The 41,130-nt window shown below is 37.4% G+C and carries 31 protein-coding genes; 30 read left to right on the top strand and 1 reads right to left on the bottom strand.

Features of this window, described 5'->3' with window-relative positions; translation table 11 throughout:
- The first annotated feature begins 49 nt into the window (after positions 1-49).
- From RTK36_RS09645 to RTK36_RS09585, 13 genes are all read left to right on the top strand, one after another.
- Positions 50-919: a VirB6/TrbL-like conjugal transfer protein, CD1112 family gene (locus RTK36_RS09645; protein ID WP_312046579.1), complete on the top strand. Its 870-nt coding sequence runs from the start codon at positions 50-52 to the stop codon at positions 917-919.
- A gap of 22 nt (positions 920-941) precedes the next feature.
- Complete coding sequence (locus RTK36_RS09640) at positions 942-1,253, top strand: hypothetical protein (RefSeq protein WP_312046577.1); 312 nt, start codon at positions 942-944, stop codon at positions 1,251-1,253.
- Positions 1,253-2,053 carry a DUF3849 domain-containing protein gene (locus RTK36_RS09635; protein WP_312046575.1) on the top strand — a complete coding sequence of 267 codons (801 nt, stop codon included), beginning with the start codon at positions 1,253-1,255 and terminating at the stop codon, positions 2,051-2,053. Before RTK36_RS09640 ends, RTK36_RS09635 begins: the two co-directional genes overlap by 1 nt.
- Positions 2,053-2,451: a PrgI family protein gene (locus RTK36_RS09630; RefSeq protein WP_312046573.1), complete on the top strand. Its 399-nt coding sequence runs from the start codon at positions 2,053-2,055 to the stop codon at positions 2,449-2,451. Before RTK36_RS09635 ends, RTK36_RS09630 begins: the two co-directional genes overlap by 1 nt.
- Positions 2,405-4,783 carry a VirB4-like conjugal transfer ATPase, CD1110 family gene (locus RTK36_RS09625; protein ID WP_331655006.1) on the top strand — a complete coding sequence of 793 codons (2,379 nt, stop codon included), beginning with the start codon at positions 2,405-2,407 and terminating at the stop codon, positions 4,781-4,783. The genes RTK36_RS09630 and RTK36_RS09625 overlap by 47 nt, the downstream gene beginning before the upstream one ends.
- A gap of 1 nt (position 4,784) precedes the next feature.
- The gene (locus RTK36_RS09620) at positions 4,785-6,497 is read left to right on the top strand and encodes a C40 family peptidase (protein WP_312046570.1); all 1,713 of its coding nucleotides are present in this window, start codon (positions 4,785-4,787) and stop codon (positions 6,495-6,497) included.
- 215 nt (positions 6,498-6,712) lie between these two features.
- Positions 6,713-7,579 carry a hypothetical protein gene (locus RTK36_RS09615; RefSeq protein ID WP_312046567.1) on the top strand — a complete coding sequence of 289 codons (867 nt, stop codon included), beginning with the start codon at positions 6,713-6,715 and terminating at the stop codon, positions 7,577-7,579.
- A 140-nt stretch (positions 7,580-7,719) separates the two neighbouring features.
- On the top strand, positions 7,720-7,977 hold the full coding sequence (locus RTK36_RS09610; protein WP_312046565.1) for a DUF4315 family protein: 258 nt from the start codon (positions 7,720-7,722) through the stop codon (positions 7,975-7,977).
- Positions 7,964-8,620, top strand: coding sequence for a DUF4366 domain-containing protein (locus RTK36_RS09605; protein ID WP_312046563.1), 657 nt, complete (start codon positions 7,964-7,966; stop codon positions 8,618-8,620). Before RTK36_RS09610 ends, RTK36_RS09605 begins: the two co-directional genes overlap by 14 nt.
- A gap of 3 nt (positions 8,621-8,623) precedes the next feature.
- Positions 8,624-10,699 carry a type IA DNA topoisomerase gene (locus RTK36_RS09600; protein ID WP_312046561.1) on the top strand — a complete coding sequence of 692 codons (2,076 nt, stop codon included), beginning with the start codon at positions 8,624-8,626 and terminating at the stop codon, positions 10,697-10,699.
- Between the two features lie 3 nt (positions 10,700-10,702).
- On the top strand, positions 10,703-11,809 hold the full coding sequence (locus RTK36_RS09595) for a DUF4316 domain-containing protein (protein ID WP_312046559.1): 1,107 nt from the start codon (positions 10,703-10,705) through the stop codon (positions 11,807-11,809).
- A gap of 77 nt (positions 11,810-11,886) precedes the next feature.
- The gene (locus RTK36_RS09590; RefSeq protein ID WP_312046557.1) at positions 11,887-12,246 is read left to right on the top strand and encodes a type II toxin-antitoxin system RelE/ParE family toxin; all 360 of its coding nucleotides are present in this window, start codon (positions 11,887-11,889) and stop codon (positions 12,244-12,246) included.
- 2 nt (positions 12,247-12,248) lie between these two features.
- Entirely contained in the window at positions 12,249-12,548 is a 300-nt protein-coding gene (locus RTK36_RS09585; protein WP_066050725.1) for a helix-turn-helix domain-containing protein, read from the top strand.
- Between the two features lie 49 nt (positions 12,549-12,597).
- Here RTK36_RS09585 and RTK36_RS09580 read toward each other — a convergent pair whose 3' ends face one another.
- Positions 12,598-12,801, bottom strand: a complete 204-nt coding sequence (locus tag RTK36_RS09580; RefSeq protein ID WP_312046555.1) for an Arc family DNA-binding protein — start codon at positions 12,799-12,801, stop codon at positions 12,598-12,600.
- 111 nt (positions 12,802-12,912) lie between these two features.
- Here RTK36_RS09580 and RTK36_RS09575 point away from each other — a divergent pair, with 111 nt between their 5' ends.
- From RTK36_RS09575 to brxL, 17 genes are all read left to right on the top strand, one after another.
- Positions 12,913-13,149, top strand: a complete 237-nt coding sequence (locus RTK36_RS09575) for a sporulation initiation factor Spo0A C-terminal domain-containing protein (protein WP_066050719.1) — start codon at positions 12,913-12,915, stop codon at positions 13,147-13,149.
- 295 nt (positions 13,150-13,444) lie between these two features.
- Entirely contained in the window at positions 13,445-15,439 is a 1,995-nt protein-coding gene (locus RTK36_RS16715) for a hypothetical protein (protein ID WP_442871345.1), read from the top strand.
- Positions 15,369-22,259 carry an LPD16 domain-containing protein gene (locus RTK36_RS09555; RefSeq protein ID WP_312046547.1) on the top strand — a complete coding sequence of 2,297 codons (6,891 nt, stop codon included), beginning with the start codon at positions 15,369-15,371 and terminating at the stop codon, positions 22,257-22,259. The genes RTK36_RS16715 and RTK36_RS09555 overlap by 71 nt, the downstream gene beginning before the upstream one ends.
- A gap of 160 nt (positions 22,260-22,419) precedes the next feature.
- Positions 22,420-22,707, top strand: coding sequence for a hypothetical protein (locus RTK36_RS09550; protein WP_312046545.1), 288 nt, complete (start codon positions 22,420-22,422; stop codon positions 22,705-22,707).
- A 63-nt stretch (positions 22,708-22,770) separates the two neighbouring features.
- Positions 22,771-23,112: a plasmid mobilization protein gene (locus tag RTK36_RS09545; protein WP_312046543.1), complete on the top strand. Its 342-nt coding sequence runs from the start codon at positions 22,771-22,773 to the stop codon at positions 23,110-23,112.
- A 35-nt stretch (positions 23,113-23,147) separates the two neighbouring features.
- A complete protein-coding gene (locus tag RTK36_RS09540) occupies positions 23,148-24,530 on the top strand; it encodes a relaxase/mobilization nuclease domain-containing protein (protein ID WP_312046541.1) in 1,383 nt (460 codons plus the stop codon).
- A 343-nt stretch (positions 24,531-24,873) separates the two neighbouring features.
- Entirely contained in the window at positions 24,874-25,104 is a 231-nt protein-coding gene (locus tag RTK36_RS09535) for a helix-turn-helix domain-containing protein (RefSeq protein ID WP_312046539.1), read from the top strand.
- A gap of 35 nt (positions 25,105-25,139) precedes the next feature.
- Positions 25,140-25,739 (top strand): DUF1819 family protein, encoded by a 600-nt coding sequence (locus RTK36_RS09530; RefSeq protein ID WP_312046537.1) that lies wholly within the window; start codon positions 25,140-25,142, stop codon positions 25,737-25,739.
- The gene (locus RTK36_RS09525; RefSeq protein WP_312046534.1) at positions 25,740-26,318 is read left to right on the top strand and encodes a DUF1788 domain-containing protein; all 579 of its coding nucleotides are present in this window, start codon (positions 25,740-25,742) and stop codon (positions 26,316-26,318) included.
- Between the two features lie 11 nt (positions 26,319-26,329).
- Positions 26,330-29,953 carry a BREX system P-loop protein BrxC gene (brxC, locus tag RTK36_RS09520; RefSeq protein WP_312046532.1) on the top strand — a complete coding sequence of 1,208 codons (3,624 nt, stop codon included), beginning with the start codon at positions 26,330-26,332 and terminating at the stop codon, positions 29,951-29,953.
- A gap of 18 nt (positions 29,954-29,971) precedes the next feature.
- The gene (locus tag RTK36_RS09515) at positions 29,972-30,817 is read left to right on the top strand and encodes an ATP-dependent nuclease (protein ID WP_312046530.1); all 846 of its coding nucleotides are present in this window, start codon (positions 29,972-29,974) and stop codon (positions 30,815-30,817) included.
- A 2-nt stretch (positions 30,818-30,819) separates the two neighbouring features.
- Positions 30,820-31,323 (top strand): hypothetical protein, encoded by a 504-nt coding sequence (locus tag RTK36_RS09510; protein WP_312046528.1) that lies wholly within the window; start codon positions 30,820-30,822, stop codon positions 31,321-31,323.
- A gap of 16 nt (positions 31,324-31,339) precedes the next feature.
- On the top strand, positions 31,340-34,906 hold the full coding sequence (gene pglX / locus RTK36_RS09505) for a BREX-1 system adenine-specific DNA-methyltransferase PglX (RefSeq protein WP_312046526.1): 3,567 nt from the start codon (positions 31,340-31,342) through the stop codon (positions 34,904-34,906).
- 10 nt (positions 34,907-34,916) lie between these two features.
- Positions 34,917-35,882, top strand: a complete 966-nt coding sequence (locus RTK36_RS09500) for a toll/interleukin-1 receptor domain-containing protein (RefSeq protein ID WP_312046524.1) — start codon at positions 34,917-34,919, stop codon at positions 35,880-35,882.
- 3 nt (positions 35,883-35,885) lie between these two features.
- Positions 35,886-36,137 (top strand): hypothetical protein, encoded by a 252-nt coding sequence (locus tag RTK36_RS09495; RefSeq protein ID WP_312046522.1) that lies wholly within the window; start codon positions 35,886-35,888, stop codon positions 36,135-36,137.
- 35 nt (positions 36,138-36,172) lie between these two features.
- Positions 36,173-38,686, top strand: coding sequence for a BREX-1 system phosphatase PglZ type A (gene pglZ / locus RTK36_RS09490; protein ID WP_312046520.1), 2,514 nt, complete (start codon positions 36,173-36,175; stop codon positions 38,684-38,686).
- 22 nt (positions 38,687-38,708) lie between these two features.
- Positions 38,709-40,847, top strand: a complete 2,139-nt coding sequence (brxL, locus tag RTK36_RS09485) for a protease Lon-related BREX system protein BrxL (RefSeq protein ID WP_312046518.1) — start codon at positions 38,709-38,711, stop codon at positions 40,845-40,847.
- Positions 40,848-41,130 lie beyond the last annotated feature (283 nt).

Here is a 41,130-nt window from a genome sequence, read left to right as displayed (position 1 = left end):
ACACTTGTTCCTCTTCTTTCTGGACTTTTCGGTTAATAGGAGGTAACAAATGCAAAGTATCATCGACGCTATAACCGAATGGATTAAGGAGATTTTAATCAGCGGTATTATTGGAAACTTGACAGGAATGTTTGATACAGTTAATTCCCGTGTCGGTGAGATTGCAAGTGAAGTGGGAAAAACTCCGTCAGCGTGGAATGGCGGAGTTTTCTCCCTTATTCAAAATCTTTCCGAAACCGTTGTAATTCCCATAGCAGGGATAGTATTAACCTTTGTAATGTGTTACGAGCTAATCTCAATGATCATTGATAAAAACAATATGCACGATTTTCCACCATCCGATATTTTTAAATGGATTATGAAAACCTTTATTGCGGTGTTAATTGTTACAAATGTGTTTGATATTGTAATGGCAATTTTTGATGTATCTCAAAGCGTTGTGGCAAGCTCCGCAGGCTTGATTATAGGCGATACAGGTATCAATATTGAAAGTGCCATCGGTAACTTGGAAACGGTATTGCAAAAAATGGACATCGGACCATTGATGGGGCTTTTTATTCAAAGCTTTGTGATACAGGTAACGATGCACGCACTGTCATTCTGCATTTTCATTGTCATTTACGGAAGGATGATGGAAATCTATATGGTAACATCCCTTGCGCCTATTCCCTTTGCTACAATGACCAATAAAGAATGGGGTGGCATGGGACAAAACTACATTAAATCCATCTGTGCATTGGCATTTCAAGCGTTCCTCATTATGGTGTGCGTGGGCATTTACTCCGTACTGATTAATGATATTGCAATGGGCGAGGACCCAATGGGTGCAATTTGGGGCTGCCTTGGCTACACATTGCTATTATGCTTTACTTTATTCAAAACAGGAAACATTGCTAAGGGTATTTTCAATGCCCACTAACTTTATAAAGGAGAACGCTTATATGAATATGAAAAACGCACCTAACATTGATAATGAAGCTGTTGCCGAGTTTTTTGGCAACCTTGAGGGGTGCTTAGAAAATATGGTAGACAGCCCCTATGAGCAGATTGAGGGTGAAACCTTTGTGATTATGACGGCGAGGGATTTCCACTATTTGCAGAACTGTCAAGCTCAGCAGCCTTTTATTAATTTGCTTTTGGAACAGCTTGAAGATTTCTCTATACAGCAGCTGGATCATATTCGTACCCTTGCCACCTCACAGCTAAATATTAAAATGGCAAGGGATTATTTTGAAAGAAAGGAATTAGCCTAATGGATACAAGACCTTTTTATCCCCACAGCTTTGGGGAAGCAAAACGAAATGAGGATACCGAGCGATATGTACTTTCCCACAGTGCAAATATTGATTGTAAAAATGCCATTGAAAAAGTTATCAGAGAAAACTACGATGGTTATAGACTTGGCAAAGATATCGCTAAGCCTGTCATTGAGGAATTTGGCTTTGACCGTATGAAATATGTGCTTTCTTATACGGTACAGCATTTTGACTATGATGGTCGTATCAGCAGCAATAACAAGGATTGGGCAAAAGAAACCTTTGTGCCGGAGGACACAGTTATGGATAGAGATAGAAGAAATGAATTTTTAGTCAATTCTTCTACGGGGCTTGTGGACCTCTTTATCAACCAGTACAAGCAAGAATATGAAAAACTGAATTTGTGGGATAAAAAACAGGTGAACCCTTCCAAGGATATGAATTTTGAGGGCAAGGTTATGGTTTTAATGCCGGAAATTCTAAATGAACAGCATAAAACAAGGGATGAGCAGTTGTTCTATGTCTTTGGTGGCTTTGGCTGTGATAGTGAAAAGGGTAATAAAAAGGTAATGGGTGAATTTCTCACTGATGGAGAAAAAACCAACTTCTATCGCTTTGATTTTTTGGGCGAAGCCAAAACAGACCTATTACCCGACTGGGCAAAGGAAAAACTTGCTGAAAAGACGAAGGAACAAAAGCCCTCCGTTCTACAGCAGTTAAAGGAAAACAAGGAGCAAATGAAGAAGGGTAGTCTTGCCCCTGTGATAGACAAAAAACAGGATAAGGGGGAACGCTAATGGCTTATGTATCTGTTCCCAAAGACCTTAATGCGGTCAAAACAAAGGTTATGTTTAACCTTACCAAAAGACAGCTTATTTTCTTCTCTCTTGCAGGGATTGTGGGATTACCCATTTTTTTCATCTTAAAAGGTAGCATTGACATTACCATCGCTACTCTTGTAATGATGGTTGTTATGCTACCTTTTTTCTTTTTTGCAATGTATGAAAAGCACGGACAAAAACCCGAAGTGATCATTAAACAGATATATATGGTTAAAAAAGGCTTGCCATCGGAGCGACCCTATAAAACCCAAAATGCCTACACACTTTTGGAAAAGCAATATAATCTCAATAAGGAGGTAACGCAAATTGTCAAAAGACAACACAAAACAGGAAGTAAAACTTACAAGAGCTGAGAAAAAGGAAATCAATAACATTATCGCAAAGTATAAAGGCGATGATAAAAAAGCAATGTCTGCACAGCAAAGTATTCCCTATAAACGCCTTTATCCCGATGGTATTTGTCGTGTGGACGAGGACTTTTATTCCAAGAGCATTTTATTTGAGGACATCAACTATCAGCTTGCGGAAAACGAGGATAAATCCGCTATTTTTGATGGTTGGAGCAACTTTCTCAACTACTTTGATACGTCCATTAAATTTCAGCTCTCTTTCCTTAATATCACAGGCAACGAAAAGATATTTGAAGATAGCATTACAATTGCACCACAGGAGGATGATTTCAACTCTATTCGTGAGGAATATTCTGATATGCTCCTAAAGCAGCTTTCCAAGGGCAATAACGGCATTATCAAGCGTAAGTATCTCACCTTTGGTATTCACGCAGACAGCTACAAAAAGGCAAAAACAAGGCTTGAACGCATTGAAACCGACATCTACAACAACTTCAAAAAGCTGGGTGCGCGTATGGAAAGCCTTGACGGAAAAGAACGGCTCCATCTACTTAGAAATATGCTTTATATGGACGAGAAACAATCCTTTAACTTTGAATGGAATTGGCTACCTGTATCGGGGCTATCCACCAAAGACTTTATTGTTCCTTCGTCCTTTTATTTTGGAGATGCCAAGCGATTTAAGACCGGAGATAAATTTGGTGCAGTATCCTTTATGGAGATACTGGCTCCTGAACTTTCCGACCGTGTGCTTGCAGATTTTCTTGAAATCGAGGGGAATCAAAATGTAACAATGCACATTCAGTCTATCGACCATACCAAAGCCATTAAAATGGTAAAACGCAAGCTGTCTGACCTTGAAAAAACGAAGATTGACGAACAAAAAAAGGCAGTTAGAAGTGGATATGATATGGATATTATGCCCGCTGACCTTGCTCTGTTCCTCACGGAGATGAAAAAGCTATTGCAGGATTTACAAAGCAGAAATGAGCGACTTTTCTATTTTACCTTTATGATTGTAAACACTGAAACTTCTAAGGATAAACTGGATAATATCGTTTTTGGAGCAACAAGCCTTGCCGGAAAGCATAACTGCATTCTCCATAGGCTTGACTATCAGCAGGAGCAGGGATTTATGAGCTGCTTGCCACTGGGGAAAAACTTAATTGACATCCGAAGGTGTATGACCACCACGGCAACCGCAGGCTTTGTGCCATTTACTACTTGCGAACTGTTCCAAAATGGCAATGCCCTCTATTACGGTATCAATGCTCTTTCCAGTAACCTTTTAATGGCTGACAGAAAGCTACTTAAAAATCCCAATGGACTGATTTTAGGCACACCAGGTTCTGGTAAATCCTTTTCGGCCAAAAGAGAAATCGTCAATGTGTTTCTTATTACTGATGATGATATTGCCATATTAGACCCAGAATCCGAGTACGCACCTTTGGTGCAAAAGCTGAACGGTCAGGTTATTAAAATCTCCCCACTTTCCAAACAGTTTATCAATCCAATGGATATTAGCCTTGACAATATGGAGGAAGAAAATCCACTTATCTTAAAGAGTGATTTTATCCTTTCCCTCTTTGAGGTGATGATGGGTAAGGTACAAGCTGATGAAAGAAGTATCATCGACAGCTGCTTGCAACAGGTTTATATGCCGTATTTTGCAGACCCACAAAATACTCAAATGCCAATTTTAGAGGATTTGTATAACAAAATTTTAGAGCGAAACAGCCCACAGGCAAAGCACATTGCCGATTGTATGGCGATTTATGTCACAGGCTCATTGAATGTGTTTAATCATCGCACCAATGTGGACATTAGCAATCGTGTAGTGTGCTTTGATACCAAGGAGCTGGGCAACGCTCTAAAAGAGTTTGGTATGCTTGTGGTGCAAGACCAGATTTGGGGCAGAGTCAGTCGAAACAGAAATGATAAAAAATCTACACGTTATTATATTGATGAAATGCATCTGCTTTTGGGCAAAGAGCAAACCGCCAATTATACGGTGGAGATTTGGAAACGTTTTCGTAAGTGGGGAGGTATTCCCACAGGCTTAACGCAGAATGTAAAAGACTTTCTTTGTTCTCCACAGGTGGCAAACATCTTTGAAAACTCGGACTTTGTGTATCTACTGAACCAAGCAGGTGGTGATAGAGAAATCCTCTCCAAACAGCTTAACATCTCCCCACATCAGCTATCCTATGTTACCAATTCGGGAGCTGGTGAGGGACTTTTGATTTACGGTAGTATCATTATTCCGTTTATTGATCACTTCCCAAAAGATACGGAGCTTTACAAGATAATGACTACAAAGCTTGAGGAAGTGTAAGATGGATGATAAATTAAATAAAGCTCGTTTAAAACTTGAAAAAGCTGAGTTGAAACGAGATAAAGCACTGGAAAAGGTACTCAGGAATAAGAAACAACTCAAAATGCAAAGAAAGTTCTATGAGAAAGAAAAGCCAAAGTCAAAGCTGGATTTTGGCGAAAATAAGTCAAAACCTTCTGATAAGCTAACAGACAAGCCTAAACCATCTGGTAGTTTGGTGGATATAGTAAAACCACAATCAACCATAGTGCGAAAATTCAAGAACGTACCACAAAAGGCAGTTGCCAGCAATGTTCATAAAGAAATTTCCGAAAGTGGAGATGACAATGTTGGTGTTAAAGCCACCCATGACAGCGAGCAGTCTGCTGAATTTATGGGTGAAAAATTGAAATCAGCATACGAGCATCAGAAATTAAAGCCCTATAAAACCCTTGCAAAAGCGGAAAAGAAGCTGCAAAAATCACAGGTTAATTACACCTACAGCAAGGCTATGGCTGAAAATCCGCAGTTAGGTAGCAATCCATTTTCCAAGTGGCAACAAAAGCAAAATATCAAAAAGCAATATGCCAATGCTCGCAAAGCCGGTACTGCTACCCGTAACACAGCCACCACCATTAAAGATATTATTAAAAAAGGTGTTGATACAGTTGCTGCGATTGCAGCTAATGCTGTGAAAAACCCTAGGGTTTTAATTATCAGCGGGTGCTTTCTGCTAATCATCATCATTTGCGGTGGTTTGTTTTCCTCTTGCTCGGTGATGCTCCAAGGTGGTTTCAATTCCATTGTGGGTACTTCCTATAACTCTGAGGATGAGGATATTGTTGAGGTTGACAACGATTACAAAAACCTTGAAAAAGAGTTGAAGGATAAAATTGACAACATTGAAAGTGATTATCCCGGTTACGATGAGTATCGTTATAACCTTGATGAGATCGGTCATAACGCCCATGAACTTGCGTCCTATCTTACAGCCTTATTGAAATATTATAAGCCAAATGAGGTACAAGGCGAACTGCAACAGATTTTTGATTTACAGTATGAGTTGGAATTGGAACGAGTGGTAGAGATTCGTTACCGTACTAAAACGAGAACGGACAGCGAGGGTAATTCTTATAAGGTAAAAGTACCTTATAAATACTATATTTTAAAAATCACTCTTACCAATACACCTATCAAAAACGTGGCTGAGGATTTGCTTACTGCCGAGCAATTTGAATTATTTAGAGTATATCTTGAAACCAAAGGCAATAAGCCCAATGTTTTTGGGGACAAATACAGCGAAACCGATAGCAATCAAGATTTAGAATATCAAGTACCTGCCCATAACCTCACTGATGAGGAGTTTGGTAAAATGCTCAAGGAAGCTGAGAAATATTTAGGCTATCCTTATGTTTGGGGAGGTAGCAGTCCTTCCACTTCTTTTGATTGCAGTGGTTTTGTATGCTGGGTAATCAATCAATCGGGTGTGGGCAACATCCCTCGCACCACGGCAACAGGGATATATAATCAAACAACACCAATTCCCAAAAGCGAAGCAAAGCCGGGAGATATAATCTTCTTTGAGGGTACTTATGACAGTGCAGGAGCAGTTTCTCATGTTGGGATTTATGTAGGTGATGGAATGATGATCCATTGCGGAAATCCCATTGGTTACGCAAATGTAAATAGCGGATACTGGCAAGACCATTTCTATGGGTTTGGAAGGTTTAACTAAGGGAAATAGTGGGATTGTTGCGATTGTAGGTGTATAATAAATATAATTTGATGTTAAGCCCTATAAGTCAATTGTTGTGACTTGATATAGTGGTCTATTAGAGAAATTTAAAAGATTCGGAAGAAAGAAGCTGATGGATAAAGGGATGGTTATAAAGCTAAGTAGTTACTGGGCAGGAAAACTACTGTATTTAATTTTATATGAGGTGGTTTGAAATGGGTAATTGGATAAATCCTAATGATAATATTCTAAGAATGCGATTAACAGAGGCTCAATATGCCGAAAGTTTTATTGAACATGGTACTGTAAAATTTAACATTCCAGATTTTTGGGTGAATTATGCGGAACAGTTTGGTGATGGACGAGGTGATTTTTATGAGGGAACCTTGGCTTTTTGTCATTACTTAGATTCTAATACAAAAAGAGAACTCAGTGGAATATATTCCACTACGAAACCTTTGAATCCAAAGGCAAGAAATTTGCTTAAAAAGAAATATAAACAAAGAATATTATTTAAAGATAAAAGAACCATGCAATTGCCGTGTCTGTGTTTATATATTTTGAAAGTTGATGCATTTGATTCACCTCAGAATGCAGGTGAACAAATTCTTAAAACTACAATTCCGGGCAGCTATTTTAGAGATTTTGTTGATAATAAACCGACAGAGTATGTTGAAAAGCAACCGCTAGAAAAACAACCAGCATTAATAATTATAAAAGATTTCGACTTGTTTAAAAAAAGAATGATTAAAGCATTGATGGATATAGGTGTAAATGAAAATGAAATAATTATAGGATATGTGCGTTACTACGATTTTGAGAAATACGGTTGTGAAGGTTGGTACGATTTTGGACAAGCGTTCCCTAAAGAATTATTTGTGAAAAATTCTCGATTTAGCGATCAAAAAGAAGGAAGAGTTATAGTGAACACGAGGAACAAAGAAGTATTAGAACGTCTAAAAAAACCAATAAATTTGGGAAATATGTCTGATATATCACAAATATGTAAAGGGTATTATCCAGACGGGATTGATATTAAAGTAACAGCAACTGTAGTTAAGGTTAAGGTTGAAGAAGGTTGATGAAATCTACTTCGCATAAACATTTGAATTTTTGTATACTTCAAATACATAGTAATTTCACTGAAAAATAAAATTCAATATTAAGCCAAATAAGACGAGAGCAATCTCGTCTTATTTGCGTTTCAAAGGAGGAAAATTCATTGCAAAACAAACTAAATAAAGTTGAAAAAGAGATTACTAAAACTGAGCGGAAAATCTCTGAACAGGAAAGCATATTGAAATCCTTGCAAAAGGAAAAGACAGACCTTGAAAATCTAATGATGATTGATGTTCTTAGAAAGCACAAGGTAAATCACAACGATTTGCCTACAATATTGCAGATTTTTGAGGAGGAGAAAGGTTCAAGTGTACCACTTAAAATAAACAATATGGAGGGACAACAAAATGAAAATATTTAAGAAGTTTACTACAATATTGGTGATAAGCGTACTATTTTGCTCAATTTCAACCGTAGCCTTTGCAGGTGGCGGTTCCGAATACGACGAAACCCCACCTGTGGTTGTGACACCAAAGGAAGAAACCAAACCGCTTACTCCAGAGGGCAATTTGACCCTTGTTGATGATATTACCACCACTTCCGAAACAGACAAGCAGTTTATCACGGCAGTTTCAAAAAATGGCAACTATTTTTACCTAGTCATTGACCGTGCAGGAGATAGTGATAATGTATACCTACTTAATATGATTGATGAAGCCGATTTAATGTCATTGATGGAGGGCGAACCTGCTAAGATTGAGGAGAAGCCAACAATCCAAGAACCCGTGCCTACTTCCGCAGAGACAACAGAAGAACACTCAGATGATAAAACAGATGAAACCAAAAGTAACACCTTGCCGCTGTTAGTGCTTGTATTAGCTATGTGCGGCGGAGGTGCTTTTTATTATCTGAAGTTCGTTAAGGGCAAAAATACTCATAAAGGCTCTACAAATTTGAATGAACTCAGCAACGATGAATATTCCGACGATGAGGAAGAATACGAGCTTGACCAGGATGATAGCTTTTTAGCAGATGATGAAAATACAGATTACAGGGAGGAATAAAAATTGAGATTAATCATTGCAGAAAAACCATCGGTGGCACAAAGTATTTCAAAGGTTCTGGGTGCTACCGATAAAAAAGATGGATACCTTGAGGGCAATGGATATTTCGTATCGTGGTGCGTTGGGCATTTGGTAGGTCTTGCCGGTACCGAGAAATATAATGAAGGTTATAAAATATGGGATTTAAAGGATTTGCCTATTATTCCACAGAGCTTTGCATATGAGGTATCAAAGGGCAAGGAAAAACAGCTTAAAATCCTTTGCAAGCTGTTAAATGACCCTAAAGTAGATGAAGTTATCAATGCCTGTGATGCCGGGCGTGAGGGCGAGCTTATCTTTCGTCTGGTGTATCAATTTGCCAAGTGTCAAAAGACGATGAAAAGGCTTTGGATCTCTTCTATGGAGGATAGTGCCATACAAAAAGGTTTTGAAAATCTAAAAGACGGAGCTAGTTTTGATTTGCTTTATGAAAGTGCTGCTTGCAGACAAAAAGCCGATTGGATTGTGGGCATCAATGCTACAAGGTTGTTTTCACTGCTCTACAATCAGCAGTTAAACGTAGGCAGAGTGATGTCCCCGACGCTTTCTATGATTGTGGAACGTAATGCAAGCGTCAAAGCCTTTCGTCCCACACCATTCTATACTATCGTCCTTGATAATGGTGCAGTGACCTTTACATCTGAAAAAATGGAGGGAAAGGCACATGCGCAGGAACTTCTTAAAAGGTGCAAAAATCAGCATTTAGTAGTTACAAGCATTGAAAATAAGGAAAAGGCAGAAAAACCGCCAAAACTGTATGACCTTACCACCTTGCAGCGAGAAGCCAATCGCAAATTAGGCTTTACCGCCAATCAAACATTGGAATATACCCAAAGCCTTTATGAAAAGAAGCTATGTACCTATCCAAGAACCGATAGTCGATTTTTAACCGAGGATATGGCAGATATCTTACCGGAACTGTCACTATATGCTTTGACAGTTTTACCATTTCCAAGGGATGAAGAATTTGATGTACCTTGCGATGCTCAGCTTGTGATTGACAGCAGCAAGGTTACCGACCACCATGCCATTATCCCCACCAAGAGCCTAGCAAACTATGATATAGAACAGCTACCATACGGAGAAAAAGCAGTCTTGACACTCATCATGTTAAGGCTGCTTTCTGCTTTAGGGGATAACCACAGATATAGCGAAACGGTGGTAACGGCAGGCTGTGGCGATACTGTTTTTACAACCAAAGGCAAAACTATTTTGCAAAATGGCTTTAAGGAATACGAAGTGCTTCTTAATATGATCGAGAAACAGGACGAAAAATCACTTCCTCTTATGGCTGAAGGCGAAGTCATTGAAAATTGTAACGCAGAAATAAAGGAAGGCAAAACTTCTCCACCTAAGCAATTTACCGAGGACACCTTGCTTTTGGCTATGGAAACAACGGGTAAAGACGAAAATATTGAAAAAGAGTTTTGCGGTATTGGAACCCCTGCTACTCGTGCAGGTATTATTGAAAAACTCATTAGTATTAATCTTTTGGAACGCAAGGGGGACAAGAAAACAAAGTATCTTCTGCCAACAGATAAGGGCAATGCCCTCATTACTATTTTGCCCGAAAGTATCCAATCCCCACTGACTACGGCTGAATGGGAAGAAAAGCTAAAATCAATTGAAACAGGCGATTTGTCCGCAAATGAATTTCTATCGGAAATTTCTAAAACGATCGAGAACCTTGTCAGGACCTATGATGTGGTAAAAGGAAGTGAACAGCTTTTTCCCTCACAAAACAAGGTGATTGGAAAATGCCCAAGGTGTGGTAGTAATGTAATCGAGAATAAAAAAGGATTTTGCTGTGAAAATAGAACCTGCGGTTTTGCCCTCTGGAAAGAAAATAAGTTTTTTACTTCCAAGAAGAAAACTTTAACCGAAAAAATAGTAAAAGACCTTTTAACCACAGGCAAATGCAAGTTAACAGGCTGTTATTCAGAAAAAACAGGTAAAACTTACAATGCTACTGTTTCCATTGATGAAACAGGAGGTAAATATGTCAACTTCGTTTTAGAATTTGAAAAAAGGGGGAAATAAGTGATGAGTGATTATCAAGTAAAAGATTTCATGGATTTGGTCAATCAAAATCCAAAAGAGGTTTTGTTTGCTCTAACCAACGATCAGAATTTGAGGGATAGAGTGAAAAAGCTCGTAAATATGTGCGATATTGGGCAGGACTTGGATACTAACCACAGTTTTGAGGAGCTAAGTATAATTTACGATTACACAAAGGATATTTGGTTAAAGTCAGAAGATTATGCTTTAGCGGATATTCAGTATTTTGCAGCAAAGGCAATCAACTACAATATGATTGATGTTTCTTCTCTTTCCCACATTCCTCTCAGAGAGTTTATTGATGCCCTTTGTAATGATAATACCGATGCGCTGTATAAAGCTGCACTAACTGCATTAGAAAATACTGATGATCGGTTTTTCTTTGACAAAGAAAGTGGTACACTGACTTGGCTATATTACAATCCCGATAGCATTGCAGGTGGACAATTTGTGCAGAATATGCTGTCCTATGAACAGATTTTAGAGGTTGCTAAAATTACAAGTAATCCACAGGATTTTTTCTATGACCAGTTAGAAAGCAGAGCGAAACAGGAACTGGGCGATATTGATACCGATGAATTTGTTGCTAGGCGGGCAACTTTTTTAAGTGGTAGCCATACTCTTTCCGGTATTTCGGAAAACACAATGGAAGCTCTTATTACTCTTGCAAAGGAAAGAGAAAACCATCTAAAGACTGCTGAAATGAGCAGCGAGCAAAATTATAATCAAATTGATGGTATTATTAACAACGAGCTCCCTCGCATCATTGGTGGATATGCTGTTACCGAAAGTCATATTGTTGGCAATTATGAGTTTGCCTTTGGCGAAAATGAAAAGGCTCCCTCACCTTATGCTTCTTGGCAAAGAAATATTAAAAACGATGAAGAACGAGCTGATGGCGATAACTGGTTTTGGGGGCATTATTTCAGTGACAAAGACAAGGCTGTTTTCGATTTTAAGGAACGCATCAAAGATGTTTTGGAAGAAGTGGCTACGAAAAGCCACTCAGTTACCACAAAGCTAAAAGCCTTTAAAGAACTGGAAAACCAAAGCGAAGGTGAAATTCATAAAAATCAAAATTTTGAACGATGATACCTGTTGACAATATGGGATAAATCCCATATAATATTAATGAGGATAAACACATATCCTATAAAGGTGGATTACAAATGACAGATTTTGAAATCGAATTTTATAAAAATCAAAATGGAGATGTTCCGGTTAAAGATTTTGTCCTTTCTCTTGATACAAAAATGAGAGCCAAGATGTTGCGGTGCATTGAAATTTTAAGGAAGAACGGAAATGATTTGCGAGAGCCATATACAAAGCCTTTAGGTAATGGCATATTTGAACTTAGAGCAAAACAAGGTAGTGATATTTCAAGGGTGTTATATTTTTTCGTAATTGGGAGAAAAATAGTACTAACAAACGGTTTTATCAAAAAAACGACGAAAACACCACCTAAAGAAATTGACCTTGCTGAAAAGTATCGCAAGGATTATTTAGAAAAAAATGGAAAGGAGTTGTAATTATGCGTGATGATTTTGATAGACTTTTAGAAGAAGAATTGAAAAATCCTGAATTTCAAAAAGAATGGAATGTTCTTGAGCCAGAGTTTAATATCATTCAAGCAATGATAGATGCTAGAAAAAATAGTCACCTTACACAAAAGGAGCTTGCACAAAAAACAGGCATTAACCAAGCAGACATCAGCAAACTTGAAAATGGCAATGCAAATCCCACTCTTTCCCTTTTACAAAGGCTTGCTGAAGGAATGGATATGCAGTTGAAACTTGAGTTTATTCCAAAACAAGAAATTGTCGTAAAATAATGAAAAGCAAACCCGATACAAGGATGGACCTCTTTGTATCGGGTTTTATTTATTTTTTCCTTGCTGGTTTTACGTTCACTTCGGGGTTTATATCCCCGATTATTTTGCCATGCTCATTTTCGTATTCTTTGATATTGTTGCGAATTAACACGAGAATGTGGCTATTAACAGAACGTCCCTCATAATCAGCAACAAAAGCAATTTTTTCAAGCATTTCTTCTTCGATACGTATGGATACACTTTTGATAGCCATAAATCAAACACCTCTTTTAGATATATTGTGTATTTATTTTACATATAATCCGTGTTATAATTTGGAATATAGATATACTATGTGTTTATAAAATGTGAGGGGGATTAAATTTTGAGCAATCGAAGTATTTATAGAAAAATAGCAAAGCAAAATGGTATGAGCATGAAAGAAGTCAAAACCGAGATGCAGACAGCACTTGAATACGCTTTTACATCGAATGACGATAGTATTATAAAAGCCTATCAGGAGCAGGTTCCCCGCAGGGGAGAAGTCCCCACACCCGAAGAATTTATAAAATATGCTGTCAACAATCAAATATCAAAAATTCAATCCCGATATAAGGACTAACCTCTTAGTATTGGGATATAATTAAAAGCTGGACATGTTGGATTACGTGTGCAGCTTTTAATCATATTTTCATCAAATAGTGGCAATGTGGAAAAATTCTAAAAGACCTATTTCTAAGCCCAAATACATCTCATGAATTACTCAAAGTTTTATAAGTGATAGGATCACTTAAATATACGTATATGCAGTCAACAAGATACAAGCAATCAAATAACAAAAAATCAATCCCGATACAAGAACAAACCTCTTTGTGTCGGGATTTTTTATGTCAAAAAACAAATTTAAGGAGGAGCGAATGAGCAGAATAAACGAAGTTTCAAAGCTATTTACCGATACCAAAGAAGATGTCTTGAAAAATATCAGTAACTGGCAAGACTATCTTACTACCGCAAGCAAATTCTATAAGTACAGTTTTGATGACCAGATTATGATTTATGCACAACGTCCTGATGCCACCGCTTGTGCCAATATCGAAATTTGGAACAAGAAGATGAACCGATGGGTGAAACGAGGTAGCAAAGGCATTGCCCTTATCCGTCAAAATCAAGGTGGAAAACCTCGTATTGAATATGTTTTTGAGGTTTCCGATACCAACGAGGTGAGAGGAGCAAAAACGCCGTATCTGTGGGAAATGCAACCAAACTATCACGAGGATGTGCTAAAGCAGCTCACAGTGTTTTATGGCGAGATTAAAAAAGATGATTTTGCAAGTAGCCTTATGGAGCTTACTGAGCGAGCCGTGGGTGAGCATTACCGAGAGTTTTTGCACGATTTAAACTATGATCTTGAGGATAGCTTTTTAGAGGGAATTGATGAACTGAATATGGATGTTGCCTTTAGAAATGCTGTTACTACAAGCGTTCAGTATATGGTGCTTACACGGTGTGGCATTGATACAAGAGAATATCTTGATGAGGACGATTTCAGAGGAATTACCGACTTCAATACCCCTGCCGTATTCTCTCATTTGGGCAATGCCATTAACTTGGTGTCAAATGAAATGCTCCTCACCATCGGTGCAGTGATAAGAGAAATTGAACGAAATTTACTTGCAAAATCTATTGATAATAAGCGGAAAGTAGATTATACTGACAATATAGAATTTAACGCTATAAAGCGCGAAAGTAAAAATGTAAAGGAGGAAAATGGCAATGGTAGAAAAGGTGAATTATATTCAGAACGGAGACTATCGGATACCGGATCTACAGATGGAGGATTTGGACAATCTACCCGACACAGTGGGCAAGTATGGAATGATGAGAGAAACGCATCTCAAGGAGAACCGCAGGGGAACCTACAGTCGAATGCTGCAAGACGGGAGTCTGTGGCCGCATTTGGTGGAGGTGGACAGGACAGCTCACAGCCAAGTAGAACAGATGACAGAAGAAATGATGAAAGCTCAGGGAGTAACCGAGGAGCTAAAAGCCAAAGATCAACTTCTTTGGGTGCAGATGGCAACAAACATGAAGCTACAAGCCGAGGAAGTGGTGATGAAGGACTTGATTTACGCAAGGTAAGTGGCAATCAAGTATCTATATTTCCTACTATTCATGAACAAATTGAGTCTATTGCAGAAAGTAAAGCAGTAAGCGACGAAGTCCCAAATGGGTCAACCGCCACGCTTGCTGCTTTTTCTTTTGCCCAAAACAGCCTATTTGATGCTGAATCTATCTCCTTTGAAGTGGTGGATAAAATTTTAGCAACGGGTGGCGAAGAAAAAAATAGTACTTCCCTTATCGCTGGATATATGGCATTTAATACTGACCTTTTTGAAAATGCAGATTATCTAAAAAATCATTATGGTAGAGGAGGCAAGGGCTTTGAGATTGATGGAGTAAAATACTCTTTTTGGTATGATGAAGATGGCATTTCCATTGCAAGGGGAAATCAGACCTATCACGCACAGAACAAAATAAATCTTTCGTGGGTTCAGACCGCCGAAAGGATTAGAAATCTACTGGAAAAGGGCGAATATCTCACTGTCGAGAAACTGGAACAGTCAAAAGAAGTTTATCAAAAATATGTGGCTGAATATTTTTCCTTTATGTATCGGGACAAAGCCGAGGATTACACCAATGAAAAACTTGATCCTATTGTAACGAGATTCGTATATCCTGATTGCACACAGGAAATTTGTACTCATTTGACGGATAAACAAAAGTTGTCTATTTTAATGCTTGGATTAAAGCAAATGGAGCAAGATTTTATTGCAGATAAAGATGCAACTATGCGAATTGCCTTTCATACACCAACTGAAATTATGGGCATGGCAAAGAATTTTCACATCTAAAGAAGAATTTGCTCCAATTACCCCGTCTTTTATTACCCAAGACGAACTAAATGCCATCTATGCAACTGATAATCGCACAAGGCATTTTAATACTTCTCGCATTGATACCTATGCCTTTTTCAAACAAGGGCATACAGAGAAAGAGAAATCCGACTTTCTAAAAAATCATTATGGCTGGAGTGGCAGTGGACACTGGGGTATTAGCTTGAACCATTCCGCAAGGGGTACTATATACGCAAGGGAAATTGATTTTAAGCCCTACGCAACCGTGATGGAAAACTGGGGACAGGTAACGAAGCGAATTGACCGATTGATTGCTGAAAATCGCTATCTTAGCAGTGCTGAGCTTGCCTACATTCCCACTTATGAAAAAGAAAAAATTGCAAGGGGCATCTTTCACTTTTACAGTTATGCTCCATCGGATATAGAAAGGCCTTTTGCTGCGCCAAGCAGTGATTACAGCTATATGGATAAGGCTGTAAAAGAGGTTGCGGAACAACTTGAGGATAGCGAGTTTGTAGATAATCTTATTGGACAGATGGAATATGTGCTAGGACAGACCCTCTCTGATGCGCGTGGGTTTGACTATATGCAGAAGGCTTTTAAGAATTTAAAGGATTTTCAAACCGGTGATTACTCTATTTTCAAAAGCCAAGAATACGCCATAAAGCGGGTGGAAAAAGACCATGAGGAACTGGACGAGGACAGTATCGACGATATTACCAATATCGCCAAAAAACTGGAACGCAAGCGAAAATCCACTCACAAAGAAACAGATAGTGGGCAGCTCACCCTTGATTTAGTAGGTGGTTCCGTATCCTCCATCTTAGAAGATAGGGGGCTTATGGTATCCGACGAACTTGTCGACTTTGCTACAGAAAGCCTTGAAAACCCCACAAATGAAAATATAGTTGCCAAGGTGGAAGAAATTATCAAGAAAGAAAGCAGAATGACCGAGCCTGCTCAACTTGCATATCAAGTGGGCAACCGTTATTTCTCCATTCAAGAAGTTGACGAAGGCTACGATTATTCTATCTTTGATGAAAACTTCCACGTTATTAATGGTGGCATTTATGATGATCCATCTATTTCTATGGAGCAAGTCATTAACCTGATCTGTGAAGATGATTTGGTAGAGGGCAATGCAAAGGAGATGGACTACAACTACCTTTTAGAGCAAACAGAAACACAAGCAACTGAGGAACTAGAAGCAGTTACAGCTTTTGATGAAAATCCTGGTGATTTTGATGAGGTAGTCGAAACAGCCATTGTAGAAGAAATTGGCGAAAAACTCTCCCATGAGCGAATGGAACAGCTCCTTAGCGACGAAAAAATCATAATCGAATATTTAAACCAAAAAGTAGACCACCCACATCAGATTGTAGGCATACAATCGGGTAGTCTGCTTTTGTTTTATGGTGATGATGCCGAGATAGCTGCACCCGTCCTTGGTCGCAAGGTAATTGAGCGAGACATTCCCCTTATCGGAAATACCAAAGTGACTGGCGGTTATGTGGCGGATTGGCAAGTGGCAACAAAAAACCTTAAAGATAAAGGAATTAACTTCTGTTTCATTGGAGAAGAAAACGGCGAGTACCACACCATTACTGAGCATTATGCAAAGGATTATATTCCTATTGGTATGGAGCTTACAATCGGTGGTAGAGATTTTGTTATTGACAGTGTAAATTATGACTTTGACAAGGTTTCCTTGCGGGATACAACATTCCAAAATGGCACTGGCTTTCCTATCTTTCGCAGTGAAACTGTGGATTATATCCGCTATTTTGTCGAGCAAAAGCAGGCGCAGCTGCAAGAGCAAAATATCTCTATTGTTACTGATGAAAAGCAGCCAGAGCTACAAACAATAATTAAATTTGATTTTGACGGAGGCGGTTTAGAGGATGCACCTTTTGCCCCTCCCACTAAACAAGTAGAAAAAGAAATTACGCATACTTCACCTAAAATCAATTACGCAATCACCAATGATGATTTGGGTGTCGGCACAGCAAAAGAAAAATATGCCCACAACATTCTTGCCATTCAAACGCTAAAACAACTTGAAACGGAAAATAGACGAGCCAATGCTGAAGAGCAGGAACTCTTATCACAGTATGTCGGTTGGGGCGGTCTCGCCGATGCTTTTGACGAAAACAAGGATAATTGGCGAAGTGAGTATGCCGAGCTAAAAGCCATACTCACACCCGATGAATACGAAATGGCAAGGGCCAGTACCCTTAATGCCCACTATACCTCACCTACCGTCATTCGTGCGATGTATAAGGCACTGGAAAATATGGATATTCCAAATGGCAACATTTTAGAGCCTGCAATGGGCAGTGGTAACTTTTTCGGGATGCTGCCACAGAGTATGCAAACCTCAAAGCTCTACGGTGTGGAATTGGATAGTCTAACCGGAAGAATAGCAAAGCAGCTTTATCAGAGGGCAAATATTCAAATTAAAGGCTTTGAGAAAACCGATTTTTCCAATGACTTTTTTGATATGGCAGTGGGAAATGTGCCTTTTGGTAACTACAAGCTCAATGACAAAAAATATGATAAGCTGGGTTTCCTAATACATGATTACTTTTTTGGAAAATCCCTTGATAAGGTTAGAAGTGGTGGTGTGGTAGCCTTTATTACTTCTAAAGGCACTCTTGATAAAGCAAGTAGTGAAGTGAGAAAACACCTTGCTGGGAGAGCCGACCTGCTGGGTGCTATCAGACTGCCTAACACAGCATTTAAAGCCAACGCAGGAACGGAAGTCACCAGTGATATTATATTCCTCCAAAAGCGTGACCACGTACCGGAGCGTTTACCTTCTTGGGTAGAGCTTGGCGAAACTGAAGACGGTATTGCAGTCAATAAATACTTTGAGGAAAACCCTCAAATGATTATGGGCAGTATGAAAATGGTATTGGGTCCTTTTGGAATGGAGGCCACCTGTGTTCCAAACCATGAAATCCCCCTTGCACAACAGCTTGAACAAGCAATACTCCACATTCTACCGCCCGATAAAGCACTGCTAAAAGATCCTGTTACCGCTATAGATGGAGAAAAAGAAGCTGCCACTATTGAAGCCACTCCCGATGTGCGAAATTTCAGCTATGCGCTTATTGATGACAAGCTATATTTTCGAGAAAACAGCAGAATGAAGCCTGTTTCTCTGTCTGATACAGCAGAAAAGCGAGTAAGTGCCTTACTTAGCATTCGTGATAAAACCAGAGAGATCATTGAAATGCAGTTGGAGGAATGTTCTGACGAAGAGTTGCAAAAGGCACAGCTAACATTAAATATAATTTATGACGATTTTAATAAGAAATTTGGGCTGATTAACAGCAAAGCTAATAAGCAAGCCTTTGTAGATGATGTTTCCTATCCGCTCCTTTGCTCTTTGGAGCAATTAGACGAGAATGGTAATCTAAAAGCCAAAGCGGATATGTTCACCAAACGCACCATAAAACAATCGGTTAAGGTTACCTCTGTTGATACTCCTACGGAAGCGCTGGCAGTATCTATTTCTGAAAAAGCCCGTGTGGATATTGGTTTTATGGCACAGCTTTTAGGCGGAGAGGATAACATACCTGTTATCATTGAGGACTTAAAAGGGATTATCTTCAAAGACCCTTTAAGTGATGCAGACAATAACCTTATTGACTGGCAAACAGCTGATGAATATCTATCAGGCAATGTGCGTGAAAAGCTTGCTATTGCAAAGCTATCTGTTTCAGATAACCCACAGTATCAAGTCAACTTAGATATGCTTACAAAAATACAACCAAAGGATTTATCCGCAGCTGAGATTGATGTTCGTATTGGTGCGACTTGGGTAGACCCAGAATACTATAAGCAATTTATGTTTGAAATTTTAGGCACTCCACGTTATATGCACAGTAGCAGAATTGATGTTATGTATTCAAAGCATACAAGCGAGTGGAATGTTAAGGGGAAAATGGAGGATAGGGCAAACCCTCGTGCCATTGCCACCTATGGCACAAAACGCAAAAATGCCTATCAGATTATAGAGGATAGCTTGAATCTTCGTGATGTGCGTGTTTTTGATACCGTCATTGATGATGACGGCAAGGAAAAACGGGTGCTAAATGGTAAAGAAACCACCCTAGCACAGCAAAAGCAGGAAGCCATCGGTGAAGCCTTTAAGGAATGGATATGGAAAGACCCACAGCGTCGAGAGGTTTTAGCAAAGAAATACAATGAAATTTACAACTCTATCCGTCCTCGTGAGTTTGATGGTCAGCATATTAAATTTGATGGTATGAACCCAATCATTAAGCTAAATGCACACCAAAGTAACGCTGTAGCTCGTACCCTTTACGGTGGTAATACGCTCCTTGCTCATGTGGTTGGTGCTGGAAAAAGTTTTACAATGGTAGCAAGTGCCATGGAGGGCAAAAGACTTGGTTTGCAACAGAAGTCTCTATTTGTTGTGCCCAATCACCTAACCGAACAGATGGGTGGAGATATTCTTACCTTATATCCTGGTGCAAATGTCCTTGTTGCCACAAAGAAGGACTTTGAGCCTGCGAACCGCAAGAAATTCTGCTCTCGCATTGCCACAGGTGATTTTGATATTGTGGTTATCGGGCATTCTCAATTCGAGAAAGTTCCTCTATCGGTAGCAAGGCAAGAGGAAATCCTAAAGACACAAATTGATGAAATTCTCTTTGCAATACAGGATGCAAAAAGCCAAAATGGTGAACGTTATACCATAAAACAGCTTGAGAAAACGAAGAAAAGTCTTGAAACAAGGCTTGAAAAATTGTCCTCGCAAGAACGCAAGGACAGCGTTGTAACCTTTGAAGAATTGGGGGTAGATAAGCTCTATGTAGATGAGGGACACCTTTTTAAGAATTTGTTCCTTCAAACAAAAATGCGTAATGTTGCCGGTATCGGACAAAGTGAAGCACAAAAATCTACCGATATGTTTACCAAGTGCCGTTATATGGATGAGCTAACAGGAGGTAAGGGTGTTGTTTTTGCCACTGGAACCCCTGTGAGCAACTCAATGACGGAACTCTACACTATGATGAGATATTTACAATATGGAACCCTCCAAAGGCTTGATTTAACCCATTTTGATAGCTGGGCTGCCAACTTTGGTGAAAAGGTCACCGCTATTGAACTTGCTCCAGAGGGCACAGGTTTTCGTGCTAAGACACGCTTTGCAAAATTCTTCAATCTTCCTGAGCTGATTAACATTTGGAAAGGTGCAGCAGATATTCAAACTGCCGATATGCTAAACCTACCTGTCCCCATAGCATATCACACAACCGTTGTAACCAAGCCCTCCGAGTTTCAAAGGGAAATGGTTAAAGACCTTGCAGACAGAGCAAATAGCGTTCGTAAAAAAGAGGTAGAACCTAACGTGGATAATATGCTGCGTATTACTTCTGATGGAAGAAAGCTGGCTCTTGACCAAAGGCTACAAAATGATCTGCTCTCCGATGATGAAAACAGTAAAATCAATACCTGTGTAAACAATGTATTCAACATTTGGGAGGAAAGTACCAATACCAGAGGAGCACAGCTAATCTTTTGTGATCTCTCCACTCCCCATTATGACGGCACTTTTAATGTGTATGATGATATTAAAAACAAGCTGATGGAAAAAGGTGTCCCACCGGAAGAAATCAAGTTTATTCATGATGCCAACACCGAGCAACAAAGGGCTGAGCTTTTTGCTAAGGTGCGAAGTGGTGATGTTCGTGTGCTGATTGGTTCAACACAAAAAATGGGTGCTGGCACCAATGTCCAGCGGAAATTAGTGGCACTCCATCACACAGACTGCCCGTGGCGTCCGGCGGATTTGGAGCAGCGTGAGGGAAGAATTATAAGGCAAGGTAATGAAAATAAAGAGGTTAAAGTCTTCAAGTATGTCACAGAAAATACTTTTGATGCCTACAACTGGTCGCTGATCGAAAATAAACAAAGGTTTATCGGTCAGATATTCACCAGTAAATCGCCTGCTCGTAGTGCAGATGATATTGATGCTACGGCTCTTTCTTATGCTGAGGTTAAAGCACTCGCCACCGGTGACCCAAAAATTAAGGAAAAGATGGATCTCGATATTGCTGTTGCAAAGCTAAAGCTAATGCGTTCTAACCACCAAAGTCAGAAATACGATATGGAGGATAGGCTCATCAAATACTACCCACAGGAGATTAAAAAGACAGTGGAACGCATAGATGGGCTAACCCAGGATTACAAGTTGGTACAGGCTCACCCCATAGCCGAAGACAGCTTTTCTATGTCCATTAAAGGCACAACTTACACCGAAAGAAAAGCTGCTGGCGAAGCTGTTTTACAGGCTTGTAAGGCTATCCTAAACCCCGAGGATAGAGTGAACCTTGGTGAGTTTAGAGGATTTTCAATGACCCTGTATATTGACAATGGCACATTTAGGATTGCAATGAAAAACAATATCACACATATAGCAGAACTGGAGAACAATATTACAGGTAATATTGTGCGTATTAACAATGCTCTTGAAAATATGCCTAAAACCATTGACAACCTCAAAAACCGTTTAGAAAACCTAAATGCCGAGCAGGCAGCAGCACAGTCTGAGGTGGATACCCCTTTTCCCAAAGAGCAGGAATATAAGGAAAAACAGACACGGCTTACACAGCTTAATATCGAGCTTGACAATGCAGAAAAAAAGGAAGAAGAAGCCGATCATAACAACGCCGAACAGGAGAAAAAGCCATCTGTTATAAAGGCACTCAAGGACTTCAAAGAAGAAATTCGAGCCGATGATTGCACAACCCAAAGCCCTGAAAAGTCTTATGAAGAAAGATAACTAAACCTTCATGTAGACTGCAAAATTTAACAAGGAATGGTTTGTTTTTGCAGACCATTCCTTTATTTTTTTATCAGAATACTTATGATTTCATATTGACTTTAATGCTCTAAAGCGATAGAATAAAGATAGAAAAGCAAACGTCAAGGAGGTTGAAAAAATGAGGACTTTATTTAAAATATTGCTATTTCCCATCATCGCAATTTTAACCGTATTAAGATTAGGTTGTCGATTAATAACTGTAGTCAGCGGAACAATTATTGGTACAATTTCTTCACTACTGTTTCTATTTACCCTTGTATGTTTGGCTATGGGGTTTGCCCAGTGGGAACAGGCAAAAGGATTGTTGCTTCTCTGCCTTGTATTCAGTGAAATCGGACTGTTTGGCTTGGTAAACCTCCTTCTAAATGGTGTAGATTGCGTTACAAGAAAGCTACGACAAGTTTAAAAGTTAATCATCATATTATAGGCTACTTCTTCGGAGGTAGCCTTATTTTTTAGGGAGGATTTCATGGCAAATAGAATACGAAAAATACAGCTGCACTTTATGGTTGATGAGCAGGAACGCAAAATCATAGATGCAAAAATGGAGTTAATCGGCACCAATAATTTGGGTGCATATCTTCGCCGTATGGCTATTTACGGTTATATGATAGAACTGGATATGGAGCCATTAAACAGGCTCACTGTGGAGCTTTCACGCATAGGCAACAACCTTAATCAGCTTACCAAAAGAGCCAACGAAACAGGCAATATTTATATTGATGATATTGATGTCTTGAGCGGTGATATAAAGGCAATTAAAGGGGATATTCGCATCTTTATAAATGCTCTTTTTGCTGATGAAAAATAGGAGATGATTTTATCGCCACAACACGAATTATTCCAATGCATATCAACAAGGGTAAAACCCTTGCCCAGTGCCTTACAGATAGAACCGATTATGCTAAAAACCCTGACAAAACCAATAGCGGAGAATTAGTCAGTAGCTTTATGTGTGATGCTGATTTAGTGGATAGTCAGTTTCTTTTATCCAAGCAAATTTACCTACAAAAAACAGGCAGAATACAAAAAAATGATGTAATCGCTTATCAGCTTAGGCAGTCTTTTAGGCCAGGGGAAATTTCTCCGGAGCTTGCCAATCTAATGGGCTACCAATTAGCAGAAAAAGTAACAAAGGGTAACCACGCATTTATTGTTGCTACCCATATAGATAAGTCCCATATTCATAATCACATTATTTGGAACTCTACTAATCTAAACTGCAAGAAGAAATTTAGAAACTTTTGGAATTCTACCAAAGCAATTCAAAAAATAAATGACTTACTTTGCTTGCAAAATGGTCTGTCTATTGTAGAAAATCCAAAGGGGAAATCAAAAGATTATGGCAGTTGGCTAGAGGAGGAAAAGCCACTTAATTTCTCTGATAAATTGCGGCTTGCCATTGATGAAGTTTTAGCGGAAAAACCGGAAAACTTAGATGAGTTTTTTAGCAAAATGAAGTCTAAAGGCTTTGAAACTAAGACAGGAAAAAATCTCGCCTTTAAGGGCGATGGACAAAGGAAATTTATCCGCTTACGGTCACTTGGAAAAAGTTATCAAGAGGATAATTTAAGAGAAGTTATCGAGGGTAAAAAGGAGCATAAGCCACAAAAAAGAGTTCGTAAATATAACGATAAAAAAGTTAATCTTGTCATTGATTTGCAGTCTAAAATCAGTCAGAAAAAAGGCACCGGATATGAGCGTTGGGCAAAGACTTTCAACCTTAAACAGCTTGCAAAAACGATGAACTATCTAACCGAAAACAACTTGCTTAATTATGAAGATTTAAGGGCAAAAGCCGAGGGCATAATAAACGAGTTTTGCCTCTTTTCGGACAGCTTAAAATCTGCTGAAAAACAGATGGCAGAAATATCTATTTTGCAGAAAAATATTATCGACTTTGCAAAAACAAAGGCTGTTTATGAGGATTATAAAAAATCTGGATATTCTTCTAAATTCAAAGAAGAAAATATCACTGAAATTCTGCTCCACCAGACCGCAAAAAATCATTTTAAAGAACTGGGTTTAAGCAAGCTCCCAAAGGTGGCAGACTTAAAAAGAGAGTATGCTACTCTCTTTACCGAGAAGAAAAAGGCATACTCTAAATACAATTCTTTGAAAAAAGAAATGCAGGAAATTTTGAATGCGAAAGCCAATGTTGAACAGCTCCTTGATTTTGATGAAAAAGAGGAACAACAGCAAAAGAAAAAACCGGAGCAGTCCTTATAACCGCAAGTGAAGCAAGGTGCTGCTACTCTCAAAATGAGAGTATAAAAACACAACAGAGGCTGATTGTGTTTTAGTGGGGATTGGGGATACTTCCCCAACAAGCGCCTGCCAGTGTGTACTGGCAGGCATTGCTTGCCAAGAATGTTCGTTATATATTATATGAAAAAAACCTCTGTATTTTTAGATAGATCCTTCGTTCTTGCACTCAAGTGAGAAAATGTCGCAATAAGTTGTGATATTTATTTATATATTTGGTGTAAAATCTTGTAAGGATAACCTACATGCTTTATAATATAGTTAAGTTGAAGCATAGTATTATATCTGTGATGAATGAGGGATGAGAATGAACATTAGCTATAAAAAACTATGGATTAAGTTGATTGAAAAAGACATAAAGAAAAGTGATTTACGAAAGTTAACAGGACTTTCAGCAGGAACTATTACTAGGCTAAATAAAAACGAGCCTGTTTCTATTACTGTCTTACTATCTATTTGTGAAATCTTAAACTGTGATATCGGCGACATTTGCTCAGCGGTGACAGATGCTGAGTCTGCTACAACAGATGCTAAATAATATAGACGAATATAGTTAGGTATGGAGGAAGATATATGGAGAAAAAATATAGCTCTGGATTAGTATCTGAATCCTTTTGGTTTATTGAATGTAAAAAAATTATCAAACTAAAATATGATGATTATTCTTGGGATGAGATAAGAACAATGTGCTTAGAGGAAAATTTGCTAGGTATATCCAAAGAGTATCGAGCCAAAAGAATATTTGGATATTTAAAAAATAGAATTAGCACGCTAGATGAAAAGGTAATGAAAATCTTTTTAGAGGGTGATTTGGCAACACAAAAAATTATAATTCTTATTGCAGCCGTAAAGCAAAATAGATTGTTTTATGAATTTTTATATGAAGTGTATCGTGAAAAAGTAATCCTTGGGGTGCGTGAACTTAACGACAGTGATATTAATATATTCTTCAAGAATAAGCAAGATCAAAATGAAGATGTTGCGAGTTGGACAGACACTACACTGAAAAGACTTAGAAGCACTTATATGAATTTTATGGTTGATGCGGGGCTGTTGACTGTAAATGGTAAAAAGAAAGAGACTACTCCTCCAGTGATGGATATTACACTAGAGCATTACTTTAAAGATAATGGAGAAATACAATTAATAAAAGCAATTACGGGGGTGAGCTAAATGCAAGATTTAGAAACCAGACTAAACAAGTTAGAGGACAAGATTAAGCTCCCGAATTTCAGGGAAAATAAAGGTCTTGGCAATGAGGTTGGATATTATGTATTTGACTATCCTGCTGAGCAGGAGATGGTGATTCGAGAGAGAGTTCAATATCTAATCTCAAAATATGAAAACAGTGATATTAAGTTGGTTGTTTTTGATTTGTATGATACAATTATTGACTTGCTAGAGAAAGAGGGATTTCTTGACCTTTGCATAGAGTTCGAAAAGACGAAAGGCTTACCTGAGATAACCAAAGCAATTAACGAAATGCTACGCATGGAAGAAGATAATCACAGCAACGAGCTCTTAGCTCATATTAAGGACAATACCCCAGAAGATGCTATTGTTTTTTTAACTGGAATTGGCAAATGTTATCCGCTTTTGCGTTCTCATAAAATACTAAATAATATGCACCAATTTGTAGATAATGTCCCGGTTGTAATGTTCTTTCCTGGCAAGTATGATGGTCAGTCATTGATGCTATTTGGCGAAACTAAGGACGATAATTATTATAGGGCTTTTAGGATTGTAGATTGAGAGGATAAATTATGATTATTAAAAATATGTTTTCTAAGCCAATCGATAGAGATATTAAAGGCGTTATTAAGGTTGGCCAGGGTGATGATGAGAATGTAAAGCAAGAGCTTGAAGAATATGTTGTAACAAGGGAACTGCAGAAGCATTTTGCAGACTTTTTTGCGAGCTATAAAAAAGGAATCGTAGGAAATACCGATAAAATGGGAGTATGGATTTCTGGCTTCTTTGGAAGTGGTAAGTCTCATTTCTTAAAGATTTTATCCTACCTTCTTGAAAATCGTGTGGTTGATGAAAAAACAGCAATTGATTACTTTGTTGAAGACAAAAAAATCAAGGATGAAATGGTTCTTGGTGATATGAAGCTTGCAGCAAATACACCTGCGGATGTTATCCTATTTAATATTGACTCTAAGAGTGGAATGGCAGATACCCAGAACAATAAAGAAGCTATCCTGTCTGTTTTCTTAAAAGTATTTAATCAGCATTTGGGTTTTTACGGAGCAAACCCCCACCTTGCTGATTTAGAAAGAACTCTTACCGAAGAAGGTAAATATGAGGAGTTCAAAAGTGCTTTTTTATCCATTCGTGGAAAAGAATGGGCAGACTCACGCCATCAATTTAGATTTATTCAAGACTATGTTTGCAAAGCATTGGTTCAAATTGAATATATGAGTATGGAAGCAGCGAAAAATACTTGTGAGAGTTTCACTAATCCCTATAATATGGATATTAGTACCTTTGCAAAAATGGTATGTGATTATATAAAGAGAAAAGGCAATAATCATCATGTAATATTTTTGGTAGATGAAATTGGGCAATACATAGGCGAAAAAACGGATCTTATGTTAAACTTGCAAACAGTTGCTGAGGATTTAGGCACTGAGTGCAAAGGCAAAGCTTGGATTATCGTAACAAGCCAGCAAGACATTGATAGCATCACAAAAACCAGAGGAAATGACTTCTCTAAAATTCAAGGTCGTTTTGATACAAGGCTGTCCCTCTCATCTGCCAACGTGGATGAAGTGATTCGTAAGAGAATTCTTGAAAAAACAGAAACAGGTAATCAGACATTAGCACTTCTTTATGATGACAAAGATACAATTATAAAAAATCTAATTATCTTTAACGACGGTATTGAAAAGAAGTTATACTCAGATAGAGCAAATTTCTCGGATATTTACCCATTTATTCCATATCAATTCAATTTGCTTGGAGATGTGTTGACTTCTATCAGAACGCACGGTGCTAGCGGTAAGCATTTGGCTGAAGGAGAGCGTTCTATGCTCGCTTTGTTCAAAGAGTCTGCTATGAGAGTTATGTTAAAGAATGAGGGCGCCCTTGTACCATTCAATATGTTTTACGATGCACTGGAGCAATTTTTAGACCATAGCCATAAGGGCGTTATAATTAGAGCTTATGACAATGAATATTTAAACCCTAATAAGCTAGAAGATTGTTTTGAGGTTAATGTTCTAAAGACATTATTTATGATTAAGTATGTCAAAGAAATCACCCCGAACCTTGAAAATATTACAAGTCTTATGGTTTCTGATATTGATGATGACCGTATTGCCCTAAAAGACAAAGTGGAACAAGCTTTAAAGCGTTTGTGTCGTCAGACTCTTGTACAAAAAAATGGCGAAATCTATATATTCCTTACTGATGAAGAACAGGAAATCAATCGTGAGATTGAAACTCAAAACGTTGAGTCTAATGAGCTAACAGGAAAAATATCAGAACTGATTTTCGATGGCTTATATGATGAAAAGAAATATAGATACCCTACATTTAATGGAAGATATACTTTTGGGTTTAATCAGATTGTAGATGATAGAACTTACAAGGCAAACCAAAACTACGATATTTCTCTTAAAGTATTGACGCCAAACTTTACAGATGCACAGATGGATGAAACGACTCTACGAATGATGAGCGGTCAGAGTAAGTGTGTTATCGTAGCACTTCCTGATGACAAGGGATTTATTGACGAAATCCGTTCAGCGCTGAAAATAGAGAAATATTTACGTTTGAATTCTACCAATGTTGTTAGCAAATATGAGCAGATTAAGGAAGCCAAACGAGTAGAAATGCGTGAAAGGAATGCCAACGCAAGGATTTTTCTTGAAGAAGCAATGAAACAAGCTACTATCTATATGAATGGCGATAAGGCACAAATTGCTGCGAAAGATATTTCTTCTCGTATCAATGATGCACTTGGTAAGCTAATCAGCACAGTATTTCATAAGTTGTCTTATATTGATACAGCTATGAATGAATCACATATACGAGCAGTGCTTAAAGGGAATAATAATGCACAGTTATCTCTTGATGGACAAGCACAAACGCCTAATAGACTTGCCTTAAATGACGTGCTTGATTTTGTTAGTATGAATACCCAAAGACACGCTAAAACATCGCTGAAATCCATTATGGAACGCTTTACAAAGGCACCATATGGATTTATTGAGGATGATGTAGAGTGGCTTGTTGCAAAGCTGTTTAAAGAGGGTGATTTGGCTTTCTTTGTAAACAATGATGCTGTTACACTTCTGAATAAGAGCGAAGATGAAGTGTATCGCTACCTAAGCAGAAAAGAGTTTTTAGAAAAACTACTTACAGAAAAGCGAGAAAAAGCCAATGATAAGCAGAAAAAAGCTGTTCGTGATGTGATGAAAGAACTCTTTAACATCACTCCAATGAGCGAAGAAGATGATGCAATCTTAAAGAGCTTTATGCAGTATGCAGATAGACTAAAAAATGAGCTAGAAAAATTAGAAATACATTATAAGAACGAACAAAGCTATCCTGGTAAGCAGGTGGTAAAGAATGGTAAAGCTTTTATGATGGATTTACTTGCAATTAAATATTCCGCAGAATTTTTCAAGATTGTTACTGATAAGCAGGATACTTTACTGGATTTTGCTGAAGATTATGAGCCTATTAAAGCCTTTTTTCATGGGGATCAAATCGAAATCTGGAATCGCAGCTTAAAGCTGATGAAGATTTATGATGACAGCAAAACTTTTATTGTGAATAGCGAAATTGAAGATGTTGTTACTGCAATTAAAGCAATAATGGCAAAGGCAAAACCATATAGCGAAATTAGAAAAATTCCTGAGCTTCTTGAGCGATATACAAACCTATACAATGACATGCTTACCCAGATGGAAGAACCTATAACAACCGCCATTGAAGAAGCCAGATTGCGTGTGATTCAGGAACTTGAGGGAAAAGAATGCCGTAATATTTTATCGACTAAGATTACAGAGCGCTTTGCAGAGATAAAGAAAAAGGCAGAAACATGTAACAATGTAGCTACCCTGCAAAACATCAAGGTAGAGGCTGATGCCTTAAAAGTACGTTTGTTAAATGAAATTGCAATGGAAGAAGCTAAAATAATAGTTGCAAAACAACCTGTCACACCGATAGAGGTTACGTCAGATGGTGAAAAAGAGATTCCCCAGCCACCTGTACCAAAAGCGAAAACACAAAAAACTATCAGTATAAAGTCAATTAACTCGGAACCAACTTGGAGAATTGAAACAGAAGAAGATGTTGATAAATATATCAATATCTTAAAAGATAAACTAAAACAGAGCATTAAAGAAGATATTATTCTTAATGTAGAATTTTAATAAAAAGGAGGTATTACTATGTCTATTCAAAAAATTCATATTTCAAATTTTACTGTGTTTAAAGATATAGATATTACTTTTTCAAAGGGTTGCAATCTTTTTATTGGTGAAAACGCAACAGGCAAAACCCAACTACTAAAAATGCTAAACAATAAAAATGTAGAGGGGCAACGTAGCTTATTTATGAATTATGATATTGAATCAAGTGGCAGTGAAAAAATCACTTATATCCCAGTAAAAGATATGCTTACGCATGCGAAAGGATTCATATCCATGTCTGAAAAATATCGTGAGTTTCCCTTCGGGAAAGAACTGATTGATATTATAAAAAAATCAGAGCAATGGCAACTGAAAAAAATACCTGATATTGCGAAAAATATTTTGTCTAAGCTAGAAATGATGATGGAAGGTAAAGTTCTTTATGAAAATGAAGAATTTTATATACAAAAGAAAAATGGCGAAAAAGTTTCCTTTGAGCATGAAGCGGAAGGATATAAAAAAATTGGTTTACTTTGGCAGCTCATTATGACAGAGAATATTACAGAGAACAGTGTCCTTCTTTGGGACGAACCGGAAGCCAATTTAAACCCCAAGTATATTCCTGACTTGGTGGAAATCATACTGGAGCTGTCAAGAAATGGTGTGCAAATTTTCCTTACCACTCACAGCTATATATTTGCAAAGTACTTTGAGGTAAGAAGAAGGAACAGCGATAAGATCCTTTTTCATTCTTTGTATAAAACTGAGAACAAAGGGGTTTTATGTGAAAGTAATCCCAATTTTAAAGATTTAAAGCATAATACCATTTCTAAAAGTTTTGAAAAATTACTGGATGAAGTGTATGATTTGAATGCAGGTGAATAGGTATGAGAAAAATTTTTGAAGAAGAAAACCATATCTATAAGATTGATTTTACGAATTCAATTTGGGCGCTAGATAATCTAAACACTATTTTTCATAATGGGAAAACAGAGCTTTCCGATGTGGATTTTATTGCAGAAACAGAAGATGCTCTTTTCTTTGTAGAATACAAAAACGCTGACATTCCAAACGCTGTCAATCCCAATGCATTTAATCCAAACGACAATAAAAAAATAAGTCAAGTTGTCAAAAAATACTATGACAGCTTAACTTACATAACCGCCATAGGGAAACCAATGGAAAAACGCAAAGTATATATCTATATTTTGGAATATCCTAATGGGGACAGTGTTACAAGAAAAGGAATCCGAAACAGATTACAGGGCAATTTACCTTTCCTTTTGCAGCAACAAAATGAGTTTGTGTATAAGTTGATTGATGAACTGAAGGTGTTGTCAATCAGCGAGTGGAATAAGGAGTATCCTGATTTCCTACTTGAAAAAATCTAAGCGTAGGGGGCACACCATGAACAAAACAGCAATTAAAAATTTTGCTGTATGGGCAAGACGAAAGCTCATCAGCGAAATTACTTATAAAGCAGGGCTTATCGGTATTAGTGAAAGTGGCATCTTGTCACCACTTCCAATTTCCACCGATAATATCGAGTTTTACGACATCGGCACAGGCAAGCCAACTGAACTTACGGGGGGCGAAGTCAAGCAAAGAAAGGCTTTAGTGAAGAAAATTGAAGAAAAAGAAAGTACTTCTGACTACAAAACTGCCTTTCAGTTTGTGGTAGAGGAAGTTGCCTACACTTGGTTCAATCGCCTTGTGGCAATCCGTTTTATGGAGGTCAATGACTATCTTCCCTCTCGTGTGCATGTGCTTTCCAGTGAAATGAGTGGCAAGGCAGAGCCTGATATGGTAACCACTCCTTTTGAAACCGATATGGAGTTTAGCTCCTATGAAACAGATAGAATTGTACAGCTCAAAGACGAAAACAAGCTGGACGAGCTGTTTCGTATGCTGTTTATTAAGCAGTGCAATAAGCTAAATGAAGTATTGCCAGAGCTTTTTGAAAAAACAAACGACTATACCGAGTTTTTGCTGAATATCTCTTTTACGGATAAGGATGGTATAGTAAGCCATCTTGTCAATGACATTGCAGAAGATGATTTTAAAGAAGCGGTTGAAATTATCGGTTGGTTGTATCAATATTACAATACTGAGCCAAAAGAGCAAGTATTTGCACTTCTTAAAAAGAACGTAAAAATCACAAAAGAGCATATTCCAGCAGCTACCCAGCTTTTTACCCCCGACTGGATTGTGCGTTATATGACAGAAAACTCCCTCGGTCGTTTGTGGTTGGAGGGACACCCCAATGACGACTTAAAAGCTGATTGGAAATATTATCTTGATGAAACAGAGCAAGAAGAAGTCGTAAAAACAGAGCTTGAAAAAATAAGAGTAGAATACAAAAAGATTACTCCAGAGGATATAAAGCTGATTGACCCTTGTATGGGTAGTGGGCATATTTTAGTGTATACTTTTGATGTGCTGATGCAGATTTATGAAAGCCAAGGTTATACACAAAGAGATGCAGCACAGTCTATTATAGAAAACAACTTGTACGGTATTGACATTGATAAAAGAGCATATCAGCTTGCATATTTTGCATTGATGATGAAAGCAAGACAATATGACAGGAGATTTTTAACTCGTGGAATATCGCTTAATTTAATCTATACATCGTCTAATATTGACTATGAATTTGCTAATAAATACAATTCAAAACAAATGCTTGAGTATTTACAAGAAACAGAAAATTCCTCTCTTGTAGGTTCATTAATTGAATGTTCACCTATTGATTATAATGAAATTTTACAGTTGATTGATAGTAAAAGAGATGTTGACTTTGGAATTGAATTTGCTTTGACTTGGGGAGAAAAGCGAAAAGAAATTAAAGAAAAAATAAAGTTACAATATATTGTAAACCAAAAATATGATGTAGTTATTACTAACCCACCATATATGGGGGCAAGTGGTATGAATGCAAAATTGTCTGATTATGTAAAGAAAAATTTCCCTGATAGTAAGTCTGATTTGTTTGCTGTATTTATTGAAAAGTGTTTGCAAATGACAAAGAAAGATGCCTACACTGCTATGATCACGCAACATGCATTTATGTTTTTATCAAGTTATGAAAAATTGCGTGGAAAGTTACTCCATACAGATTTCATTAATATGGCTCATTTGGGGGCAAGGGCTTTTGAAGAAATTGGTGGCGAGGTTGTGCAGACAACCTCGTTTGTACTGCGTAAAAGTAATATAAAAGACTACAATGCAACCTTTGCACGATTGGTGGATTATAACAGCCAACAAGAAAAAGAAAATGCTTTCCTGGCAAAAAAAGATTTGCGCATAGCACAACAAGAAAATTTCTCCAAAATCCCTGGCTCACCCATTGCGTACTGGGTGAGTGAGAAGATGTTGAGTGCGTTTAAGAATAGTATTATGCTATCTGAAAATGCAAATCCAAGACAAGGTCTAATTACAGGTTCAGTAGATAGCTTTGTACGAAAATGGTACGAATGTGATTTAACATTATTGAACTTTACATCCACAAATGATGAAAATGATAGAAAGGGTACATGGTTTCCATACTGCAATGGTGGAGAATATAGACGGTGGTATGGAAATAATGACGATGTTGTTAATTGGGAAAACAATGGGTTGTTAGTCAAAGGCTTTGTTGACGATAAAGGAAAACAGCGTTCAAGGCCACAAAATCAACAGTACTATTTTTGTGAAGGCGGTACTTGGTCAGCCGTTACAAGTGGCTCATTATCCGTGCGATATTTCCCGAATGGACACCTATTTTCAAATGCTGGAATGGCAATTTATTCAAAACACGAAACTTTAATAAGCCTAATAGCATTTTTAAATAGCAAGCTTGCAAAGCTGTATTTAAGCATATTTAATGAAGGATTAAACTATAATCAAGGTGACATTGCAAAATTGCCTATTATTGTTCAATCTAATGATTATATTAAAAATATATGTGAACAAAACATCTCACTCTCAAAAAACGACTGGGACAGCTTTGAAACCTCATGGGACTTTGAAAAGCATCCATTGGTACAATTATGCCATGGTGCAACTGCTGATGACGGACACGAAATTGCTTGTATTGAAGATGCTTATAATGAATGGGAATTTGACTGCAATGAGCGTTTTAATCAACTCAAAGCCAACGAAGAAGAACTAAACCGTATCTTCATTGATATCTACGGTTTGCAAGATGAACTAACCCCAGAGGTTGAGGATAAAGATGTAACCGTTCGCAAGGCTGATCTTACACGTGACATTAAATCCTTTGTTTCCTACGCAGTGGGTTGTATGTTTGGCCGCTACTCTCTTGATGTAGATGGTCTTGCCTATGCAGGCGGTGGCTGGGATGATAGTAAATATACTACCTTTATCCCTGATGTCGATAACTGTATTCCTATTACTGATGAGGAATATTTTGGAGATGATATCGTCGGTTTATTTGTTGCGTTCGTAAAGAAAGTGTACGGTACTGAAACTTTAGAAGAAAATCTTGATTTTATCGCAAAGGCACTGGGAAACAAGGGTAACACTTCAAGAGACATGATCCGCAACTATTTTATCAAAGACTTCTACAAAGACCATGTTAAAACTTATCAAAAACGACCAATTTATTGGCTATATGATAGTGGCAAGCAGGACGGATTTAAGGCTCTTGTATATATGCACCGTTATAATGCTGACACCACAGGTCTTGTGCGTGTGGACTATCTCCACAAAATGCAAAAAACATATATGAACGAGATTGACCGTATGCAGGACGAAATCGAAAACGGAAAAACCTCCGCTGATATTTTAAAGGCGGAAAAACGCAAAGAAAAGCTTGTAAAACAGCTGAAAGAAACCAAAGAATATGACGAAAAAATCGCACATCTTGCGCTCTCCCGTATTGCCATTGATTTGGACGACGGCGTAAAGGTAAACTACGAAAAAGTGCAGACAGGACAAGATGGCAAAAAGCTTGATATTCTTGGGAAAATTTAGGGGGTAATTTATGATTTTTGTTAGTCATGCTTGGAATAAAGGACAGCCCGAAGATAAGGTGTTACAGCTTGTTGATTTTTTGAGAAAGAATGGATATGAAGCGGAGTGTGATGTGCTCTATCAGCAGCAAAAAACAGCAATTAATTTTACAGAAATGATGGCACATGCACTTAGAAAAGCAGAAAAAACAATAATTGTTCTATCAGAAAATTATAAATTAAGAGCTGATGACTTTCAAGGTGGCGTTGGCACTGAATATAGATATATTATTGATGATTTTTCAGTTAATGAAAATAGATATATTCTAGTGTCTTTTAATGGAAGAAGACCTCAAATTATACCAGATTTTCTTAGAGGTAGAGATATTGTTGATTTAATACAAGATGAAAAAAATGAATATAGGGAACTGTTTTCCAAGCTAGCTGGTGCACCTAAGATTGAATTTTCTCCAGTATCAGCAACAAAAACGGTGCCCCCTGTAAAAAAGATAGCCAATTTTACCACAACTCATGCTGAAACATTGTCAAGTAAGTTGGATATAGATTTTTCAAATAGTGGACCAATGAGTCAATTAGATAAGAAAACTTTTTTGAGAGATTCTTTTGAAACTATCACATCGTTGTTAAAAGAATTATCAGATGAGTTCTGTATCCAAAATTCATATTATCAAATTAGTTATGAGCAAGTTGACTCTGTTACGGTAGTATTTGAAATTTATAAAAATGAAACATACATCCATGCTATTCAAATTTGGTTTGGCAATTTAATGAGTAGAGGTGAGTACTCAATTTTCGTGGGAAACACCATAGGAAGTAAAAATTCATTTTCGGAAATGATTATTTGCGTAGAGATAAATGGAAAGCCTAGTTTAAAATTTACTATGGGTACTTTATTTAACAAAAATGATGGTTCTATTGACGGAGCTATAAAGCAATTGTGGAAAAGCAATTTTGAATTATATTTAAGAAGGGATTAAATAATGACATATTATGAAGATGAAATATTACACGAATTAACTATTGGACAACAATACTCGGAAAAGCAATTACGTATTTTTATTGGAGAAAATAGTAGTGTAATTGTAATATCTAAATCTTGTAGTCAATTTAACGAGTATTCAAAAATAACACATAAAGTTTTAAATATTATTAAGGGATATGAACATAAAGGAGATAATGAAGGAACATATCATATTCCCAGTAAACAATTTAAAATATACATTGTTGAATAAATAATATAGTGCCAATAACAAGGCGGTGAAAATAAATGGCTGAACTTAACTTAAAACAAATCACCGACAAGCTGAATGCCGAGTTTGTTGGAGAAACAAGAAAACTAATATTTTGGTATGATGCAAATGCGGAGTTTGTTGATGACATTGACACGTTGGAGCTACCTAATGCCAAGGTTTTTCACCTTGAAAAGGATAACCAGTTTTATACCAAATACTTTTTAGAAAGGGTGGATACCCAGACAAACTATTTGATTTATGCTCCATTTCCAAAACCTGCTCTTTGTGATAACCATCTTGCGGATACAACCCGCTATTCTAAAGAGTTTTTTGCTGATAGAGCCTCTCTAATTTCTATAGATTTAGGGATTGATGAAAAGTACAAACCTGTTTTGCAACACTATATCAGTTTCTTTGGTGAAAAAGTAAGAACACAGAGGTTCTATAATTTAGAGATAGAGAATTGGAATGAGAATGTAATTGAAGTTGCAATGATGAGTGTATTATGCAGAATAAAAGTGGTTTCTTTTGAGGAGCTTGTTCGTACAATCATCACCAACGGTGAGCTGGAGAACAATAAGTACTTGGAGTTCCTCGGTAATTATGACCTAATAATCCCATTTTGGAGAATTTGTGAGGAAACCTTTGGATATACAGATGTGCAGCCAACTTTATCTAAATTTGTATATACGCTTTTTGTAACCTACTTTGCAAAGGTGATTCATCGTGAGCTTCCACAGTCACTCAAAAACTATTGCTCTTACAAATCGGGAAATATTATTGCCTTTGTAGACAGTATGATGAACAGTGTTATCTTCCGGGATGGCTTTGACAAATTGTCAGAACTTACTTATAACACGGTAAATATTGAGTCTGTTCTAAAAAGTTTCGAAGTCAGTAGCTTTGCAGAGCTTGAAATTTTCCGCAAGACGGATATTTTTATTATTAAATGGCTAATTGCAAGGCTTGAAAATGAAGATACGGATGCAAAGCTTTCAGGACTCTCTATTCCAGAAATCTGTAGGATGAGAAGGAAACTGCACTATGGCAACCTTTATTTTTCTCATTACTACATCATTGAAAACGCTTATTACTTGATTATGGCAGCTCACTTTGAACCTGAAAAGACTGTGCAAAATATGTGGGAACGCTATGTATCCACAGATTATGTGTTCGACCAACGGTACCGCTATTTTTACTATCATTATGATAAAATTACAAACAATGCAATGTATGACAATTTGCGAGAGCTTGTAGAGAATATCTACACAAATGAATATCTAAACCCGCTGTCTGTTGCTTGGAACAATGAGTTTGTAGAGTGTAAGGGTGAAACTGGTCTTACAAAACAACAGGATTTCTACAATAAATATGTTAAAAATGTAAAAGAAAGAATCATTGTAATTATCTCTGATGCACTGCGATTTGAAGTGGGACAAACTCTAATGAAACGTCTAACTGAAGATGAGAAATGCACGGCTACCATAGCCCCAATGCAGAGTGTTCTGCCTTCTTATACAAGGTTTGGTATGTCGGCACTCCTACCACATAAAGAACTTGCTATGGGAGAAGATTTTAGAGTTTTGGTTGATGGCAAGTTATGCGATGATATCAAATCTCGAGAGCAAATTTTACAAAGTTATTCACCTAGGAGTAAAACGATACGGTTTGATGATATAAATACAACCATAATTGCTAAAGAGGTTACCACAGGACAAGATGTTGTATACGTTTATCATGACCAAATAGACGCTCGTGGGGATGATTTGAAAACAGAAAATGAAGTGTTTAATGCCTGTGAGGAAGCTGTGGAAGAAATCCATACAATGATTAAACGACTTACCAGTGCAAGCAACACACATTTCATCATCACTGCTGACCATGGCTTTATTTATAAGCGTGACAAACTATCTGAGAGTGATAAAATCAGTGGACTATCACAGCAAAATGCCTTAGTGGGCAGAAGATATGTAGTCAGTGAGCAAGTAGTACATGCAGATGGCATCGGTACAGTAACACTTGGTAATGTTTTAAAAAACCAGGATACACGAATTGTATCTTTCCCTATAGGCAGTGATATTTTTAAAGTGCCTGGTGGAGGACTTAATTTTGTGCATGGCGGTGCATCGTTGCAAGAAATTCTAATTCCTGTTATTGATGTTCGAACCAATAAGTATCACACAGAAACAAAGGCAGTTTCAATTTCTCTTGTAAGCCTTGTTCACAAGATTACAAATCTTACAACGAATCTTGATTTTATACAAAGTGATGCTGTTACTGATGTAAACAAGGAGACTGTTTATAAGGTGTTCTTTATTTCTGATGAAAATGAAAAAATCTCTAACGACAATATTTATGTTGCAGATAAAAAAGATACCGATGCAAGCAAAAGAATATTCCGCTTGAGGTTTAATTTCAAAAACAAGCAATATGATAAAAACCGAAAGTATTATCTTGTAGCCTATGACGAAAAAAATGCTCTTGAAGTGATAAGGCATGAAGTCCAGATGGATTTGGCATTTGTAGATGATTTCGGATTTAACATCTAGTGAGAGAGGGGAAATTCTATCTATGTTAAATGAATCAAATAGTAATGGAGATAAAATCACATTAGGAGATGAACCCTCCTCCAATGAAATTATCAATAAAAAGTTACGTCAATATTTTGATGGCAAAATTGTACGCAAGGATTTGACGAAGTCCATCAAAGAGGGTGCTAATGTACCTATTTATGTTTTAGAGTTCCTTTTGGGGCAGTATTGTAGCTCTGATGACCCTGAAATCATAGAAGATGGTGTTAAAACAGTTAAGAAGATATTATCTGAGAACTTCGTTAGACCAGATGAATCGCAGAAAATTATGGCTAGATTAAGAGAATATGGGCGTCATACGGTTATTGATAAAGTTTCTGTAAAATTAGATATAAAGAAGGATGTATATGTAGCTGAGTTTTCTAATTTAGGTATAAATCAAATTATTGTGAGTGAGAATGATGTTTCAAAATATGAACGTCTTTTATGTGGTGGTATATGGTGTATTGTAAGCTTAAATTATGTAAAAATGGATGATAGATACCAAGAGCACGATAATATTTTTGGGGAAGTCGAACTTGTTAAGGCTAAAGATAAATCTCCAATTATGATTGATAAACTCACACCTATTCAAATGCCATATATAGATTTGTCAGAAATAAAAGAAGCAAGACAATATTTTACGAAAGAAGAATGGATTTCTGTTCTTCTGCGTTCTACTGGTATGGAAGCAGACAAGTTTACTGACCGTGAAAAATGGATGTTACTTGCTCGTATGATACCTCTTGTTGAGAATAACTTTAATCTATGTGAGCTTGGACCTCGTAGTACTGGTAAATCTCATATATATAAAGAAATTTCGCCAAACTCAATTTTAGTGTCTGGTGGACAAACTACAGTTGCTAACTTATTTTATAATATGACAACTAAAACGGTTGGTCTTGTTGGTATGTGGGACTGTGTTGCTTTTGATGAAGTAGCTGGCATTACATTTAAGGATAAGGATGGCATACAGATCATGAAAGACTATATGGCATCAGGTTCTTTTGCTCGTGGTAAAGAAGAAAAAGCCGCTAGTGCATCAATGGTTTTTGTAGGAAATATTAATCAGAGTGTAGATGTGCTATTAAAATCATCACACTTATTTGAACCATTTCCAGAAGCAATGGCTTATGATACAGCTTTTCTTGACCGTATGCACTGCTATGTCCCTGGCTGGGAAATACCAAAGTATAGACCAGACTTTTTCACTAATGAGTATGGCTTTATCACAGACTATTTTTCAGAGTTTATGCGTGAAATGCGTAAGGAACAATTTAGTGACGTAAGCGACAAGTACTTTAGATTTGGAAATAATCTAAATCAACGCGATGTAATTGCAGTTAGAAAAATAATATCTGGTTTTACAAAATTGGTATATCCCAATGCTGAATACTCAAAAGAAGATATTGCTGAAATCATTACTATTGCTTTAGAACTACGACGGAGAGTAAAAGAACAAATGAAAAAAATCGGTGGCATGGAATTCTATGATGTCAATTTTTCTTATATTGATGCAGAAACTTTTGAAGAGCATTATGTATCTGTTCCTGAACAAGGTGGCGGAAAACTGATACCAGAAGGTATGTTGAATCCCGGAAATATTTATACCGTATCAAGGGGGAAATCTGCTATGGCAGGAGTCTATCGCTTAGAAACCCAAGTGTTGCCAGGTAATGGGAAGTTTGAAAGAACAGGGCTTGGTGCAGACAGAGAAGCAAAAGAAGCAACCAATACAGCTCTTAACTACTTAAAAGCCAATGCAAATAGCATTAGTAGTTCCATAAGCACAACTACAAAAGATTACATTATCAATTATAGCGACTTGCAAGGCATTGGAATGACAAAGTATTTAACACTACCTACAGTAATTGCTATTTGCTCAGCTGCGCTTAATAAACCAAAATTATCCAGTTTGGCCGTTCTCGGTGATACAAGCATTAGCGGTACCATTATGAAAGTCGATGATCTAGCTAGTATATTGCAGGTTTGTTTGGATAGCGGTGCGAAAAAAGTACTTTTGCCAATAACTTCGGCTTTTGATATGGCGACAGTCCCAGCAGAATTAATGGGAGCATTTAGCATTATATTTTATAATACACCTCAAGAAGCAGTGTTTAAAGCTTTAGGCGTTGATTAAATAAAAAAACATTGCATTCGAGAATATTACAGAGGCAATTATCGATAGCGAGAATGATAGGTTAGTTCCAATATGTCCTCATTGCGGACACAATACACAAAATGAATAACTGATCAAGAGTAAAAAATCGTGCGAAGTAGATATTTAACTTCGCATGGTTTTTTTAATTGATAGATTGTAAAATGAAGTGCGCCATCTCAATAAGGGCAAAAGAATAGCCCATAATGAAACCTTCGTGTAGAATGGAGTTAACGAGACAACATTCAAAACGAGGAAACATTAT

It is taken from the genome of Anaerotignum sp. (assembly GCF_031981185.1).
Classification (GTDB): domain Bacteria; phylum Bacillota; class Clostridia; order Lachnospirales; family Anaerotignaceae; genus Chakrabartyella.
This window is presented reverse-complemented; position numbering and strand designations above follow the sequence as displayed.

Coding starts and splice junctions, on each gene's coding strand:
- RTK36_RS09645 (WP_312046579.1), top strand. CDS start 50: ATGCAAAGTATCATCGACGCTATAACCGAATGGATTAAGGAGATTTTA.
- RTK36_RS09640 (WP_312046577.1), top strand. CDS start 942: ATGAATATGAAAAACGCACCTAACATTGATAATGAAGCTGTTGCCGAG.
- RTK36_RS09635 (WP_312046575.1), top strand. CDS start 1,253: ATGGATACAAGACCTTTTTATCCCCACAGCTTTGGGGAAGCAAAACGA.
- RTK36_RS09630 (WP_312046573.1), top strand. CDS start 2,053: ATGGCTTATGTATCTGTTCCCAAAGACCTTAATGCGGTCAAAACAAAG.
- RTK36_RS09620 (WP_312046570.1), top strand. CDS start 4,785: ATGGATGATAAATTAAATAAAGCTCGTTTAAAACTTGAAAAAGCTGAG.
- RTK36_RS09615 (WP_312046567.1), top strand. CDS start 6,713: ATGGGTAATTGGATAAATCCTAATGATAATATTCTAAGAATGCGATTA.
- RTK36_RS09605 (WP_312046563.1), top strand. CDS start 7,964: ATGAAAATATTTAAGAAGTTTACTACAATATTGGTGATAAGCGTACTA.
- RTK36_RS09595 (WP_312046559.1), top strand. CDS start 10,703: ATGAGTGATTATCAAGTAAAAGATTTCATGGATTTGGTCAATCAAAAT.
- RTK36_RS09590 (WP_312046557.1), top strand. CDS start 11,887: ATGACAGATTTTGAAATCGAATTTTATAAAAATCAAAATGGAGATGTT.
- RTK36_RS09585 (WP_066050725.1), top strand. CDS start 12,249: ATGCGTGATGATTTTGATAGACTTTTAGAAGAAGAATTGAAAAATCCT.
- RTK36_RS09580 (WP_312046555.1), bottom strand. CDS start 12,801: ATGGCTATCAAAAGTGTATCCATACGTATCGAAGAAGAAATGCTTGAA.
- RTK36_RS16715 (WP_442871345.1), top strand. CDS start 13,445: ATGAGCAGAATAAACGAAGTTTCAAAGCTATTTACCGATACCAAAGAA.
- RTK36_RS09555 (WP_312046547.1), top strand. CDS start 15,369: ATGCAACTATGCGAATTGCCTTTCATACACCAACTGAAATTATGGGCA.
- RTK36_RS09550 (WP_312046545.1), top strand. CDS start 22,420: ATGAGGACTTTATTTAAAATATTGCTATTTCCCATCATCGCAATTTTA.
- RTK36_RS09545 (WP_312046543.1), top strand. CDS start 22,771: ATGGCAAATAGAATACGAAAAATACAGCTGCACTTTATGGTTGATGAG.
- RTK36_RS09540 (WP_312046541.1), top strand. CDS start 23,148: ATGCATATCAACAAGGGTAAAACCCTTGCCCAGTGCCTTACAGATAGA.
- RTK36_RS09535 (WP_312046539.1), top strand. CDS start 24,874: ATGAACATTAGCTATAAAAAACTATGGATTAAGTTGATTGAAAAAGAC.
- RTK36_RS09530 (WP_312046537.1), top strand. CDS start 25,140: ATGGAGAAAAAATATAGCTCTGGATTAGTATCTGAATCCTTTTGGTTT.
- RTK36_RS09525 (WP_312046534.1), top strand. CDS start 25,740: ATGCAAGATTTAGAAACCAGACTAAACAAGTTAGAGGACAAGATTAAG.
- brxC (WP_312046532.1), top strand. CDS start 26,330: ATGATTATTAAAAATATGTTTTCTAAGCCAATCGATAGAGATATTAAA.
- RTK36_RS09515 (WP_312046530.1), top strand. CDS start 29,972: ATGTCTATTCAAAAAATTCATATTTCAAATTTTACTGTGTTTAAAGAT.
- RTK36_RS09510 (WP_312046528.1), top strand. CDS start 30,820: ATGAGAAAAATTTTTGAAGAAGAAAACCATATCTATAAGATTGATTTT.
- pglX (WP_312046526.1), top strand. CDS start 31,340: ATGAACAAAACAGCAATTAAAAATTTTGCTGTATGGGCAAGACGAAAG.
- RTK36_RS09500 (WP_312046524.1), top strand. CDS start 34,917: ATGATTTTTGTTAGTCATGCTTGGAATAAAGGACAGCCCGAAGATAAG.
- RTK36_RS09495 (WP_312046522.1), top strand. CDS start 35,886: ATGACATATTATGAAGATGAAATATTACACGAATTAACTATTGGACAA.
- pglZ (WP_312046520.1), top strand. CDS start 36,173: ATGGCTGAACTTAACTTAAAACAAATCACCGACAAGCTGAATGCCGAG.
- brxL (WP_312046518.1), top strand. CDS start 38,709: ATGTTAAATGAATCAAATAGTAATGGAGATAAAATCACATTAGGAGAT.